Raw genomic sequence first — 53904 nt, 5'->3', positions numbered from 1 at the left:
CGGGGATGACCATGCCGGCGAAACCCGCAGCCAAAGCGGCCCCCAAGCCGGCGCGCAAAGCAGCGGCGAAGCCCGCGGCCAAGCGGAAGGCGCCCGTTCGCAGCGCGGCCCTCGTCGTGCGTCGACCGCGCCGGCTCAGGCGGCCGATCCGCACGCCGGTCACGACATGAGCGGGATGCAGGGCATGAACATGGGCGGGCAGCAGGCCGCGCCCGCCCAGGACCCGCACGCCGGCCACGACATGTCCGCTATGCCCGATATGGGCTCCCCGGCAGCAGCGGGGCAGGATCCGCATGCCGGGCATGACATGAGCGCGATGCCCGGTATGGCGATGGAGGGTAGCCAGGCAGGCGCCAAGGTCGGGACCGACCTTCTTCCCGGCAACAAGCCCGCTCCCGCGCCGTCCGGCGATCATCTCGCCGATCGCTTCTGGGGGGCGGATGCCATGGCCAGCTCGCGCGAGAACGATCTGCGGCGCGAGCATGGCGGGATGACCTACTACCAGGTGCTCTTCAATCTCGCGGAGTATCAGGCCCGCAAGGGAAGCGATGGCTACCGCTGGGATGGCGAGGCTTGGATCGGAGGCGACATCAACCGACTGTGGTTGAAGTCGGAGGGTGAAGGCAGCTTCGGCAAGTCGCTGGAAAGCGCCGAGGTGCAGGCGCTCTACAGCCACGCCCTCGATCCCTATTGGAACCTTCAGGCCGGCGTCCGCTACGACTTCAAGCCAAACCCGTCGCGCACCTATGCGACGATCGGGATCGAGGGCTTGGCCCCCTATCAGTTCGAGATCGAGGGCGCGCTGTTCCTCTCCGACAAGGGGGACGTGCTCGCCCGCGCCGAGGGCTATTACGACCAGCGCATCACCAACTACTTCGTTCTCCAGCCCAGGGTGGAGGCCAACTTCGCGGCCCAGGACGTGCGGGAGACCGGGATCGGCTCCGGGCTGACGGATTTGGAGGCCGGTTTGCGGCTTCGCTACGAGGGCCGCCGTGAGTTCGCGCCCTATATCGGCGTATCGTGGGAACGGCAGTTCGGCGACACCGCGCGCTTCTCGCGGGCACGGGGCGACGATACGGGCGGCTTCAGTTTCGTCGCCGGCGTGAGGACCTGGTTCTGAGCCCGCGGCTCCGCCTCCACCTTGGCGCGAGCAAGATTCACCGCTGGCTTGCTCTCCTGATCGGCGCGCAGGCGATCGTCTGGTTCACCAGCGGGCTTGTGATGAGCCTGCTCCCGATCGACACGGTTCATGGCGATCACCGGATCGAACGGAACGCCGAGCCGGCGCTGTCGAGCACCCAAGGCTTCGCACCGTTACCTGCCTTGCTTGCGTCGGCAGGAGCGCCGGTCCGCCAGCTTCAGCACCGCATGCTGCTCGGGCGGCCGATCGTTGAGGCACAGCTTGTGGATGGTCGCATCCGTCTGCTGGACGCTCGTACGGCTGCGCCGATCCCACCATTGGATGCCACGGTGGCCGGGACGATCGCTCAGAAAGCGTATCGAGGGAGTGGTGTACCCGCGCCCACCATCGAACGGGTCGAACGAGCCAGCACCGAGTATCGCGGGGCGTTGCCGGCCTGGCGGGCCACGTTCGCCGACGATGACGCCACCCGCATCTATGTAGCAGCCGACACGGGACGTCTCACGTCGGTCAGGACAGGAACGTGGCGGCTGTACGACTTCTTCTGGGGCCTTCACATCATGGATTGGACCGAGCACGAGCGGTTCAACACGCCGTGGCTCAACGCCTTTGCCGCAGGCGGTCTCGTCTTCGCGGTGTCGGGCGCGATCCTTCTTTTCATGCGCTGGCCGAGACGGCCGCGCCGCAAAGCCGGGGGCGTAATTCCAGACAGGGAGTCGCATGATGGACGAGCACCAAGACAAGATGAACATGGGAATGGGCTACGGTCGCTTCGCGGCGATGGTGGCGACGTCGACCGTTGTCATGTTCGGGCTGATGTACGTGAACGTCTATGCCCTCGGGCATATCGAGTTCAGCCAGACGCGGTTCTGGATGGCGTTTGTGATGGGCGCCACCATGGCGATCATCATGCTCCTTTTCATGTGGTCGATGTACAAGAACAAGCGGACGAATGCCGCGATCATCGGCGGTAGCATCGTGGTGTTCGCGCTCGCGCTGTGGCTCGTCCGCAGCCAGGAGACGGTGGACGACGTGAGCTGGATGAAAGCCATGATCCCGCACCACTCGATCGCGATCCTGACGAGCGAGCGCGCAAACATCAAAGACCCCGAGGTGCGCAAGCTGGCGGACGGGATCATCGATGCTCAGGTCCGCGAAATCACGCAGATGAAGCGAGCCATTGCCAGGCTCGAGGCAAACCCCACGCCTGCGAATGCGCCCGACCTGCCCTCCTATCGTGACAAGCAGGTTCCCCCTCCCCCGCCCGAGACCGACGAGAGCGTCGGGGTGAATACGCTTCAGCCGGTACGCTGAATTCGATCACGGGCGTGAGGGATACGGTCCGCGCGCCCGTATCTCTCCTGTGGGCGGGGGCGTTTACCCAGGAGAGACACGATGAAGAAGATGACTGTTCTGGCCCTTGCGGCCGCGCTCGGCGCCGCCCCGGCCGTCGCCCAGATGCAGGGCATGGATCATTCGGGCATGAACCACGGTCAGATGATGAAGCCGACGCCGGCGAACCCCTATCCGCCGTCTGAAATGCAGATGCATGAAAAGATGATGTCGGCCATGGGCGCCGATGCGACCGAGACCTGGGTCCGCAAAATGGTCGAGCATCATCGCGGCGGTATTGCCATGTCGCAGATAGTGTTGCGCGAAACCAAGGACGCAAAGGTCCGCCAGATGGCGACCAAGACGATCGCCGAGCAGAACAAGGAAGTCGGCGAGCTGAACGCCTGGCTGCGGGCGCACGGCAAGTCTGCACAGTGATCGGCCACCGCTCTACCGCAGGGCTGGCCTGCGGTGGAGCGGCAATTTAGGAATAGACATGACCCGCATCCGCCTTCTCGCCGCTGTTGTAGCGTTTGCCATGCCGGTCGCAGCCGTGGCTGCCGGGCCGGTGCTGATGCACCGTGATCCGGGCTGCCCATGTTGCGAGAAGTGGGCGCAGCAGGTGAAGGCTCAGTTCGGTCGCGCGGTCCGCGTCGTCGACGACGCGAACCGGCCCGCATTCATGAAGGCCCGGGGCGTACCCGCGGACTTGGCCTCGTGCCACACGGCCATCATCGACGACATGACTTTCGAGGGTCATGTGCCGATCGCCGACATGAAGCGGGCTCTGGCAACGCACCCGAAGGGTGTGACGGGTCTTGCGGTTGCCGGGATGCCAATGGGCTCGCCGGGCATGGAAATGCCGGGCATGAAGGCCCAGCCCTACGACGTCGTTGCGTTCGGACCCGGTGGACGCAAGGTGTTCGCCCACCACTGAAAAGAAGGGAGGCGCGAACGCCTCCCTTCCCCAGCTTACTTCTTGGGCATTCCGGACATGTCGTGACCGGCATGATCGCCGGCCTTCTTCATGTCCTTGCAGCAATCGCCCTTGCCGTCCTTGCAGCAATCCGAGCCTTCCTTGCAGCACGGCATGTCGGCGCAGCAGGAGCCGGCAGCGAACGCCGCGGTGGGCAGGGCGAGCGCCAAAGCGGCGCCGATCAGCTTGAACTTGGTCATCGGTATCTCCGTGAATCGTGTGTAGGTCTGTTGGAGGGTCACACGGCTCGCGGAGGCGGAGTGGCGGGCGGTATCGGCCACCCGTCCATGGCGGAGGGCGACGACGGCCAAGGCGCGATCGGGAATGAGGGTAATGGCTCTACCCTCGCCAGAGCCTCCACCGGAACGGCGATGCAGGGCGTCGCGCAGGCCGATGGCGGCGCTTTTCTGTCCGGCGCCGAAGGGTTCTTCTCCTCGCACCCGGCCATTGCCGACGCGATCGGAGCGGCTTGGGCACTGGTTTCGCAGATCGGCCCCAACCGGACGAGCAGCATCATAGCAAGCACGGCCAAGACGGCCGCGCGCAAGATGCTGACAAGAGGGCGAGACCCTGACTTCACCCCGGCTACCGGCAGCCTTTTGGACCTGAAGTCAACGGGTCAGTGCGGCATCGAGAGCGCAGCCGGGGCGATCAGCATCCATAGCGCCATGGCGACCATCATCACGTTCTCGGTCAGCGAAAGAAAGCCGAGGGGTACGTTGCTGTCCCCGCCAACGCAGGCGCACTTGAGTTCGCGCTTGTCGACATAGACCGCCTTGATAACGGATACCGCACCGATCGTCCCGATGACGAGCGCGATCGGCACCGACAGCCAGGTGAGCACACCAGCGGCCATCAGCACGCCCGCGACACCTTCCGCGTAGGGATAGACGTAGGAATAGGGCACCCAGCGCTTGGCGAGCAGATCGTAGTTGAGGAACATGCTCGAGAAGCTCTCGACGTTCTGGAGCTTCAGCATGGCGAGCACGCACATCGAGAAGGCGATGAACCATTCCCCGGCGCGGACCGTGAGCGGGGAGCCGAAGGCAGCGAAGCTGGCCGCGAGCGCCATCAGCGCGGTCATGGCGAACACCGCGACTACGGGCCTGTATGTGACGGCCTTGGGATCGCGCACCGCCTTGCCGAAGAAGCGGCGCAGATCGTCAAAGCCTCCTACGCGCTCACCCCCGATGAAGGTCTGCGGCGTGGTCTTCACGTCATGCTCGGCCTTGAACGCGTCCGTCTCCTCGCGCGTGCGCAGCCAGTGATCCTCGACCTCGTAACCCTGCCGGCGCAGCAGATCCTTGGCCTTCAAACCATAAGGGCAGGTGTGCGTCGGGATCACCATCCGGTAGATCGTCGCTTTCTTGGGCGCCGCGGTCGCCATCTCACTTCTCCGTCCTGTTCGCGGACCTATATAGGATCCGTACTATAGTACGGAGTCAAGGCGTGGTGACACTGACGATTGCGGGCCTCGCGCGCGACGGCGACGTCGGCGTCGAAACCGTGCGCTACTACCAGCGCCGGGGTTTGCTCGATACGCCAGATCGGCCTGAGGGATCAGGGTCCGGGGGCGGTATCCGGCGTTACGGGATCGAAGACGTGCGTCGCCTTCGCTTTATACGATCGGCGCAAGCGGCCGGGTTTACGTTGGATCAGATCGGCGAGCTGCTGGCGCTCGACGCAACGGACGATCGTGCCCGCGCGCGCCAACTCGCCGATGCGCGGATCGCCGCCCTGGATGCGCAGATCAAAAGTCTAAGTCGGGTGCGTGCGTCACTTCACCGGCTCGCAAGTGAATGCGGATCGGGCTCTGAGGGCCCCTGCCCCATCCTGTCGGCGTTTGAGCCTGATTGAATGCCAATAAGGATGGACTCGCACTCCTCACCAGTATTTTGAGATCGCCCGAAACTGCTCGATCGCGTGTTGCGGCCCCTCGCCTTCCTCGGCGTGCACCAGGCAATGATCGATATGATCGTTGATGAGCGCCCGTTTGGCGCTGGCGATGGCGCTTTCCACTGCCTGCAGCTGCTGAGCAATGTCGACGCAGGGCCGCTCCTCCTCGATCATTCCCACAATGCTGCGCAGGTGACCGGCAGCACGGTTCAGACGCTTGATGATAGCCGGGTGACTGGTGTGAGCGTTGTGCGACATACCGCCATGTAGTGCCGCCAGAAGGTCGCTGTCGAGTATCCCCCACGGGGGATAGACTTGATCCCCCGGGGGATAGTTGAATACGCCATGGCTTCCCGTTCCGACCTCGACGCTTACGCCCATGACCACGTGTTTCTTGGCGCGTCACATGATGAAAATGCCCGCCGAACTCGGTGGGTAGTCGCGCTGACGGCCGTGATGATGATCGGCGAGATCATCGCAGGTTATGTGACCGGTTCGATGGCATTGCTTGCCGATGGCTTTCACATGGCAACGCACGCCGGCGCATTGTCGGTCGCCGCCGGCGCCTACGCCTACGCCAAGAGGCACGCACGAAGCCCTGCCTACAGCTTCGGCACCGGGAAGGTCGGTGACCTGGCAGGCTTCGCCTCAGCGATGGTTCTGGGCCTGATCGCCTTCGCGATCGGGGCTGAGTCCGTCATGCGGCTGTTCCAACCGATCAACGTAGCCTTCGGCGAAGCGACCATCATCGCGGTGGTCGGATTACTCGTGAACATCGCCAGCGCCTTCCTGCTCTCCGGCAGCCACCATCACGGACATGACGATCACGGGCACGGCCACGAGCATCATACCCATGCCGGCGACAACAACCTTCGCTCGGCCTACGTTCACGTTCTCGCCGATGCCCTGACGTCGGTCCTTGCTATCGCGGCGTTGCTCGCCGGCCGTTATCTCGGGTGGACATGGATGGACCCGGCAATGGGCATTGTCGGTGCCGTGGTCATCGCCCGTTGGTCGTGGACTTTGATGCGTGACACCGCTGCCGTACTGCTCGACAGGACTGACGATCACGTCGCCGGTGAGGTCCGCGAGCTGGTAGAGGCGTCAGGTGATGCCCGGATCGCGGACTTGCATGTCTGGCGCGTCGGCCCCGAAGCCCATGCCGCGATCGTCAGCGTCGTCGCCGATCAAGGCGTCACCGGCGATACGATCCGTGCCCGGCTCGCGCCGGTTCACGAGCTGGCTCATCTCACCGTTGAGACACGCTGATGTTCTATCTCGCCGCAAAGGCGCTGATCTCGGGCGCTCTCATCGCGCTGGCGTCGGAGACCGCGAAGCGGTTTCCCGGCGTCGGCGCGCTGATCGCATCGCTGCCGCTTGTGTCGGTGCTGGGGATGATCTGGCTGTGGCACGACAAGCCCGACGCCAGACTTATGGCTGCCCATTCCAGCGCCACATTCTGGTACGTCCTGCCGTCCCTGCCGATGTTTCTCCTGATACCCACCTTGCTTCAGAGAGGACTGCCCTTCTGGGCGGCGCTCGGGCTTGGGTGTATGCTGACGATCGCCTTATACGTGGCGATGACCTGGATGGCGCCGAGACTTGGATTGCAACTGTAAATGAGGATCGCGCGGCGGCCCCGATCAGCGTTTCTGGCTGCCGTGCTGGCCCTCGTCGCCATGCTCGGCTTCGCTGCGCTGTCGGGGTGGCACAGCGCGACCATCCACGACGATGATCCTGGCCACGTAACGTCGATCGAGCATGGCCACGAACAGGCGGATCACGACCGGCATGAGGGTCACGATGATCCGGATGGGCCGATCCACCTTGCAGCACATGCAAGCGGCCAAGGACTTGCGTTACCCGCGCAAGCCGGCGCGCCGTTCTCGCCGGTTCCGATCGAGAATGCATGGCTTTCATTCGATTCCCCGCTGCAGCAAGGGATCAATCCATCCGAGCTGCTCCGCCCTCCGCGAGGCTGACCTGGCCGGCGCACGCCGCCGACAAGATCATCTCCGGAAAGGACAATGGCTATGAACGGCAATAATTGCCGACGACGCGCGTTCGCGCTCGCCGGTACGCTCGCGGTGCTATCGCCCGCCAGCGCGGCGTGGTCGCAGACCGCGCCACCTTTCGCGCAGCTCTTGAATCAGACGCGCGACAGCCCCCGGGTGACTGTGCTCGACGCCGAGGTTGCGCGCGCGCGCGGCCTTGCCGAGCAGGCACGCGCGCGCCCCAACCCCTCGATCAACATCTATGCCGAAAACTTTGCCGGCGATCTGACCCGAAACGCCCGCAACCAGGAGCAGACGACATTCCAGATCGACCAGCCCATCGAGCTGGGCGGCAAGCGATCAGCGCGGATCGCTGCCGGCGAAGCCGGCGTCGCCGCTGCCCAGGCGCGCAACCGCGAAGGCCGCCTCGCTTATGCAACAGATCTTGCCCGCGCCTATGCCGGCGCGGAGATCGCCGACCGCCGGATCGCGCTAGCCGAGGACGAAGTGGAGGAAGCAACCGCCGACCTGAAGGTTGCACGGGCGCTCGTCGGTGCAGGCAAGGAGGCACGGCTACGCCAAGTGCAGGCAGAAACCGAGCTGAACACGCTTCAAGCAGAGCTTGAGACCGCCCGCGCGCAGAAGACCGTCGCGCTCGCGCGCTTGTCGGCTCTGGCAGGCGTGGCGACGCCCTTCACCGGCGTCTCGGAATCGCTGCTCGACCGCTTGAATGCGCGCCCTGTCACCGGGCCGCTCGATCCGATGCAAGCGACGACCGTGCGCGTGGCAGAAGCCGAGCGCGAGGCGGCGGCAAGGGCAGTGACAGTGCAGCAGCGCCTCGCCCTACCCAACATCACCGCCCAGCTTGGCGTCCGCCAGCTCCGCGTGGCGAGCGGACCCGCCGTCGTTGCTGGCGTCTCTGTGCCGCTGCCGATCTTCGATCGTAACCGTGGCAACATCGCCGCAGCACGTGCCGATCTGCAAGGGGCAGAGGCGCGGGCCGCAGTGGCTCGGCTCGATGCCGAGACCGGCACGCGTGCCGCGCTTGCGCTTGTCGCAGCAGCCGACAACCGAGCCATTGCGGCCGAACGCTCGATGGCGACCGCCGAGGAGGGCTACCGCCTTGCGCGGATCGCCTACGAGGCCGGTAAGTCGCCGCTGATCGAGCTGCTTGCCGCCCGCCACAATCTCGGGACAGCCCGCGGCGTCATCCTCGATGCGGCAATCGCTCGCCTTGACGCCCGCGCCAACCTCGCCCGCCTGTCGGGTCTCACCATCACCGGAGAAGCGGTCCAATGACCGATAGAAATCGTCTCTATGCCGGGGCTGCCATCGGGCTGGTCGCCGCTGCCGCGCTCGGCTTTGGCGCTGCGCGCCTCACCCAATCACCCGCGCCCCCTTCCGCGCCCGTGCAGGCCGCAGAGCCTGCAAAGCCCGGAAACGCGGTCGCTATGACGCCGCAGGCGGTCGCAACGTCGCAGATCACCGTCGCACCCGCCGCGTCCGGCGAGCTGGATGCCGCGATCCTCGCTTCGGCCACAGTGGACTCCACGCCTGATGCCGAGGCGGTCCTGACTGCCCGGGCGCCCGGCACCGTCACGCGCATCTTTTCGAGGATCGGCGATCCCGTTCGTGCCGGGCAGACGCTCGCCTTGGTCGAGAGCCGCGATGCCTCGCAGATCGCTGCCGATCGCTCGGCCGCATCGGCGCGGGTGACGCTCGCTCAGCGCCAGCTCGCGCGCGAGCGCACGCTGCTTGCGCAGGGCGTCAGCCCTCGCGCCGACTTCGAGACCGCGCAGGCGACCCTTGCTGTCGCACAGGCCGACGCCCGTCGCGCCAGCGCTGCGGCCGGCGCGACGCGGGTATCCGGTGACGGTCGCTCCGTTGCGGTCGTCAGCCCCGTGTCAGGGCGCGTGACAAGCGCCGGTGCTAATCTCGGCCAGTTCGTCGCGGCCGAAACCGAGCTGTTCCGCGTCGCAGATCCCAGGCGACTTCAAATCACCGCGAGCGTCCCCCCGCCGACGCTCCACGCATTCGCACGGGCGACCGGGTTGAGCTGACCACCAGCGACGGCCGGACAATCACGGGCCGCGTTCGCGCCAGCACCGGCGTGGTCGATCCACAGTCGCGGACCGCGACCGTGATCGTGACACCAACCGCAGGGACCAGCACGCTGTCCCCAGGTCAGCTCGTTCAGGCGCGCATCCTCGCCAGTGGTGGCGCGACCAAGGGCGGCGTGATGGTGCCCCAGGACGCGGTACAGACGCTCGGGAGTCAAACCGTCGTGTTCGTTCGCACGCGCACCGGCTTCAAGGCGCAGCCGATCCGGATCGGCAGCCGGTCAGGCGGCATGGTCGCCATTGCCGACGGCCTCGCCGCCGGCACGCCCATCGCCACGATCAACGCCTTCCTGCTCAAGGCCGAGCTTGAGAAGAACGAGGGGGCCGAGGGATGATCGAGCGCATCCTATCGACGTCGGTGCATCTGCGCTGGCTTGTCGCCTTCCTCACCCTCGCCGTCGTCGGCTTCGGCGCGTGGCAGATCACCAAGCTGCCGATCGACGCCGTGCCCGACGTTACCAATCGACAGGTGCAGATCAGCACGTTCGCGCCGACGCTCGGCCCGGTCGACATCGAAAAGCAGGTGACGTTTCCGATCGAGACCGCGCTTGCCGGCATCCCCGGCCTGGAAATGACGCGCTCCTTCTCGCGAAACGGCTTCGCCCAAGTGACGGCGGTGTTCACCGACGCGACCGACGTGTATTTCGCACGCCAGCAGGTCACTGAACGGCTCGCCCAGGCCAAGGACAGCCTGCCCGCGGGCGTACAGCCCAACCTTGCCCCCCTCAGCACCGGCCTTGGCGAGATCTTCTTCTACTCGATCGCCTTCCGCCATCCCGACGGCAAGGGCGTGAAGGCCGTCGACGGGAAACCCGGCTGGCAATCGGACGGTTCCTATCTGACCCCCGAGGGCGAGCGGCTGACCACCGAACTTGCCAAGGCAGCCTATCTGCGCACCGTGCAGGACTGGATCATCCGCCCGCAGATGCGCACCGTGAAGGGCGTAGCCGGCGTCGATTCCAATGGCGGATACGTCAAACAATATCTGATCGAACCGAACCTCAACGCGCTCGCCTCCTACGGCCTCTCCATCACTGAGCTGGCGGACGCAATGGAGCGGGCGAACCTGTCCGCCGGGTCGAACTATGTCCGTCGCGCTGGCGAGAGCTTCCTCGTCCGTGCCGATGCGCGCCTGAAATCGATCGAAGACATACAGGAGGCGGTCGTCGCCACCCGCAACGGCGTCCCCGTGCGCGTGAAGGACGTGGGCCAGGTCGTGATCGGAGGCGCGGTACGCACTGGCTCCGGCAGCCGGATGGGATCGGAGGCGGTCATCTCGACCGTGCTGATGCTCGTTGGAGAGAATAGCCGGATCGTTGCGACGAGTGTCGGCGAGAAGCTGGACCAGATCAACAAGGCCTTGCCGCCGGATGTTTTCGCCGAGCCGGTCTACAACCGCTCCAAGCTCGTCAACGCGACCATTGCGACTGTCGAGAAGAACCTCATCGAAGGCGCGCTCCTCGTTATCGTCGTGCTGTTTCTGCTGCTCGGCAATGTGAGGGCGGCACTCATCACCGCAGCGGTCATCCCGATCACGATGCTCATGACGGCGTCCGGCATGAACGCGCTGGGGGTGTCGGGCAACTTGATGAGTCTCGGCGCACTCGACTTCGGGCTGATCGTCGACGGTGCCGTCATCATCGTCGAGAACGCACTACGGCATCTCGCCGAACGGCAGCAGGAGAAAGGCCGGCTCCTTACCCTCGAGGAGCGCTTGGAGACGACGACGGCCTCTGCCAGGGAAATGATCCGGCCCACCGTGTTCGGCCAGCTCATCATCTTCCTCGTCTTCGTGCCGCTGCTCACCTTCCAGGGTGTCGAAGGCAAGACCTTCGCGCCGATGGCGACCACGCTGATGCTGGCGCTCGCTGCCGCGTTCGTCCTGTCGCTGACCTTCGTGCCGGCCATGATCGCGATCATCATCAAGGGACGTGTGAGCGAGACGGAGGTGCGGCCAATCCGCTGGTTCAAGGAAAGGTACGCGCCGCTGCTGGCCAAGGCGATCCGCCGGCCCATGCCCTTCATTTTGGGTGGCCTCGGCGTGTTCGTTGCCGCGGTGCTGTGCTTCGGGCTGCTCGGCGAGGAGTTCATGCCGCAGCTCGACGAGAAGGACATCACCGTGACCAACTTCCGCGTGCCCTCCGCCTCGATCGATCAATCCACGCAGATGCAGCTCCAGATCGAGAATGCGCTGAAGACGTTGCCAGAGGTGGCGCTGGTGTTCTCCAAGAACGGCAATGCCGACCTCGGCACCGATCCGATGCCACCGAATGCCTCCGACACCTACGTCATCCCCAAACCCGAGAACGAGTGGCCGGCCGACGTTCACAGCAAGGAAGATATCCTGCGCCGCATCGAAGAGCGGATGAAGCCGCTGATCGGCAACCGCACGGAGATCCAGCAGCCGATCCAGATGCGCTTCAACGAGCTGATCGCCGGCGTCCGCTCGGACGTCGCGATCAAGCTCTACGGTGACGACCTGGACCAGATGACGGCGCAGGCGCGGCAGATCGCTTCGGCGGTTCGGGCGATTCCCGGTGCGGCCGACGTGAGCGCCGAACAGACCGATGGCGCGCCGACGTTCGACGTGAAGATCGATCGGCAGGCGGTTGCTCGCTACGGCCTAAGCGTCGAGGAGGTGGCGAACACCGTCTCGGCCGCGCTCGGTGGGCGCGAGGCCGGATTATTGTTCGAGGGCGATCGGCGGTTCTCGGTCGTGGTGCGTCTCCCCGACGCGCAGCGCGACGACGTCGATGCGTTGGGCGCGATCCCGGTCATGCTGCCCGCAGCGGATGGTCAGGTCGCACGCTCGATCCCGCTGCGCGAAGTTGCGCGGTTCAGCTATACTGAGGGGCTGAACCAGATCAGCCGCGAGAACGGCAAGCGCATGGTCATCGTCCAGGTCAACGTGCGCGGCCGGGATCTCGGCGGGTTCGTCAAGGAGGCCGAAGCGAATATCGGGCAGATGCAGCTCCCAGCCGGCATGTACACCGAATGGGGCGGCACCTTCGAGAGCCTGCAATCGGCACGCCTCCGACTGATGATCGTGGTGCCGATCTGCTTCGTCGCGATCTACGCCCTGCTCTACATGGCGCTTGGCGGCTTCATTCCGGCAGCGATCGTGTTCTCGGCGGTGCCGATGGCATTGGCAGGCGGAGTGTTCGCGCTGCTGCTGCGCGGCATACCCTTCTCGATCACCGCGGCTGTCGGCTTTATCGCCTTGTCTGGCGTGGCCGTCCTCAACGGACTCGTGATGATGGGCGCAATCCGTAAGCACCGCGAGGACGGAGAGGACGACGATCAGGCCATCGCCGACGGTGCGATGGAGCGGGTGCGGCCGGTGCTGATGACCGCACTGGTGGCGTCGCTCGGTTTCGTGCCGATGGCGCTTGCTACCGGCACCGGCGCCGAGGTCCAGCGGCCCTTGGCTACTGTCGTCATCGGCGGGCTCATTACCTCGACCGCGCTCACCCTTTTGGTGCTGCCGGCGATCACCGCCTGGGTGTCGCGCTGGTCGGGCAGGCACCGCATCCCGGCTCGCGAGCCCATGCTGGCGTGAGTGAAGGCCACCAGTCGCCCGACCATGCGACTGGTGGCCGCCCCATTCGGGCGATTACGGCTTCTGGATGTTCATCCCGTCGAGTGCGGCGCGGAGCCCGCGTGCCAGCTTCCCGGCGTCCTCGTTGGCCCAGAAGTGCATGAAGAAGAGCCGGGGCTCATCGTCGAGCATGTGGTTGTGAAGCGCCGTCACCTCGATGCCGTTGCTCCGCAAAGCGCGCATGACCGGATCGACCTCCTGCGCGATCATCACGAAATCGCCCGTGATCGCCGCCTTGCCGCCCCCTGTCGGCTGGAAATTGATCGCGGTCGCGGTTCCCATGGTCGCCGGGGCCGGCATCCCGCCCGCCATGAGCTTCTCGGCGCGGGGATAGCTGAATTGATAGACGCCGCCGTTCACTTTGCCTTTGGCCCCCATCGCTCGATCCAGCGCGGCGGTATCGAGATCGAGGGGCGGACTCGATCCTGCGCCGGCCGAAGGCGGTTGCGAGTCTCGCGACGGCGAGGCGAGCGGCGTCCGGCTTACCGCCAGCGCCTCGTGTAGCGCCTTGGCGAGCTTCACCGGATCGCCGTGCGCCCCGATATGCAGATACATCGTCGCCGGTGCCGAACGCAGCAGGTGATTGTGAAGCGCAGTGATGGTGAAGCCGCTGGCGAGCAGGCGGCTCATCACCGGATTGACCTCCTCCTGGGTCAACACGAGGTCGCCCATGACCATCACTTCTTCGCCCATCGGCTGGAACGCTGCCCATGACCCGAGTGCGAGCGCAGGCTTGATTGCAACTCCGTCCAGGGTGACATTCAAGTCCGACCGCGGAAAACCATACCGATGCACGTCTCCGGCCTGTGCGGTGCCGGGGCGCCCTAGCGCAGCGTCGACCTTGGCCCAATCGGGCGCCGCCAAGGCGGGTGCCGCCAAGCCGATCGAGAGAAGGCCTGCCATCATCGCGCGTTTCAGCATGTCAAATTCGCTCCTATTCAATGCTAGCGCCGGCATGGGTATTGCTCACGAAGCGCAATCATCACTCCTGCCAGACGAGGCAGGCCCCAAACTTGCCGGTTTCCGGGCACCCACGCCATGAATATGCGGCTGAGCTCGCCCTCGTTGTAGCCCCGGCCGCATATCCCGTTCGCGGCGCCGCCTTTGCCGAATGCGGCCAACGTGTCGGCTGCGCCTTCGATGTAGGAGTCACACCGGCCGTCGACGCGACCATTCTCCGCTTGGCAGCTCTTGTAGAACTGGGCGACAGTCTCGCCGACCTGAGCGTCCGCTTCTACGGGCAGAGCTGCCATGATGGTTGCCAGTCCCGCCATTAAAGCCGTTCGCAGATTCAATTCCGCCACAGCAGACCTCCCCGAGTTGCGCTGTTGCATCCACCAACGGGCGCGCATCAGCCGACCAGGCCCAGGAAATGCAGCGCGACGCCGGCGGCCGACGTGGCCAGCAGCGTGACAATGACGTTGGCCCGGAGCAGAAACACCGCCACCGCCGCGCCTACAGCCAGCAGCGTGGCCCAGGGATCGATGCTCGCAAGGACCGGTGCATCGAAGCGCACTGGGCCGAGGGCGACCGGTGCGGTCTGGCGGAACAAGGTGTGTAGCGCGAACCATACCGCCAAATTCAGCACCACGCCGACAACGGCCGCCGTGATCGCGGACAGCGCGCCCGCGACTGCGGCATTGCCGCGAAGTCGCTCGATAAAGGGCGCCCCGAGGAAAATCCACAGGAAGCAGGGCACGAACGTCACCCAGGTCGCGAGCAGCCCGCCAAGTGTGCCGGCAAGTAGCGGCGACAGAGTGCCGGGATCGCGATAGGCGCCAAGGAAGCCCACGAATTGTAAGACCATGATGAGCGGCCCGGGCGTCGTCTCCGCCATACCGAGCCCGTCGAGCATCTCCTTCGGTCCGAGCCAACTGTAATTCTCCACAGCCTGCTGCGCGACATAGGCAAGGACGGCATAGGCGCCTCCGAAAGTCACGGCCGCCATTGTCGAGAAGAAGGTGGCGATCCCGCTGAACACATCGTCGGGACCGAGTGCGATCAGCAGCGCCGCGACCGGCACCAGCCACAGCGCCAGCCAGATCAGCGCGGTGCGAACCGTTTCGCGCCACGTCGGTCGTGCGTGTGCCGGAAGATCCTCACCGAGCAACGTGTCGGCGTCGGCGACCACCGCGCCCTTCGTTGCACCGTGGCCACCGCCGCGGAACGCGGCGGAGCCCTGTCGTCCTGCCCCCCAGCCGATCAGGCCCGCACCGAGCACAATCAGAGGGAATGGTGCACCGAGAAAGAAGATGAGGACGAAGGCGGTCACTGCGAGCAGCCGTGACTCAGTGCTTTTCAGAGCCCGTCCGCCGATCCGCACCACGGCCTGCAGGACGACGGCGAGCACCGCTGCTTTCAGGCCAAAGAACAGCGCCGAAACGATGCCGACGCGGCCGTAAAGGACATACACCCAGCTCAGCGCCATGATCGCGATTGCGCCGGGGATGATGAAGAGAACGCCGGCAACGATGCCGCCCTTCGTGCGGTGCATTAGCCAACCGATGTAGGTGGCGAGCTGCTGCGCCTCAGGTCCCGGCAGCAACATGCAATAATTGAGCGCATGGAGGAAACGCTGTTCCCCGATCCAGCGCTTCTCGTCGACCAGGATGCGGTGCATCACCGCGATCTGCCCCGCCGGGCCTCCGAACGATAGCAACGCGATCCGCAGCCAGACCCAGAAGGCCTGGCCGAGCGTGACCGGCTCCGGGCGAGCAGGCGCAATGACGCCGACCGTCGCCGCGGTCATGCCGATACCTCCTTGTGCGCCGGGACTCGTCCGGGCTGGTGCGAGGTCCAGTTGTGCTTCTCACCGCGCGCGTCGCGGCTCCAGCGGTAGAGCGCGTCGTAGACGATCATGCCCGCCTCGAGCTGTGCATGATCGTCGTCGTATATGCGGGACAGGCCTAGCGACATGGCGAGGAGACCGGCCGCTTCCGGTGCGACATCGAGCCGATCGGTGTCGGCGCCCCGGACGATCGCAGCGAGCCGCGTCAGTGCCTCATCGCCACTCAGCCCAAAGGCATCGACCATCACGTCGAACGTGCAGAATTCGCCGCGGTGACTCCACATCACGCGGTCGTCGGAAACGTCGAACGGCTCTGCCTGCTGTTGAGCAGCAACGGTCAGCACCTCGGACGGGGCAACGAACAGGAAGCGCGCTTCCGAATCAATGAAACGCCGGATCAGCCAGGGACAGGCAATCCGATCTACCTTCGGCCGTGCCCGTGTCACCCACCAGGTCCGTCCGTCTGTATGACGCGGCGGCAAGTGCGTGAGCGATACGGTTGGCAGGCCCCCGGCGAGCCATGCAGCGAAGCCACCCTCCAGCGCCTCGGCCGAAACGCCTTCGCTGCGCAGGATTGCGGCTGCGGCGACTGCCCCGCCCGTCCCTTCGGCGTCGATCGTGACAACACTGTTCCCACCAACGGGGCGCCAGCTACTCGGATCAGATTGTGCACGGAATACCGATCCGGGGATCGCTATGCTTGTGTCGCTACGCAAGTCGACGAGCGACGGCGATCCAGGAAGGGCAACCAAACGGGCAAGCTTATCGGGACTTATTGTGTTCAGCGCAGGCATGACGCGTCCTTAGCAAAATCGAGCTGGACGCGATTCTTTGGCTGACGCCTCATGGGGAGATCGCAGTCCCCATGCTTCCTATTCAGCCACCGCTACGCCGATTGTCAACTCCCAGCGTTATCCTCCCCTAGCGGTAAGTAGCCTTCAGGCGCCCCTTCCCTGAGGCGCGATGGCGATGCTCGACAGATCTGTTTCAATGTCGGTGGGAATGCCCGCCTGCTTCCGTTCCGAATAACGATCGACGAGCTGTACCGCGTGGGGGCGCAGGAGGACGGTGAAGCGCACCAGCTCTTCCATCACGTCGACGATCCGATCATAATAGCTCGACGGCTTCATGCGGCCTGCCTCGTCGAATTCCTTGTAAGCCATGGCGACAGACGACTGGTTCGGGATCGTGAACATGCGCATCCAGCGGCCGAGCAGGCGCAGCGTGTTGACCGCATTGAACGACTGCGATCCGCCCGACACCTGCATGACCGCGAGCGCGCGCCCCTGTGTCGGACGCATCCCTTTCATTTCGAGCGGCAGATGGTCGATTTGCGCCTTCATAATTCCGGTGATCTGGCCGTGCCGCTCCGGACTGCACCAGACCTGACCCTCCGACCACATCGACAGCTCGCGCAGCTCGTGAACGGCCGGATGATCGTCCCCGGCCACCTGGTCGGGTAGCGGCAGCGTAGATGGATCGAAGATGCGTGTTTCGGCGCCGAACAGGTGCAGTAGGCGAGCGGCTTCTTCCACCGCAAGGCGGGAGAACGACCGGTCGCGCAGCGAGCCATAGAGCAGCAGGATGCGAGGGGCTGGCTGAATCGGTCCGAGCCCTTCGCCAAGGCGGGAGCGGATATAGGCGGGATTCAGCGCCGGCAGCACGTCCGGATTTGTAAGGGTGCGAAGCGGCATCAGAAGGCCTTCACGAGGTAATCCGCCGAGGCGGGGCAGAGCGAGGTGAACTCTCGCGAGCTGGCGATCGCCGAAGGCGCCGTGTCCCGATCGGCAGCGGCATACCCCATCGCGGAGAAGAACGGCGCCGCGGTCGTGGTCAGCAGGTGAAGACGCTGCACGCCGAGTTCGCGCGCTTCTTGTTCGAACGCCGCGACCATGGCGCGGCCAACGCCCAGACCCCGGCGATCGGGGAGGACGACGACGGAGCGAAGCAGGCGGTCGGTGCCCTCACCTTCCAGGCCGCCATAGCCGACGATGTGGTCGACGCCGAACCGGAAGAACATGCGATCGGACTCCGCAAGATCGGCGCTGGGCAGGCAAGCGGCGTCGAGGAGCCGCGCAAGTTCCCCCAACTCGTCCGGTCGGAGACGCGTGGCGATCAGCACCGTCATGCGCCGCGTGGCCCGAGCAGGATCACACAGGTCCCGACGAGGCAAAGGGCGGCGCCCCCTACGTCCCAACGATCGGGCCGGACCCCCTCAACGCTCCACAGCCAGAGCAAAGATGCGCAGATGTAGATGCCGCCGTAAGCGGCATAGGCCCGCCCCGCTGCATCGCTGTCGACTCGGGTCAGAAGCCACGCGAACAGGATCAGGGAAGCAATGCCAGGGATCAGCCAGAGGGGCGCCTTGCCCATCCGGAGCCAGGCCCAGAATGCGAAGCAACCCGCAATTTCGGCTAGTGCCGCGCCGATATAGATCAGAGCTGTCATTCAATAGCGATCCTCAATGCCAAGGCGCCGAGCGTGACCAGCAGCACCGGAACGGTCAGTGTGACGCCTACGCGAAAGTAATAGCCCCATCCGATCCGAATGCCCTTTTGGCCCAGGACGTGAAGCCACAGGAGCGTCGCGAGCGATCCGATCGGAGTGAGCTTGGGGCCGAGGTCGCACCCGATCACGTTGGCGTAGATCATCGCCTCCTTGACCGCGCCCGTGGCATGGGTCGCGTCGATCGACAGCGCCCCTACCAGCACGGTCGGCATGTTGTTCATCACCGAGGACAACACGGCCGCGATCACACCCGTACCAAAGGCTGCACCCCAGACGCCCCCTTGTGCCGTGCGATCGAGCAGCGCGGCCAGGTGGTCGGTCAGGCCGGCGTTCCGCAGACCATAAACGACGAGGTACATGCCGAGCGAGAAGATCACGACCTGCCACGGTGCGCCGCGCAGCACCTTCCGTGTTTCGATCACGTGTCCGCGCCCGGCGATCACCAGCAGCAGGATCGCGCCGGCAGCGGCGACGGCGCTGACGGGCACGCCGAGCGGTTCGAGCAGGAAGAAGCCGGCGAGCAGCAGCGCCAGGACGATCCAACCGGCGCGAAAAGTCGCGGCGTCGCGGATCGCCTCACGCGGAAGCCGGAGCGCCCCCACGTCATAGGCCTGCGGGATGTCGCGCCGAAAGAACAACAGGAGTGCGCCGAGCGTCGCCGCGATCGATACCAGATCGACCGGCACCATCACGCCCGCATATTCACCGAAGCCGATCTCGAAAAAGTCGGCCGACACGATGTTGACGAGGTTCGAGACGACCAGCGGCAGGCTCGCGGTGTCGGCGATGAAGCCGGCCGCCATGACGAATGCCAGCGTCGCCTTGTCCTTGAAGCCCAGCGCCCGCAGCATGGCGATGACGATCGGAGTCAAAATCAGCGCCGCTCCGTCATTGGCGAACAACGCGGATACTGCCGCGCCTAGCAGGACGATGAGGACGAACAGCCGCCGGCCATGCCCCCTGCCCCAGCGTGCGACATGCAGTGCTGCCCATTCGAAGAACCCGGCTTCATCGAGCAGCAGGCTGATGACGATGATCGCGACGAAAGCAGCGGTCGCGTTCCAGACGATGCTCCACACCACCGGGACGTCCGAGAGGGTGACGACGCCAGCGAGCAAGGCGACGACGGCACCGCCCATCGCGCTCCATCCGATGCCCAGCCCTTTCGGTTGCCAGATGACGAGCGCGATCGTGGCGACGAAGATCAGGACGGCAAGGAGCATCAGGCGACGCGCTGACCCGAGGCGTCCACAACTTGCTCGCCATCCTCTTTCGAGAAGGCGCCCAGCTGGTCTGTCGGCAGCAGATCGAGAACCGCTTCTGACGGTCGGCATAGCTTAACGCCGAGAGGCGAGACGACCAGCGGCCGATTGATGAGGATCGGGTGCATTATCATCGCCTCCACGAGCGCGTCGTCAGACAGCGCCGTGTCACTCAGTCCCAGCTCCGCATAGGGCGTGCCCTTCTCGCGCAGGAGCTCGCGGGGCGTCATTCCCGCGCGATCGATCAGTTCGACGAGCAGTGCACGCGAGGGAGGTGTCTTCAAATACTCGACCACATGCGGTTCGATGCCGGCATTGCGGATCATGGCGAGGGCATTGCGGGACGTGCCGCACTCGGGATTGTGATAGATGACGATATCGACGGCCATCAGGGTGTCCTTTCAGCAGCAGGGGTGAGTTCGGCAACGAGCGGCGGGCACAGCGCGGCATTGCCGGCGCAGCAGTCTTTGACGAGGAACAGCGTGAGCGCGCGCAGGCCGTCGAGGTCGGCGCGGTAAATGATAGAGCGGCTGCGTCGTTCGGATCGCACGAGACCCGCGCGCGCGAGAATGCCGAGGTGTGCGGACATGGTGTTCTGCGGCACATCGAGCTGACGAGCGATGTCGCCCGCTGCCATGCCGACCGGTTCATGCCGCACCAACAGGCGAAAGACGTCGAGGCGCGTCGCTTGCGCGAGCGCGCTCAAAGCGGAGATGGCCGAATCGATTTCCATATATCCAGCATAGCGGATATATTGAGGTGGGCTAGTCGGGTCCGGTGACACGACAGTCGAACCCTACGCTAAGCTTGACGCGTCGCGAATGGATCTGGTGCCATGACCCGCTCCAGAACATGAGCGGGTTCTTCGGTAAAGTAGGGCTTGTGGAGCAACGGAAACCCTGTGGACCGCGCTCATTGAAACGACCGTTCTCTGGACGGCGGCTAGCGACCCAAAGGCGGTCGTAGCCGAGGCAAGTTGCTGATCTTGGAAGCGGACGTTTTAAACCGGGGTTCTGACACACGCAAATCTCTGGAAAACCGTGTTCGGGTCTGCAGCGTCGAAACCGACCGGTTATGACACCAGCAGTGTTACGGACTAGAATGACGAAACAGGAAACGTGTTGGCGTGGTCAGTCAGGGATCAGTGCCCAACCACGCAGCTGCAACGTCGCCATAGTCGTCAGCGCAGACACGTCAGTTTCGACATTCTTTCCTACCGTAGCGGGGTCGATCCCGTTTCCGATAAGAGCCTGGCTGCATACCCGAACGGACACGCCCGCCTTTTTCAAAGCCTCAATCAAGACAAGGTTAGGGTTCGCAGCTACTCCGGTTTTTGTCGCATAGGCGCGATCTTCGGTGACGATGGGCGTCGCCGCGCCGTGGACAATCACGACGACATCGCCTTGTTCTGGACGAACGCCGTCGTTGCCTAGCAGGTTCAGGAAGCGGGCGACCTTCTCCAGAGATGGATTGATCTTATCCGGCGTTGCCGCCGCCTTGGTCACATTGAACAGCACGCGATAGCGCAACTTGCGATCAGGCCGTTCCGCAGCGCCTTCGATGGGTGTGATCGCGCCATATCCCACTATCACCGCCTGCTTAGGCACGCCGGCTGAAGCATTGACGCTGCTCATAAGTGACAAGCATCCTGCAAGAGCAATGATTGGCATACGCATCCGCTTTTTCCTTCTTTAGCCAAAATGATCAGCCAACTTTCGCAAAAACGGCCGCACCAATGTTATGCGGTCGAACTACGGACGGCGTCTCGCGCGGTCGCACTGGGCGGGGACGGGGGCTGTTTGGGGAGGCGACAGATCGTCGGCTCCGAACATTGCCTCGAGGGTTCTCACGCACAGCGCGGCTGCATCGTCGGCGAGACGGTAGTGAACCTGCTTCGCCTCCCGCCTGGTCTTCACCAGATCGGCGCGCCGCAGTTCGGCAAGCTGCTGGCTGAGCGCCGGTTGAGTCACGCCCGTGGCGGCCTCAATGTCCGCTACCTGCCGTTCGCCGCCTAATAGATAGGACAAAATCATAAGCCGCTGAGGCTGCGCGAACACGCGCAGCTTCTCGACTGCAACGTCGGCGAGCGCGCGGGACTGGTGTATCGCCGTCACCGGTCGGCCTTTGTCTGGTGAAACCAGTCGGCTCCCGCGCTCCCCGGCAAGGCAGGAGGCAGCAGCACGTCGTCGCCCGGCTGCCAGTCAGCGGGCGTATAAGCCTCGCCATCAGCTGAACGCTGCAATGCCCTTACGGTGCGCAGCATCTCGTCGACAGACCGACCAACATTCATCGGATACCAGCTAAGCGCGCGGATGATGCCTTCAGGATCGATGAAATAGGTCGCGCGCACAGTTGAAGCATCGCCGGCCTGATCGTCGAGCATCCCGTAGGCATAACCCACCGCCATCGAGGGATCCTCGATCACCGGAAATGGCACCTCTACGCCGAAGACATCCTTGATCGCCCGCATCCACGCGACGTGCGAATAGAGGCTGTCGACCGACAACCCGAGCAGCACGCAATCCAGCTCCTCGAATTGAGGGGCCGCTTCAGCCAAGGACACGAACTCGCTCGTGCAAACCGGCGTGAAGTCGGCAGGGTGCGAGAAGAATACAACCCAGCGCCCACGATACTGATCGAGCGCAATTTCGCCCTGCGTGGTGCGGGCGGTGAAGTTCGGGGCTGCATCCCCGATGCGCAGCGAGCGCGGCATGTTCGCATCCATCATTTCCATTTCTCCCAAATGGCACGAACACCCCATTGACGCAACATGCTTACACAACTACATAAAGCATGAGATTGATTAAACGGAGATGGTCATGGACCCGGTTTTGAGCGAAGCCAACGCCCAGATCAGACGCGCAAAAACGGCCGGATCACCGGTCGTTCAGTCCTTCTTTGATGAGCCTACCAACACAGCGACCTACGTCGTTTGGGACGCGGTGACGAAAAAGGCTGCGATCGTCGACAGCGTCCTTGATTTTGACGCCGCGGCGGGCCGGACCAAAACCGCGTCGGCGGACGCAGTGATCGCTTACGTGCGGGATCAGGGACTGACGGTCGATTGGCTGTTGGAAACCCATGCACATGCCGATCACCTGTCCGCGGCACCCTATCTTCAGCAGGCGCTTGGCGGGCAGCTCGCGATCGGTCGTGAGATCATCCGGGTCCAGAACGTGTTTGGCAAAATCTTCAACGCTGGCACCGACTTCGAGCGCGATGGCTCGGAGTTCGACCGGCTGTTCGAGGACGGCGACCGCTTTGCCATCGGCAACATCGACGCCATTGCGCTGCACGTGCCCGGCCATACGCCGGCGGACATGGCCTATGCCATCGGTGACGCGGTCTTCACCGGCGATACGCTCTTCATGCCCGATTACGGCACCGCGCGGGCAGACTTTCCTGGTGGCGACGCACGCCAGCTATTCCGCTCGATCCGCCGGCTCATGCAGCTGCCGGACGAGACGCGCCTATTCCTCTGCCACGACTACAAGGCGGTGGGCCGCGACGAATATGTCTGGGAAACAACTGTAGGCGCTCAGCGTGTCGGCAACGTCCATGTCCACGAAGGGGTCAGCGAAGACGACTTCGTCGCGATGCGGACCAGTCGCGACGCCACCTTGTCGATGCCCAAGCTCATCCTGCCCTCGATCCAGGTGAACATGCGCGGTGGTCATCTGCCGGAGCCGGAAGCCAACGGCACCCGCTACCTCAAGATTCCGCTGGATGCGCTGTGATGCCGGGCTTTCCCCATGCCATGCCATTCGAAGGCTTCATCGGCGGGTTGATGATCGGTGTCGCCGCGGCGATCATGCTGCTCGGAAACGGCCGCATCGCCGGAGTCAGCGGCATGTTCGCGAGGATTTTGGGTCTTTCCACTGGAGGCCCACCATGGGCAATCGCGCTGTTTTTCACCGCGGGTCTGCCTTTGGGCGCGGGTATTGTTGCAGCCAGCGTAGGCGTGAAGGCCAGCTTTCCGACGTCGCTTTCGCTGATCGCCGTCGCTGGTCTGATCGTCGGTATCGGAACACGGCTCGGGTCCGGGTGCACCAGTGGTCACGGCGTATGCGGCCTGTCTCGCCTGTCGCCCCGGTCCATCGCCGCGACCGCTACGTTCATGGCAACCGGCGTCGTCACGGTCACGATCATGCGTCTGTCCGGGGTACTACTGTGATGCGCCAGAACCTCATTTCACTCGCCAGCGGGACGCTGTTCGGCGCCGGCCTTGCCGTCTCGGGAATGATCGATCCGGCGCGCGTGCGGGCGTTCCTCGATGTCACCGACGCGTGGGACCCGACCTTGGCGTTCGTCATGGCGGGCGCAATTCTGCCGATGGCGATAGCGTGGTTCGTCGTGCGGCGTCGCTCGACCCCGATTGCGGCCGAACAATTTCACACGCCCGCCACCTCGCCGATCGACCGGCGCCTCATCGGCGGTGCGGCCTTGTTCGGTATAGGCTGGGGCATCGTCGGATTGTGCCCAGGTCCCGCCATTGCCGCACTGGCGATCCAGCCTCTGCCGGCACTGATCTTCATCGCTGCAATGGCCCTCGGCGCTGCCGTCCACCGCTTTGCATTCACTTCCCGCCGTTCGGCCTGATCAGACAGGAGACATCACATGGCTTTCAAGCAGATCACCTCGTCCTTCTCTGCCGCCCCCCAGCTGACGCAAGCCGACCTCGCCGCTGCCGCGCAGGCAGGATATCGCTCGATCATCTCAAGCCGCCCGGACGGCGAGGAGGCGGGCCAGCCAAGCGCGGAAGTAATTGCTCGATTGGCCAGCGAACACGGGCTCGCGTTTGCGCATGTTCCAATCGTACCGGGCAAAGCGACTGACGCCGATGCGGATCGCATGAAGGAGGCGCTGGCCACGCTACCACAGCCGACGCTCGGCTTCTGCCGCAGCGGGACGCGCGCGGCGACATTGTGGGCACTGGCCGAGGCCGATCGCGCCGACCCGACGACGATCATCGGCCAGGCAAAGGCAGCCGGGTACGACCTTGCCGATCTCACGCCTGCGCTGAAGCGCCGTTCCGAAAGGGCTGATCAATGACCTACGACATCGTCATCATTGGGGGCGGTGCCGCCGGCATCGCGACCGCCTCCAGCATTCTGAAGCGCAACGCCAAGGTGACGATCGCGGTCGTCGATCCCGCGACGGACCACTATTACCAGCCTGGTTGGACGATGGTCGGAGCCGGCGTCTTCACGCTCGAGCAAACCCGGAAGGCCGAAGCCGATGTGATGCCTAAGGGCGTCCGGTGGATACGGTTGCCTGCGATCACCATCGACCCCGACCGCCACGCGATCCAGCTCGGAGACGGAAGCTCCATTGATTATCACGTCCTGATTGTAGCGCCCGGGCTGCGCTTGGCGTGGGAGAAGATCGAGGGGCTACCAGAAGCCCTTGGCCGCAACGGTGTCACCTCCAACTATCGCTATGACCTGGCGCCCTACACCTATCGGCTCGTTAAGGAATTGCAGCAGGGGCGTGCGCTGTTTTCGCAGCCACCAATGCCGATCAAGTGCGCCGGCGCACCGCAAAAGGCCATGTATCTCTCATGTGATATCTGGCGAGGCTGCGGCCTCCTCCCCGCGATCGATGTTGAGTTCCACAACGCCGGCGCCGCCCTGTTCGGGATTCCGATCTACGTCCCGGCGCTGATGGAATATGTTGAGAAGTACGGCATCGATCTCAGGCTTGAATCCAACCTTGTCGCAGTCGACGCCGATCGTCGTGTCGCCACGTTCGAGCGCAAGCAGGACGGCGTCTCCGAGAGGATCGAACGCCCGTTTGACATGCTCCACGTCGTTCCGCCCCAAGTGTCGCATGCCGTCGTCGCCAATAGCCCGCTCGCTGCCGCGAACGGCTTTGTCGAGGTCGACGAGACTACGCTGCGGCACAAGAGATTCGAAAACGTTTTTGGCCTTGGCGATGCCGCTGGGACCAGCAACGCCAAGACGGCCGCTGCTGCTCGCGTCCAGGCGCCGGTAGTCGCGGTCAACGCGCTGGCCGCGCTTGACGGCAGCCCGCCCGTTGCCGACTATAATGGTTACGGCTCATGCCCTCTCACGGTCGAACGCGGTAAGATCGTCCTCGCCGAGTTTGGCTATGGCGGAAAGCTGCTGCCCAGCTTCCCATCCTGGCTGCTGGACGGAACGCGACCCACGCGCGCCGCCTGGTTCCTGAAGGAGCGCATGCTTCCCCCGATCTATTGGCAGGGCATGCTGAAGGGTCGCGAGTGGATGGCCGCCCCGCATAAAATCGGCAAGGCAGCATGACTCTCGAACCGATCCAGTATCTGCTTGGCACCCTTTCGGGCAGCCTGGTCGGATTTACCCTTGGCCTTGTAGGCGGCGGGGGCTCGATCCTTGCCGTACCGCTGATGGTGTATCTGGTGCGCGTGCCCGATGCGCACCTTGCCATCGGCACGAGTGCGTTTGCCGTGGCAGCCAATGCCGCAACCGGTCTGATCGGTCATGCCAAGGCTCATACCGTAAAATGGCGGTGCGGGGGCATGTACGCCACAGCGGGCGTCATCGGTGCGCTGTTGGGGTCCACCGTCGGCAAGGCCGTCGATGGCGGCAAGCTGCTCTTTCTGTTCGCGCTCGTCATGGTCGTCGTCGGCGTCCTGATGCTTCGCGGGCGGGGTGATGCAGGTAATCCCGGCGCGGAATGTAACCGGGAGAAGGCACCCAAGGTGCTGGGCTACGGCCTTGGGACGGGCTTGTTTTCAGGCTTTTTCGGCATCGGAGGTGGCTTTCTGATCGTTCCGGGCCTGATCGGATCAACGGGTATGCCGATCCTCAACGCGGTCGGCACGTCGTTGATTGCTGTCACCGCCTTCGGCCTGACGACCGCCGCTAATTATGCATTCTCCGGGCTGGTCGACTGGCCGCTTGCCTTCGTTTTCATTGGCGGCGGGGTCGTCGGCGGGTTGATCGGCACACGCATCGCCAAGCGCCTTGGCTCGGGCGGAACGCTTACCACCGTCTTCGCGGTGCTGATCTTCGTCGTGGCAGCTTACATGCTCTGGAAGAGCGCAGGCGCGTTTCTCTGATGGGAAGCGCGATTGCCATCGGACCGCTCATGATGGCGGTCGACCGCGGACTGGCGGTGCTATGCATCGTCGTGTTCCTGGGGCTGACAACCTTGGCAGGGCGGTTCCGCTTCCCGCGAGTGTCCACGGTCGCAACCAGTGCCATCGTCGCTGGACTGGTGGCGGCGCGGATCAGCTATGTCGCGGCGCATTGGGCGAGCTACGTCGAAGCTCCCCTATCCATTTTCGCAGTCTGGCAGGGGGCTTCTCCCCCATCGCCGGCATCATTGGTGCTGCCGCGATGCTAGCCTTCCAGCTTGGCCGAACACGCGCCTTGGCGGTGGGCTGGGGGCATTGGCGATAGCGGGTGGCCTGTGGTTCACGCTCCAGGTGCTTGTCCCGCCCGTGACATATGGCCCCTTCCCCTATCATTTAACGTTGACGACGCCGTCCGGCGCTCTTCTCCCGCTTGCACGTTTCCGAGGCCGCCCCTTCGTGGTCAATCTATGGGCGACATGGTGCGGGCCGTGCCAGCGCGAGCTGCCGATGCTCGACGCCGCGGCAACGCGCAATCGGGATGTGCCGATCCTGCTCGCAGATCAGGGTGAAGCTCCAGCAATCGTGACCGGGTTTCTTACCCGTGAAGGCGTCGGCGTGAGCAATGTCGCGCTCGATCCTGCCCGTGGGCTTTCCCAAGCCTTCGAGGTGGCTGGTTATCCCGCAACCGCCTTCGTCGCTGCGGACGGCACGATCGTGCAGCTTCAGCTCGGCGAGCTGTCACGCGCGGCCCTCGCTGATGGGATCGATATGGCAAGGAAACACCGATGAACCGACGCAACCTTCTCTCTCGCAGCTTTCTGGCGTTGCTCGCCGTCGCCGTGCCGACAATGCCATCAGTCGCACAGCAACCCGATCTGTCGCGCAAGGCGGTCGTAGACGATCTCGTTGCTCCGAAACGTGTCGGCCAAGCCTATGACGTCACCGTCGTTGAATTTTCCGACTATAATTGCCCCTATTGCCGGCGAATGGAGCCGGTGCTGAACGCGCTTGTCGCGGCCGATCCGAAGGTACGGATCGTTTATCGTGACTGGCCGATCTTTGGCCCTGCATCCCGGGAAGCCGCACGGGCTGCAGTCGCAAGCCAGTGGCAGGGCAAACATGCCGCTTTTAATGAGGCGTTGCTGACCTCGCCGGCACGGCTCGACAGTGCCGGGATCAGGGCCGCTGCCGCGAAAGCCAGGGTGGACTGGCCACGTCTGCAACGCGATCTGAAGACGCGCGGCGCAGAAATTGATGCGCTTCTCGCACGCACCAACGCCATCGCTCAAGCGATCGGGTTCAACGGAACACCGGCGCTGATCGTCGGCTCGCAAGTGGTGGCCGGCGCGGTCGACCTGCCGGCGCTACGCCGGCTTGTCGCAACGGCGCGCAGCAAGCCTCAGGCGCGCTGAAGATGCCAGGGCCACTCAATCGCAGGCAGGCGGTCGGGCTTGGAGCTGTCGTCGTGACTGGCTGGGCAGTCGGACAGGTGCTGCGACGCACAGCGCCAATCGGTCGCGATGTTGGTCCGACCGCTGACCTGTTTCTGGCGGGCAGCGGTTCGCCTGAATACGGCCCTGTCAATGCCACGCTGCGACTTGCCGTGTTCACCGATTATCGTTGCCCGGCCTGTCGTCACGCCTTCCCCGCATTGGAAAAGGCGGTGCGACGCGATGGCAAGGTTCGGGTCATCTACAAGGACTGGCCGATCTTCGGTCCGCCGTCCGAACGCGCCGCGAGCGTTGCGCTCGCCTGTGCCGAACAGGGCATCTACCCGGCCGTTCATCGCCAGCTGATGACCGACAGTCGTATGATCGACGACGACATGCTCAGGGACATTGTCACCGGCGCTGGCGGGGACTGGCTGCGCGCGACGACCTGGCTTGCTGCGCATGGACAGGCTGTCGCCGCGCGTCTGCGCGCGAACGGCCAAGAAGCCTATTCGATTGGCTTGGCCGGCACCCCAGGCTTTCTTGCCGGACGTATGCTGGTGATGGGCGCGATCGAAGAGCGTGATTTTGAACGGTTGTTCGCGCGGGCGCGGACGGAAAGCTAACAGAGCAAGAGGATGCAAACATGATCGAGTATAACCACGATGGCATGACCGTTGCGTCGCTCCATGACGAACACACAGGCAGCTTCCAATATGTTGTTGTCGACGACACTACGAAGATGGCCGCGATCATCGACCCGGTTCTAGATTTTGATCCGCGAGCTGGTGCGATCGCAACCCGTAACGCCGATCTGATCCTCGACTATGTGCGCGAGAAAGGACTGAACGTCGAATGGGTGCTCGACACCCACCCACACGCCGATCATTTTTCAGCCGTTCCGTACCTTGCCGGCAAGACCGGTGGCAAAACCGCGATCGGCAACAAGGTCGTGGAAGTGCAGAAGCTGTGGCGGGACATTTACTGCCTGCCCGATCTCGCCGTGGACGGCACCCAGTGGGACCGGTTGTTTGCGGATGGCGAGTGTTTCCGGATCGGCACCCTCGATGCTCATGTCATGCTGTCGCCGGGCCATACGCTCGCTTCGATCACTTATGTCGTCGGTGACGCCGCGTTCGTTCACGACACGCTGATGGTTCCCGATAGCGGCACAAGCCGGGCAGACTTCCCGGGTGGTGATGCTCATGCGCTGTGGCGCTCGATCCGCGCCATCCTCGATCTGCCACCCGAAACCGCAACTTATGTCGGGCATGATTATGGCAAGGATAGTCGGGACGTACTTGGTCGCTCGACCGTCGCCGATCAGCGTCGCGACAACATCCATGTTCACGATGGCATCGACGAAGCCGAGTTCGTCGCGACCCGCGAGAAACGCGACGCATCGCTCCCACTACCCGACCTGATGCTTGCCGCGCTTCAGGTGAACATACGTGGCGGCCGACTGCCAGATGCCGACGAATGTGGGACGGCGTTTCTCAAGGTGCCACTGAACCGGTTTGGACCTGTTGCTTCATAGCTCAGTCCTCGCTGTTTCAAGTGTCACAACCGAACGGTTGGGACACCGTCTGCGGTGGCCGCTTCGACCATTCCGATCCCGAAAGCGGACAGGCAGGAAAGTCCCCAATTCAGGACGTTGCGGGTCATGTGAACGAAGGGCGAGTTCTAGACCCACGACGGAGACCGCTATCCTTTCTCTGAATCCCGTTACTGCCCTTCCGCGCTGATGCTTTCTTGCTCCGGCGCTGGAAGGTGGCGGTAGAGTGTTGGAACTGAGACCCCGATCGCGGGGGCGATCTCACGCATCGGCATCCCGGACGCCAAGAGTTTGCGAGCAGCCGCGAGCCGGTTGGGCGTCATCACCGTCTTCCGGCCGCCCACCCTCCCCTCGCGCCGCGCCACCGCCAGGGCGGCTGTCGTGCGTTCGCGGTTAAGGTCGCGCTCCATTTCAGCCATGGCAGCCATAATGTGGAAGACGAGCTTGCCGGCAGTGCCGGCCGTGTCGATGCCATCGGTCAGCGATCGGAACCCGATGCCGCGCTCCGCCAGATCAGCGGCCAGGTCGACCAACCCCTTCATCGTTCGGCCCAAGCGGTCGAGCTTCCACACGACCAACACGTCGCCGGGTCGGGCATGGGAGAGCGCGTCTGCCAAGCCGACGCGGTTCGCCTTCGCGCCGCTCGCCTTGTCGCTGAAGGTCCGTTCGCAACCTGCCTCGCGCAAAGCATGGAGCTGCGGTCTCAGATCTTGTTCGGCTGTCGAGACCCGGGCGTAGCCGATCAGCATAAAGCGTTCTCAAAACTCATCTCTTGTGCCTATCACGGGTCCCAGCAATCGAGAATGTGTTTTGATACGCCCGTGACCGCTGCTAGACGTTCTCACATGATGGCGCGTCAAAATCGATCGTTTGTGAACAGCAGAGATGAAACGCCTGCGCGCCGTGATGAAGAAAGCGGAACCTCGAGCGTGCCGCTAAATGCTGATACCATGCTCGACCCGGTGCCGGGCGACGATCGTCCGGCTAGTCTCGATGCGATCATCAATGGAGCACTCACCGTGCTTGATCGCGTCGAACCGCAGGAGCTCTACCTTCCCGATCTTGCGCCTGACGATCAGGAGCGCGTTGATCACTTCCTGCGTCGTGGCCGCGCCGAGGCGACGCTGCAATCCTACCGATCGGATTGGGACCTGTTCCTCGCGTGGTGCTCGGAGCGACGTTACCGTCCGTTGCCGGCGACTCCGGCAACGGTCGCGGCGTTCCTGACCGAACTGGCTACCACAGGCTTCACTCCCGCGGCCGATCAGTTCACGAAGACGGGCAAGCTGCGTATACGGCGCGAACCGAAGCCGCTGACGCGCGCAACGATTGACCGCCGACTTGCCGCGATTGTGTTCGCGCATCGGATGGGCAAGGTCGAGCCGCCGACGTCGCAGCCAGGCGCTGGTGATCTGGGACTTGTTGTCGGCGGAATTCGACGCACCAAGAAAGATGACGAAGTCGGTAAGAAGCGCGCGGCTGACGGCGACATTCTGCGCGACATGCTCCGTAGCATTACCGGAGACGACCTCCGCGCCCACCGCGACCGCGCGTTGCTCGCGATCGGGATGGGTGGCGCATTTCGGCGCTCCGAGCTGGTGGCGATCACGGTGGCGAGAGTGAGGCGGGATCCAGAGGGGCTCACCATCAACGTGAAGTCGTCAAAGACGGACCAGTTTGGCGCTGGCCAAGGTGTCGCCGTGCTCGACGGACCCCGGCTGGAGCCGGTACGCCATTATAACGCCTGGATCGAGAAGGCCGGGATCACCGCAGGGCCGGTGTTTCGCAAGCTCACACCGCAGGGCCGCCTCACCGAGCAGGCGATGAGCACCAAGGGCGTGGCGCTGGTGGTGAAGGCTGCCGCGGCCGCAGCCGGCTATCCGCCCGAACTGTTCGCGGGCCATTCCTTGCGCGCGGGATTCCTCACCGAGGCCGGACGCCAGAACGCCAATCTGTTCAAGATGCGGCAGCACAGCCGCCATGCTTCGATCGATATGGTGGCCGAGTATGTCCGGGATACCGAGCGCTACCGCGATCACGCTGGGAAGGGGTTCATGTAGCAGAGATCGTTCGCCCAGCTGCGCTCGCACGCCCCTTTCAGACATAGGGTAACTGAAAGCACGAGGCGCTGCCACTACGGCGGAAAAGGATGATCGAGGCTCAGACGGACACGTGCTATCAGTTACCGTATCCCCTAGCGCCACTCCGTGTGACCCCGAACGACGCATAGGGAAACTGAAAGCACGAGGATTTCCAGGACACGGTAACAGATAGCACGAGCCACGAGACGCGACTCTCGAAGCAACTGCCGTTTACCTTGTGAAAGTCGCAAGCCTCGGGTGTCCGAGGCGCGACCTCGTCGCCGAGCGACGGCGAGAAACCAGAACAAGGGAATGCCGTGCAGAAAGAAAAACCCGGCACTAGGCCGGGCTTTTCGGAACCTCGGAGAGGCCGTGTGACAACGATCCCCTAATCGAGCTCCGAACACGCAGCAAGAAGAAAGCGCTCTGAGCGCCACGGACTTCTGCGTCCGCACGGGAATCCAAAGGGGATTTTCCGAATGAGCACCTATGTCTATGCTCCAGGCGCCGGTCACCGGCGGATAGATGCGCGCACCGCCGCCACCAACCAGCTTGCTCAGGCTTTCAATGGTCTTCCCGAGGACGTCAGCCACCGCCAAGTCCTCACCATGTTCAAGCGCGCGGCGCCCTATCTTGGTATCCCCCCTCGCCTCGTCCATGCCATCGATACGCTCATGAGCTGGTCCCGGCCGATCGACTGGTCCGATGGACAGCGTCCAATTGTCTTCCCCTCTAACGAAAAGCTGACCCAGAAGCTCGGCATCGGAGTCCGGCAGCTGCAGAAGATGCTGACCAGTGCAGCCCGCTACGGCCTACTGACGCACCGTGACAGTGCGAACGGCAACCGGATCGGCGCCCGTGGTAAAGACGGCCGCCTGATCTACGCCTACGGGATCGATCTCAGCCCGCTTGGAGCCCGGTACCTGGAGTTTGTCGAGACTGCGAACGAAGGAAGCGCCTCCGATTTGCGGATCGAGGTCCTGCGTAAACGGCTGACGGCCGCTCGTCGTCGGATCCGCAGCTTGGCCCAGTTGGTGGAGGATGAGGCGATCGAGGGGATCGATGCATGGACTGCGGTCGAGATCGCGCAGCTCGCAACTCGGCAGATGCGTCAGGTTCGCGATGAAACCCTCCTTTCTGCCTGCGTTGAGCAGATGGAGAGTCGTGCTGATGAGCTTGGCAAGAGCGCCACGGCAGCATTTGAGATGTTGAAACCTTCTCAGATTCACGAAAAAAGTTCGCCCTCGGGCGTCCTCGACGACACCGTCATTACAACTACAAAACAACCCGATACTGCTAAAGCAGAATACAGTAGTGGCTATCCGGAAAGAAGTAGCAAGGCCGGGTACGACGTCCGTGACGAACAACCGCAAACGGAGGTCGAGGCAGACCTGGCCAAGCACGGCGTCGATCCCGAGTTCATCGCGTCTGTGGTGCCCGAGTTTATCTTGACCAACACGCAACGGCCAACATGGGGCGCGCTAATCGGTACGGCCGAGCGGCTCGTCGACCAGACGGCAATTCACCGTAATGTCTGGCACGAAGCATGTCGGCTTATGGGGCAAAAGGGCGCGGCAGCTTCCGTGTTGGCGACGGCCCACAAGCACCTTCGTGGAGACGTTGAGCGTCCGGGCGCTTACCTCCGTGGCATGAACAAGCACGCTGCGTCGGGTCTTTTGAACCTTGGTCGGACGTTCCATGGCCTGAAGGACAATGCGCGGACCGAGGCCATGCGTTCACTCTCCACCGGTTCAGAGCCACGTTCGATTGGTCAGCTTGCGTCCGCTGCGCTCAAACTGGCCCGTACCGGCAGGTCGCCGCAGTTCCTGTGAGGGAGGATAGGGTAACTGAAAGCACGAGCCCCCTGCCCTGCTCACACGTTTTGCGATGGTAAACGCCCATTTGCTCACGCTAACAGGCGCGAATCCTCGTGCTTTCAGTTACCGTATGTCGGGACGGGGGTGATCCAGCGCTCGATGATGCTATCCTCAGGCGGGTTTTCGGAATGGAGCGCTGATGGCTAAGTCCCCCGCCCTACCGCGGCAAATTTCGCTGTTCGACATGGACAGCCCTCTCCATGGCAAGGTCCGTGGTGAGCGGAGCATCATGGATTTTCCTTTCTTCGTCTTATCGAAGAATGCCCACCTTGAGCCGATCGAGTACCGGCATGATCAGGTCACGATCCAGATCCGCCCGAGTGCGACCGGTGTCGCGACGATGTGGGACAAGGAAATCCTGCTCTACGTCGCCTCGCTGGTGGCGCAGGCAATCGCCGATGGGCAGGTCGCCGACGAGGACGTCACGTTTGCGGCACATGACTTCTTTCGTATTACGGGCGTGGAGCGTCCGTCGATCCGGGATTATCGGCGGTTTGCCGAGGCATTAGAGCGTCTCCAGGGTACGCAGATCAAAACGAATATCGAGACCGGATCGAAGATCGATCGGGGCTGGTTCTCTTGGCTTTCTGAAGCTCAAGTCGAATACGAGAAGATGGCCAACGGGGACGAACTGCTCCGGTACGTCCGGGTTCGCCCGTGCAATTGGCTGTATCGTGCGATCAAGCGAGATCAGCGTATCTACCATTATCATCACGACTACTTTCGACTCGGCGCTATTGAGCGACGGATGTACGAAATCGCTCACTGTTATTGTGAGAACGGGCCAATCGAGATCACGCTGGAGGATCTGCACCGAAAGATCGGCTCGATGGGACCGATGAAACGGCTGAAACAACTTGTGAAGACCATCGAGGGCGAGAACCGACTCCCGGAGTATGACGTCGATCTGGTCGAGACGGTAACCGGAGAATATACCGACTCGATCGGACGCCGGCGAAAGTCGGTGACCACCAGCGTGAGGATGCGACCGAAGCAAAAGTCTGTTGCAGCCCCAATGCACGCTGCAGCTTAGCCCCTCCCCTGCCCTCTTAGCTGCCCTGGCAACTAATCTCCAAAGCGCTCCGTTAAGGCGTCGGAAGTCTCTTCGCTGTAAGAAGCCTTTATGCCGCAAGCGAAACTCGACGCGTGGATCTCGCTTTACGCCGCAGTTGGACTGCTTGTCGCGTTGTGCGCGATCATCGCGGTGATCAAGACGGTCCACGACTATCGCTCGGGAAGCAGGACGCTGTCCACGACCACGGTGATGGACAAGGTTCTCGCGGCTCCGCGCGTTTGGGTTCGTTGGCAACTCAACTACCTGCTCGGCGTGCCGGCGATACTCGCGATCGCCATGCTCTACGCCAATTACCTTGGGTTCGCGACGCTCGTCGACGTGTAGTTGAATAGCTGGGCACCGCGGAATGTCGGCAGGTTGGTCGACAGCGCGGCGGTCTGAATCGTCGCGGTTTTAAACGCGCTTGCACTCCAGCCCCGCGTGATCGCCGAGACGTAGCCGATCGTCTCGCGGAACGGTGGGATACGGCCGTTGAGACGAACCCGGCCCGGTCCTGCGTTGTAGGCCGCGAGCGCCAAGTCCACCCTCTTGAACTCGTCCAAATGCTCGCGAAGGTAGCGGGCCCCTCCCCTCAGGTTCTGCAGCGGATCGCGCGAGTTGAACACGCCCAGGTAAGCCGCGGTGCCCGGCATCAGCTGCGTAAGACCCACCGCACCCTTAGGCGAGACGATCTGCGGATTGTACTGGCTCTCCTGCGCAACGAGCGCATCGAACAGCCCGACGGGAACGCCAGCCTCGCAGGCGACGGCCGAGATCAGCGGGTAATAGCGTGCGCGCCGCTGCTCAAGGTACATGGGCAGGTCCCCCCGAGGACGGTACGGTGAAATCGAACATGGGGCTGGGCTGTAGAGATACGGTGCAACCGCAGCCGCGGCCGCGAGACCCGATGTCGTCACCTTCCCGGTCTGCATCCACAGGGGCACTGGGATGGACGACCGCTCGACCGGTGCCATGGCGATCGCCGGCGCGAACGACGGAGGCGGCGCCATGCCCGCGAAGTCCTGCGCAAGGATCTCCGCCGAGAGCGCCGTCGCCTCGCTCGGAAGAGCAGCCGGGATTTCGTTCGCAGCGGGCTTCTTGCCCACCTCGATCACGACACCGTCACCGACGCTTCTGAACGGCACTAGCTCGACCTGCTGAGCGGCAGCGCTGGTGATCGCCGCTGCGCCGGCAGCGACGCCGATCAGCGTCTTCGCACCCAGGATCATCCTCTTCGCCATAGCGAGCAAAGGACCACACGCCTTCAGGCCTGGCAACGTGGAATATTTTTACACCGTTGCAGTGCAGAGCGCATTACACAGCGCGGCGCAAGTCAATGTGTAGTGCGATTGTGCTTGCAAGGTGTAGCTCGCTTCGCCAATCACATGCAAAGACGCATGTAACGCGCATTGCACTGTAATGCTGGTTAGCAGTACAAAGGGACCGTCATGGCTGTCATTCTCGTGGGATCCATCAAAGGCGGAGTTGGCAAGTCCACTACCGCCCTCGCGCTAGCCTCGGAAATCAGGTCCGCGGGGCAGACGGTCTACGTCATCGACACGGATCCCCAGCTCTCCCTCTATCGCTGGTTCGAGGACTGGAAGCTGAAGGATGGGATCGTGGTCGAAGACGGCCACAAGATGACGCAGAAGCAGCTGGAGACAGCCGTTTACGACGCCTCGCAGGAATACCCCTTCGTGATCCTTGACGTGAAAGGGGCAATCAATGAGCAGGTGATGTACGCCACGCTGCAAGCGAACATGCTCATCATCCCTCAGCGTGCGTCGGCCGCGGACCTCGAGCGATCGATCGAGTTCCTTGACCGGCTCGAGTTCATCGAGCGTGCTCGGCAGAGGCCCCTCCCCCACCGCATCCTGTTCACCCAGCGCACGACCGCCATCACCTCGCGAGCCGAGCGCGAGATCATGGAGCAGACGCGCCAGGCGGCACCGGTCTTCTCATCAGAGTTGTTCCTGGGCGACGCTTATCGCGCGATGTTTCTCTACCGAATGACGTTGGAGGAACTGGACGCCCATAACCTCGCGCGGACCGAGCGCGCTCGCCAGAATGTCCAAAGCCTCCTTCGGGAGATCGTTGCCATCATCACATCCGAGGTCAAAGCATGAGCGAAGCACCAGAACCCAAGAAGTTCGGCCGCGCCGCTCGTGAGCCCGCTGCTAGCGGTCTCGATCTTTCAGCAATGCGCCCTACTCCCGCCCCTCGCCCCAGCGCTGCCCCGATGGAGTTGCCCGACGAATACCAGTCCGCGCCAACGGCGCGTCGTCGCAGGGTGCGCGAGACAAAGAGCAAGTCGGTGACCATGAGGATCACCCCCACCACCTACACCCGCTTCAACGACTATTGCGACCGCGAGCAGCTCTCCTACCCGGACGCGCTCGACCGACTTCTGGCGCTGGCTGAAAGCGCTAAGGAGTAGGAGGGAAGGGGGCGAGTGCATCATGAGAAAGGATGCACCATGACTCTAGTCGCCCTTAAACCCGCGCAGCAGATGGTCGATATCGTAGGCGCCCTAGGCGGCACCTGGCGCGGCTACCTCGCGATGTGCCGCTGCCCGGCCCACCAGGACAAGACGCCGAGCCTCTCGGTCCGGCAGGGCCATGAAGGGATCCTCGTTCACTGCTTCGCAGGCTGCGACGCGGACGACGTGCTGAGAGAGATCTCCCGGCTGAGGCCCGGCCAGCGTTACGAGCCGCCAAAGGCGGCACCGCACGGCCGACAGCCGAATGTCGAGCGGCTTTGGAGCGAGGCCGTCCCGGTCGCCAGCACGCCTGCGGAGGTGTACTTGAGGCAGCGCGGGATCCGCGACGGGTTCGATGACCTCCGGTTTCACCCCCGATGCCCTTGGGGACCGAAGCCTACCACCCGGTTCCTCCCTGCGCTGATAGTCGCCGCCAGAGAAGGTCTAGCCCTGCGCGCCGTTCAGCGGGTCTTCCTCGACCTCGAACACGGAGGCTATCTCGAGAAGGTGATGCTGGGGACCCCGGCTGGCGCGAGCTGGCAGGGCATGCGCGTGACGGACACGCTGGCGCTTGCTGAGGGTTTCGAGACGGCAGCTATGTTCACCCAGCATAACGGCATCCCGTGCTGGGCGACGCTTGGCGCCGCGAGGCTTGACCGCGTCCACATCCCGGACTCAGTCAGGACGTTGATCTTCGCCGAAGACAACGATCCCGAGGGAAGACGCGCCCGTCGGAAAGCGTGGGCAGCTTACCGTCCGCGTGGCTTGGATCTCCGGCGAATGCCGCCTCCGAGGCAATTCGGCGACTGGGCCGACGTCAGAACCGGAGCATAGAGGGGAGGGGGACTGGTCTGGTGAGCTGCGTCGTGCAGCCACAGAGCCAGGAGATCCCCATGAACGACCTGTTCGACGCCGCACGCGATCGTGCGTCATGTTGCACCGCTGCGGCGATGCGGCTCGTTCCCAGCCTTGAGGGCCAGGACAAGATCACGCGCGCCTTGCTCAACGAGGCGATGACGACCGCCTTCGGCGGTTCCGACGCCGACGGCCGCTGGACCCAGCGCGAGAGCTTCGAGGTACTTGAGCTTGCACTTGCACTTGCAATGCGAAACCGCAGTACAGATCGCTTGCACGTTGCACATGATGATGTGCTGCAAGCTGCAGTGCTGCTCGATCGGCTTCCAACGCAGACCGTGAGAAGCGAGGAGCAGATCGAGTGGCAACAGTTCTCGACACCCCTCGACCTAGCTGCTGTCGCCCTGATCCTGGCGGCTCCCATGCCCTCCGACATCGTCCTCGAGCCGAGCGCTGGCAACGGTTTGCTGGTGGCCCAGCTTCCCACGGTCACGGCCCTCCAGCTCAACGAGATCGACCCTGCGCGGCGCGCCCGGTTGCAGGCGGTCTTTCCAGAAGCGCCAATCTCGGCTCATGACGGCGCAACGATCGGCAGCGCGATGGCAGCGTCGACCCGCCCGACACTGATCATCATGAACCCGCCATTCTCGCGCTCGATCGGGCACGGTACGGACTCGCTTGCCGCGGTTCGACATCTCCAGGCAGCGATCCGGCGCGTCCGCCCGAACGGCCGCGTGGCGGCGATCATGCCCGACTGGTTCACGAACTCCGCGCGCATGGGCCAGATTTGGACGACCACGCTGGAGCAGGTGACGGTCAGGACCTCGATCCGCCTCACCGACGCATACGGCAAGCACGGCACCGGCGTCGCGGTCCGCCTCTACGTTCTCGACAAAGCGGTCGGCCAGAGCAACAACGTGACGATCCAGCGAGGGACCGTGCGCGAACTCCTCCCCGAGATCAGCGTACCCGAACGCCTGGAGTTTTCGGACGAGGTCGAGAAGCCTGCCGCTGCGAGGGGAGGGGCCGTGTCCCTCTTCCGAAGCGTCCGATCGAAGCCCGCAGCCGCGCCTCGCGTCTTTCGCGCGCGCGCCCGGAACGAGGTCGCGCCCGTGACGTACCAGGTCCTGGAAACTCCGGCACCGCTTGCGGAGCAGACGGGCGTCTATCTGCCATACCGGCCGAGCCGCATCGTCTTCGACAGTGCCGGCGAGCACCCGACCGCACTCGTAGAATCGGTCGCTATGGGCTCGATCCCCGCGCCGATCCCCACCCACGTCCCGGCGTTGCCGGAGCGAACGGTCAAGGACCGCCTCCTGTCCTCCTCGCAGCTGGAAACCGTGGTGTACGCCGGTCACGCGTGGACGCAGTTCATTCCCGGCCGTTTCCGTCCCGATCCCGAAGGGGTCGGCCTCATCATTGACGAGAACGGCAGCCGGTATCGCAAGGGCTTCTTCTTGGGAGACGGCACCGGCGCGGGCAAAGGCCGCCAGGTCGCGGCCGTGATCCTCGACAGCTGGCTTGCCGGGCGTCGCCGCGCCATCTGGGTGTCGAAGAACGAGGCCCTGCATGCCGACGCGATCCGTGACTGGACCGCGCTTGGCGGCCTCGCAGCCGATGTCCAGCCGCTCTCCCGCTGGAAGATCGACGAGCCGATCGCGATGAGCGAAGGTGTTCTCTTCGTCACCTACCCGACTCTGCGCTCCACACGGGGCGATGCGAGCCGGCTCGAGCAGATCATCGCTTGGGCTGGCGACGAATTCGAGGGCGTGATCGCATGGGACGAAGCCCACGAGATGGGCGGCGTTGCGGGCGGCGAGGGAAGCATGATCGCCAAGAAGGGCTCCCAGCAGGGGATTGCCGGCGTCGTGCTGCAGAACCGCTTGCCCGGGGCGCGTGTCCTATACGCGTCCGCGACCGGCGCCTCCGAGGTGAATAACCTCGCTTATGCCGTGCGGCTCGGCCTGTGGGGTCCCGAGACGTCGTTCGCTAACCGCGAGGCGTTCATCACCGAGATCCGGCAGGGCGGGATCGCCGCGATGGAGCTCGTCGCCCGCGACCTCAAGGCCACCGGCCTCTACACCGCCCGCGCGCTCAGCTTCGCCGGCGTCGAGTACGACATCCTGCGACATGAACTGACCCCTAAGCAGGTGGAGGTGTACGACGCCTACGCTGACGCCTGGGGCATTATCCACCGCAACATGGAGAAAGCCCTGGAGCTCACTGGCGTAGTGGATCCTTTGAAGGGCGACACGCTGAACTCCGGTGCCAAGGCGGCCGCGCGCTCGCGGTTTGAGAGCTGCAAACAGCGTTTCTTCGGTGCGGTGCTTCTATCGTGCAAGCTGCCGACCGTGATCGCTGCAGTGCGCCAGCACCTGGAGGCCGGTCAGTCCGTCGTACTCCAATTGGTCAGCACCGCCGAGGCGATCCTGGACAGGCGCCTAGGCGAACTCTCGCCGGACGAACGGGCCGAGCTCGACCTCGACCTTTCCCCGCGAGAAGCGATCATCGACTATCTGCAGCGTGCATTTCCCGTTCAGCAGATGACGCCGTACCGTGACGACACCGGTGAGATCCGGTCCCGGCCGATGTTCGACGAACGTGGCACGCCCGTCACCAATCCCGAAGCAGAAGCGGCCCGCGACGATCTGATCGAGCAGCTCTGCGCACTCCCACCGATAGCGGCCGTGCTCGATGGCGTGCTCGAGCATTTCGGTCACGACAACGTCGCCGAGGTTACCGGGCGGACCAAGCGGCTCGTCAGCACCGCGAACGGCACCCAAAGGCTGGAGTCCCGTTCGGCCCGCGCGACCCAGGCGGATGCCGCTGCCTTCATGGCAGGGACCAAGCGCGTACTCGTGTTCAGCGACGCCGGAGGCACCGGCCGTTCCTACCACGCAAGCCTCGACGTCAAGAACCAGGAACAGCGGGTACACCTGTTGCTGGAGCCGGGTTGGCGCGCCGATCGCGCTATCCAGGGGCTGGGCCGCACACACCGTACCCATCAGGCCTGTACGCCGCTCTTCCGGCCCGTCACGACGGACTGCAAAGGCGAATTGCGGTTCACGTCGACGATCGCGCGGCGTCTGGACAGCTTGGGCGCGCTGACGCGCGGGCAGCGCCAGACAGGCGGCCAGAACCTCTTCGACCCGGCCGACAATCTCGAATCCGAGTACGCCAAGGCGGCCCTGATCACCTGGTATCACCTCTTGATCGCCGGCAAGCTCACCAGCACGAACCTCGTAGACTTTACGCACCGGACCGGGCTCGAACTGCAAGACAAGGACGGCGTCCTGAAGGACGACCTGCCACCCATTCAGCGCTGGCTCAATCGCCTCCTCGCGCTTCCGATCGGCTTGCAGAACCTCATCTTCGACGAGTTCCTAGCGCTCGTCGAAACCCGTGTCGCGGCAGCCCGGGATGCCGGCACGCTCGACGTCGGTGTCGAAACGATGGCCGTCGACACCGCGACCGTGCTCGACGACACGATCCTGCGGACCGATGCCGTTACGGGTGCAACCTCGCACCTCCTTACCATCGAGGTGACCCGACGGCGCCAGCCGGTGTCGCTCGACCTGGTGCTGCGCATTGCCGACAGCGACGGCACCGCCGTGTTCCTGCACAACGGCCGATCGGGGAAAGTCGCGCTGCGGACCGCCTCCAGGTCGGGGATGACCGAGGAAGGTGTCGCGGTCGAACGGGTCGAGCTGATGCGGCCGACGCGTCGAGAATATCTAACGATGGACGACATGTACGAGACGGCTTGGGAGGAGTGCTCACGCGAGACCTTCCAGAGGGCTTGGGAGGTGGAGACCGAGGAAGCCCGCACCAAGGTCGACACCGAGACGATCCGGCTGGCCACCGGCTTGCTCCTCCCGATCTGGTCGGCGCTACCGAGCGATCACCTGGCGGTGAACCGCGTCGTAGACGGAGAAGGCCGTTCCTGGCTTGGCCGAATGGTCTTCCCCGGGATCTTCACGGGCTGTTCAACAAACTCGGCCTGGACGAACCCCAGGTCCTCAGCCCGGACGAAATTACGAAGGCCGCGCTGGAAGGCGGCTCGATCGTCCTCAAGCGACCATTCGCATGCGAGGTGAAGCGCGCTCGGGTCAACGGCAAGCCTCGGATCGAGGTTGTCGGTGCCCCCGCCGCGCAACTGCCATGGCTGAAGTCGATCGGCTGCTACACGGAAATCGTCTCGTACAAGACGAGGCTCTTTGTACCCAACGAGGGTGCCTCGGAGGTGATCGCCCGCCTGACGGCACAATCGGACGGCTGACGCCGCCACAGTGCAAAGCGCGGTACAAGGCGCAGTGCATGTCGCTGCGCGAGCTACGGAGCAGAAGGGAAGGGGGTGCGGGGAGGGTGTTCGGCGAGGGATTTCGTCGGACACCAACCACGCTCAGGAGACTGGCAATGACCCAGACCGTCAAACTCGCGAAGCTGAAGCAGTCCGAGAAGAACGTCCGCACGACGCAGCCCAAGAATATCCCCGCCATGGCCGCCAGCATCCGGGCGCGCGGCATCATCCAGAACCTGCTGGTCACGCCGTCGAAACCCCGCGGCTCGTTCGAGGTGATCGCCGGCGAACGCCGTTTCCTTGGAGCCATGATGCTCGCCGAGGCGGGTGAAATCGTCGCGGCCGACTACGACGTGCCCGTCAAGATCGTCGTCGGTGACGACAACGACCTGCGCGAGCTCTCGCTGACCGAGAACTTCCAGCGCGAGGTGATGACGCCGGCGGAGGAGTGCCGCGCGTTCCAGCACTTCCTGCAATCGGACGGCGACATCGATGCTGTTGCCAAGCGCTTCGGCCAGACCCGCCGCTTTATCGAGGGTCGCCTCCGGCTCGCCAACCTCGCGGAACCGGTATTCGAGGCGCTGGCGAACGGCGAGATCACCCTGGACATGGCGAAGGCCTATGGTTCGACCGAGGACCGCGCGAAGCAGGAGCGCGTCTTCGCCCAGTATCGGCACAGCGCCTACATCAACGCCGACCAGATCCGCCGCGCCATCTCGAACGACACCATGAAGGCGACTGACCCTGTCGCGATCCTGGTCGGCGCTGACGCCTATGTCGCCGCTGGCGGGCGCATCGAGCGCGAACTGTTCAACGAGGACGGCGACCGCTGGTCGGATCCCGAGATCGCGCAGTCGCTCGCCGGCACGATCATGGAAGCCGAGGCCAAGCGTCTCGGTGAGGAACAGGGGCTCGCCTGGATCCGACCGATCGTCACGACCAACCTTTATGGTGCAACAGCGGACCTCCACCGCGTTTCACTGGCGGCCGCACCGCTCAGCGAAGCCGAAGAAGTCCGCGCTTTTGAGATCTCCGAGCGGATCGAGGCCATCTCCGAAGAGATGAACGACGAGAGCCTCGACGATGCCGCCTACGGCGCGCTCGAAACCGAGACGGAGCAGCTCCAGCAGGAATATGAGAACCTCCACAACAAGCCGCCGGTGCTGCCCGACGAGATCAAGGGGCAGGTCGGCACGTTCCTGATGCTCGACCGGACCGGCAAGCTCGTGCTCGAGACCACCTACTACAGCGAAGCGCCGCTGCGCGCGCCGGGCGACGAGGCGGACAGCAAGCCGGCAGGATCGAGCCGCGACACCACCTCTCTGCCGCCCGAGGCCGTCGCACCGGGCGGAAAGCCGCTCAGCGCTCGCCTCCACGACGAGCTCGCGGTCCAACGACGCGACATCCTCGCCGCCTCGATCCTGGGCGATCCCGGGCTCGCGCTCGACTATGCGCTGTTCGCCATGGTCGACCGCACCCGCAACTACGGGCGTTCCGGCACGACCATCACTGCGGGCCGGCCGAACGATCCGCAGATGCCGGCAGAGTTCGCGCCCACGCAGGCTCGGATCGCGATCGCCGAGGCGCGCGAAGGGCTGGATACCAGCTGGACCGAGCTGGCCTCGCCGGTCGAGCGGTTCGAGGCGTTCCGCGCGCTTTCCGACGATGCCAAGGCGGCCTGGCTCGCCATCATGGTCGCCGACTCGCTTGAGGCGAAGCAGGAATACGGCGCGGTCACGACCAACCCGCTTCACGCCCGTCTCGCCTCCATCCTGGAGATCGACGTCGCCAAGTGGTGGCGGCCGACCTGCGAGAACTTCTTCGACCGCGTCTCGAAGGGTACGCTGCTGGCGACCCTCACCGAGGTGGGGGGGCCACTCTGGCGGCCCGCTATCTTGGCTCCAAGAAGGGCGAGATATCGACGAGCTGCGAAAAGCTGTTCGCCGGCGAGGCGATCACCGAGGCGGAGACCAAGGAGGCGGCGCTCGCATGGGTGCCCGACGCCATGCGCTTCGACGCCGTTGGTACGGCCGAGCTGGTCGAAGACACCGGGCTCGGTGACGACGACAGCGGCACCGGATCGGACGACCACGACCTGTCCGGCGAGGAGGTCAACGACTACACCGACGACACCGACGCGGATGCCGGCGCGGTGAACGACGAGAACGAGCTCGTCGCAGCCGAATAACCCCGCCCGACTGTCTCCTGGGCAACCTTGCGGCCGCTCCGATGGGACGGCCGCTCTTTTTCGCGAGGGCGCCACGCCGCCCCTTGGGGAGTTATCGCCATGACCTTTCGCCGCAAGCCCGACGCGCCACGCCGCGACGTCGCCGCCGAAATTACCAACCTGATCATCGAGAAGCTCGAAGCCGGCGTTCTGCCTTGGTCACGTCCTTGGGGACTGACCGGAGCAGGCGGCCGACCGCTGCGTCACTGCGGTACGCCCTACACGGGGATCAACACCCTCTACCTGTGGGCAATCGGCGACGCTCGTGGCTACAACAGCCGCACCTGGATGACCTATCGCCAGGCCGAAGAGCTGGGCGGCCAGGTCCGGCGCGGCGAGCGCGGCTCGCTGAGCGTGTACTTCTCCAGCTTCTCAAAGACCGAAACGGACCGCGTCACCGGCACCGAGCCGACCAAGAACATTCGCTTCCTGCGGTCCTACATCGTCTTCAACGTCGATCAGATCGACGGGCTGCCGACCTACTACTATCCAACCGTCGCGCCGCCACAGCCGCGGGTCGAGTCCGAACACCGCGCGTCGATCGATGCCTTTTTCGGGGCTTTGCCGGGCACAGTCCGGCATGGCGGCGACCAGGCGTATTTCTCGCCCATCGGCGACTACATCCAGATGCCGAACCGCGGTGCGTTCCGGTCGGACGATCATTACGCCAGCACCCTGGGGCACGAATACACCCACTGGTCGGGTGCGGCGTCGCGTCTTGCACGCGAGTTCGGCAAGAAGTTTGGCGACAGCGCTTATGCGTTCGAGGAACTGGTAGCGTCGATCGGGCAATGCCTCGTCTGCGCCGAGCTGGGCTTGCCCGGCGACCTGCATGACAATCACGCCAGCTACATCGAGCACTGGCTTCGCATCCTGAAATCGGACTCGAGCGCGATCATCAAGGCCGCGTCGAAGGCCGAGCAGGCATTCAACTACCTGAGGGACCTTGCGCGGCCCGCCAGCGCGTCCCCGGCCGACGACGAGACGGCAGAGTGGCACGAGCCCGAGGCGCTCGCCGCATGATCCCCCGTGCAAGGAGACGCAACCATGCGTATCGAGCTGAAGAAGCTGAAGGTCGTCAACGCCCTCTCCGAGGAGACGACCTGCTATACCGCCGAGATCTGGGTAGATGGCGCGCGCGCGTTCCTGGCGTCCAACCGAGGCCATGGCGCCGCGGACGACTTCCATCAGGTCGGCGTTGTCAGCGAGGCGTCGGTCAACGCCTGGCTCGCCGCAAATCGGCAGCCCACGCACTTCGGCGACACCGTTCTCGAGCACACGCTCGAGTTCGAGGTCGCGGCGCTGATCACGAAGACCGAGGAGGCAAAGCGGCTCCGTCGCTCCTTCAAGAAACAGCTGGTCGTGATCGATGACGGCAAGGTGTTCGGCTACCCGCTGAAAGGGCGTTCGATGAGCGCCGTGGCCGACGCCGTGCGCCGCACCCGTCCGGGCATTCGTGTCGTGAACGACGATGAGACGGCTGTGGAGCAAGCGGTCGATCTGCTGATCGCGCAATCCGAACAGGCCCAATCGTGAAGCTCGACCTCATGCAGCTGCTCGGCCCGACCCGACCCGACCCGGTTTGGCAGGCCGAGCGGGCGGGCTGGCGTTGCTACGTCTTTGGTAACGGCTGCGGCTACCGAGCAGGAACCCGGCTTGCGGCCGCCTGGGAGCGGGGGTTCGCGGCAGCGGCGCGATCCTCCGATCCAACGGGCCTGATGCTCTGAAGGCGGGAAGGGGAGGGGGAAGCGGGATGGTGAGCGCGAGACGCGCTCAGGACCCGGAGACCGCCATGCCCTACGACGTGCCTTTCCGCCACCAGCAGGCGCTCGATCCCAGTGCGCTGACCACCATCACCAGCGGCCTTCACGCACTGTCGCGCGCAATCGACGACTGCCGCAACGCGGGCGTCAGCCTGGAGGCAGACGCTGCGGTAATCCTGCTCGCGCGTCATCTCGGCACGCTCACCAAGAGCATGCCCGACGACGCCATCCTGCGGCGCCGGGCTACCGAAAGCATCGCCGAGCTGCAGCGCTTCCCCGCCCTGTTGACGCTGGCAATCCGGGGCGTGGCATATGATGCGGCCGCCAAGGACCTCTTCCACGCCGATGGCCGCCGCGCGATGCACAAGCTGGCCGCTGCCCTCTGCCTTCCCGACGACAGCTATTCCATCCGATCGAACCGGTCGGGTCCGGCCGCTTCCGGAGAGATCACGCTCCACGGCGAGGAAGTTTGGGTTCAGCTCTCGTTGGGAGCGCTCGGACCAGACTACGAAGTTTCGTTCCGACGCGTCAGGGGCCGCGACGACCATCTTGGCGATCGACGCCGGTTCGCAGCGATCCGCGAACTCCTCAACCCCGAGCGCTTTGCCGAACGGGTGCGCCGCGAGTTGCGGCTGGCACCCACTTCGGCCGAACGCGTGACCCTGTTCGGCTGACCCGGGATGGAACTGCTCGCCACCCGCGTCCGCGTGACGGGGACTCGCCCTCGATACCAGTACCGGCTCTACGCCTCGTTCGCCGCCCTCTCGCCGGAACGCGTGTTCCAGATCCACTACCATAGCGACTTCGGCCACGGGCGAGGTCTGTTGGCCAGGATAAGCGAGGTGATCGCTCCGATTGCGTGGCTGGCCATGCCGCCCTGCCGGGAGAAGTCCCTGCAGGCAAGGGCAATTCATCTGATGGCCGCGAGGATCGATACGGCCGTCCTGTCGACAGTGTTCCCCGAGGCCATGGTCGACCCGATCCCGCTCTTGCTCGAAATTACCGACGAACTGCCGGACGAGCGAGTGTCCGTCGAGATCGCGGACATCATGGGCCGATACCAGCGGCTCGCCGACGATCCGGCGCTGGCCGACCGTCTTGACCCACGCCGCCTCTGATGCGGCCCAACCTGGAAAGGATCTACCATGGGCTGGCTCACCATGCCGTTGTCGTCGATGCACCCGCACACGACCCCGAAGGCCTATCTCGACGCCCAATTCACCTATGACCGACGGGCTGACGCCGGAAAGGGCAGGGCGCTTCGGATCGTCGCGTCCTCCTGCCTCCGCAACCAAGTCTATTATGCGGCCGCGGTGCCGAGTACCGATGGGGTCGACGAGCCGACCTTCGCCGTCGTCTGCCTGGTCAAGTGGAACCCTCGCGACAAGGAGGGCTACGTCTTCGGCTTCAAGGATATGACGGAGCACATGGGACCGTCCGAAGCCGAATGCCCGGAGCGCATCCTGGCTCTGCTCGGCGACACCGACGATCCCTCCGCGCTCAACTGGCGCCGGCGCTGCATCGATAACCTTGCGCGCGCGTCGCGACCGCTGGAGCACGGGATGCGTATCCGTCTTCCCTCCCCGGTGAAGTTCACCGACGGCTACGAAGGTGACGAGTTCATCGTCCACAGGCGGGGCCGCAAGATCGGGCTCGCAAAGCCCGGCTGCAGCTACCCCGGCTACAGGCTCAGTGGCCTCCGCCAGCTGGCCTGGATCATCGTCCCCGAGACGAAGGTTCACAAGACCGTGTTCGCTTGATCAACAAGCTCACCCAAACCAGGATCATGGCCATGATCGCCCTCCACGACCATTCGCCCTTGAGCGCGAAGCGCCGAACGCTCTGCAGCCGCGAGAACGCCCAGCGCGTGGCAGCACGCATGATGGACGACGGATTGGACTGTGTCTCCATCCTTCGGACCAGCAACCCCCTCCAGCCCCTCCGGGTCGTCGCCGAAAGCGTCGACGGGCCCGAGGTCGAGCTCGAGATGCGCCTCGCATGAGGCCGCTCTTGCTACTCCTCTCGGTGACCGTGTCAGCGTGCAGCGCCAGCCCCGGGCAGGAGATCGCCCAACCAGAGGTCCGCGGCGATGCCCGCGCGCTCGACGGCGACACCGTTTCGATAGACTTCCGCTTCTCGGGCGCGGATTCGGTTGAGAAAAAGCAGCAGTGCGAGCGATCGGGGTCCTGCTACCCGTGCGGCAAGGTCGCCCAGGACGCGACCGCACGCATGCTCAGGAGCGGAGAGGCAACGATCAGCCTTGTCGGGAGCAGCAGCTACGGCCGTCCCGTCGCGATCGTCAGCGTGAACGGGTTGGATCTTGGAGAGCAACTGATCTCCCAAGGGTTCGCCGTGCCGGCCACGAAATACCTGAAGAACGATCCCGAGCGGGCGACCCGCTACGTCGAGGTGTTCGAGGATGCGCGTCGCCACCGACGAGGCATTCACTCAGGCGAATGGATCGAGCCGGAGAAATGGCGTCGCGGGGAACGCCTCGCCTGCGAGCGGCGTTGAACCTACACCCCCCGAACAAGACGGGCGGCCCCGGCTCAAGCCAGGGCCGCCTTTCTTTTGCCGTCAGAGCGACAGCTTCGGGTCGACGACCCGATCGAAGGCCTCGTAATCCGGGCCGGGGTCGAACGACCACGACGGACCGATCTCGAAGTCGACGTCGAACCTCCCCACGGGACCGTCAGGCTCAGAGGCGACATAGGGCGACACCAGCGGCAGCATCGGACGCTTGCCGCGCAGCAACTCGCCGGCGAGCTTGCCACGCGCCTGTAGCACCCCTTCCAGCCACTGCAGATCGTCTAGGACCAGGACGATGCCCTTGCCCGCGAGCGCGTAGTAGATGCACCGCTGAAAGTCGTCGCAGTGGTTCGAAAGGATGGTGGTCAGCTTGCGCTTTCCGGCAGGCTCGCCCTCGTGGATCCACTCCACTGCCTCGCGCAACTCACGCACCGAGTAATAGGCGTCCTCCGGACCGAGACCGATACATGCGGCCGCGATCATCCGCCGAGTGGGCCGGATGCTCGGATCGCTGGACGCGTCCTTGAGGGTTAGATCGAGGTCGAAGGCTTCGATGCAATCGGTCTTCATGGCAGACTTCTCCTTGCGGGTGAACGTACCGTGAACAACGTGGACCTTGCAAGTATAATATCGTATAGAGTTCCCCATGTGGTTGGTCCCGCGCGATACCCGTGGACTGCAGCAACGCACGCCCGTTCCGGACGTCGTGCGCGAGGCCCTTGTTCGCTGGTACACCGGCGAGGGCGAGGACAGCGACCATCGTGCGTCGGTCATCATGGTTGTGAAGGCCCGGGACCATCACCAATGGATCGCCTGCAGCTGCCTCGGCGATACTGAACCGCCGCCCTTGCTGTCGCCCGCCTACCTGTCGGAGGCGGAGACCTACTATCTGCGCCGCTTGACCAGCGTCCGCCAGCGCCGTCCAGAACACGACCTCGACTGCCCGTTTTACCGGGAACAGGCACCGCCTCGCATCCGCGAAAAGGCCACGGCGACTCCGCGCACGATCAACGAGCCCGACGGCATGTTCTCCGCCCACCGGCTGGCGCCCGAGAAGCTCGCGCAACTGCCCGAGGAAACCGAGCCTGACGATCGGACCCGCGGTGTCGCCATTCCGCGTCTGGCGCGCCTGCTGTGGCTCTTGATGGAGATGGCTCACGTCAATGCCGTCGAGCCGCTCGAAGCCGGCGAGCCGCGTACCACGTCGATGGCGAGCGAGTTCGCCGCAATGCGTCGCGCAGCCGAGCGCGTCGAAATAGCGCCGGGTGTCCCGCTTGCCCGGCACTTCTACACGCACATCGACCCCTATGATCGGGGGATCGTCTTCGCCAAGCTGAGAGATGCGGCCAAGAAATGGCCCAGCGGCCACGCGCCGCAGGCGTTCCTGCTCCTCTACGCCGTCGATATATCGGGAACGACGATCACGCTCGCCGAAGGCCGCGAACTCGAGGTCAAGAACCGAATCCGCCATATCGGGATCCACCAGCGCCAGATCGGCGCTCCGTACCTCGTTCTGGCCGTGGTCGGCGAGCACAACCCGCGCGAGGGCTACGCCGCGCTGCGCGCCTACGCCCAGCCGATCGCACGCCCCTCAAACTTCGTCGCCATCCACAACGTCGCCGAGCGCCAGACGATCGTCGGCCTGCTCGACCTGCAATACCGGCTGCGACGCCGTGGCATCGGGGTCGGCTTCAAGCGGCTCCTCTTCGACGTCGCCACGCCTGCCGGCGACATGCGCCCGGACATGCTTCTCGATTTGCGCGATTTCACGACCGGCGAGGTGATGGAGGCCGTCCTGGAGATCGTCACAGCGAGTGATGCCGACAGCCTTGGGCTCAAACTTCGCCAAGTCGAGAAGCTGCGGAGCATCGCCCCCGTCGTGACCATCCATGGCGAGGACCTCGAGGCCGACGGCCTGGAGGCGGCGATCATGGATCAGCTTCGCATCGGATAGCATCCTCCGCCTTGCTGGGACTCGCGTCGAAGCAGCAGAAGCCATGTTCCCGGATGAGCGCGCGAGCCTCGGCCTCGTCTGCATGCTCCAGCGTCACCGGCCGGATCCTCACCCACGGCCCGTGTTCGCCCGGCAGCCCTTCGCCATCACGGTCGACGCTGAGCGCCATGATGGCAGACGAACCGGCGAACAGCCAGACGTTCATCGGATGCTCGGTCTTGTCGTTCATGGAGCCGCACAACGCGCCCGCGGCCCGATGTTTTCCTGAAGCTGGAAGGAGAGGAGGAGGGGTTCGTCGTTCCTTGAAGGAGACGACAGATGACCCGCTTCGCCGCCACTGCTGCGCCCCTCGACACCAAATGGGGAGCGTCCGTCACGACCAACCAGGTCCTGCCTGGGGTCTGGCACGTCACAACAGCCGATCATGGCGGCTACGTCCTCTCGGACGAGCGCCAGGCGGCAGTCCCCGAGGCGCTCCGCCGAGACGACCCTTTCTACGAAGAGGATGTCGACTGGGCGCTCGTCCTCCTCGCATTCGCGGCCGAGTTCCGCCGCCTGCCGACTGCCGGCATTGGACTGCAGGTCGAGAACGCACGGCGATCGGTCCGGGCCTGGCATCCCGACCGCTACGCCGCCTTCACAGGTGAGGAGGTTCCGCAGACGGAAAGCCACGTCCTGCGCCGCCGCGCCGCCTATCAGGCCGTGATCGGAGAATACGCCTCGACCAGCGCTTCCGGGGATTGGGCCGACTGGGTGCCCACGGGCATGGTGGGTGTCGTCTTCCGGCGAGTAGCGAGCGTCGATGCCCTCGGCTTCGCCCGCTATGCCGGCAACCCGATCTACGGGCTCGTGACCAAGGATCGGTACGCCGACCGGTCAGACGTCGAGACGTTTGACAGCCTTGGTGCGACGCAGGTCGAAAGCACCGCCCCGATCACCAAGGAAATCGCGGTCCTCTGACCGACAGCCGCTCGCGGTGCAAATGCACTGCGCCTTGCGCTCGCGCGCGTCCCCTCTGCGGAGTTCATGCCATGAGCCTCTATCTCTACCTCTTCCACGGCCGCGCCACGCCCGATCAGGACATGAGCAATTGGGGCGCTGCCGGTCCGACGATCGGCCCGCTTAGCTACGTCCACACTACCTATGGCAGCGAGGTGAAGATCCGCGGCTCGAAAGCGGTGCTGGAAAAGTTCTTCCCCCAGGCGGAAATCCATTTCCACGACGGGCTCGGCGAACATGCCATCCAACTCGCCGGCGATTGCTTGCCGCATGACGGCAAGTTCTATGGCGACTGGAGCGTCTGCACCGCCGATGCCATGGAACCCGTGAACCGGAACCCTGTCACGCCGATCTGTGACGTTTGCGGGAGCGCGGACCTGGTCAAGGACGCGGCCGCGGTCTGGGATCGCGACCGGCAGGAACGGTCGCTGCTGTCGACCTACGACTCCACCACCTGTCAACGCTGCGAACGCGAGGGCGATGCAATCGAACGATGGGTTCCCAACGCGGATGCGCCCCCGGCCGACGACCAGCAACCTGAACTCGATCTGGAACTGCCCGTCACGACCAAGGCCGAAGGGGAGGGGGAGCGGGAAGGCGGGCGTGGATGATCACGCCAGCTTCAGGAGCCTGCCATGATCCCCGCCATGATCGCGACGGCCGTCGCGCCCGAGACCATCACCAAGGTCACTCGGCTGTTCAACAACACCGCCTATGACGTCGTCTGCGAGCTGTTCCAGAACGCACGCAGGGCCGGCGCGACCCTGGTCGCTGTGACCGTCATCACGGCAAGCGACGCCACCTACCTGCAAGTCGTCGACGACGGCCATGGAATCGCAGATCCCGCGTCGATCGTCACCCTCGGCCGATCCGGATGGTCGGATGACACGCGCCGCGCCGAGGACCCGGCCGGAATGGGCGTCTTCAGCCTCGCCGGCAGAGACGTGATCATCCGCTCTTATTCCCAGCCTGACCGCCAAGGCTGGATGGCCCACATCCCGGCGATGGCCTGGGAGACGAGCCGGCCGATCGCGATCTCCTCCGACCCGATCCCTTACGGGACATCGATCACCGTCCGCATGCCCGAGGCATGGGTGAAGACGATCGAGAGCGACGTCGCCAAGGCGTCCCGCCATTTTCCCGTCGCCGTGACCCTGAACGATACCGCTCAGGAACAGAACGACTGGCTGGCCGATGCCGTCCACGTCGAAACCGGGAACGGCACCCGCATCGGGATCTTCAACGTCGCCACCAACCACCACTCGGTGACGGACCCGAACCTCAACTTCCATGGGGTGACCATACCCTGCAGGCTGCCGCACCTGCACGAAGTCGACCGGGGCGGCCGCTGGATCGCCCGCGTCGACATCGTCAACGCTCCCGGCATCCAGCTGGTGCTCCCCGCTCGCAAGGAAGTCGTCGAGAACGACGGGATCGCAGCGCTCCGACTTGCGGTGCATTGCGCTTTGTACCGCGCGATTGCGGCCAGAGGATGCCACCGCCTGGCATTCGACCAATGGTGTGAGGCCCGCGACCTCGGGATCGTGCTCCCGGAGGCGGAGCCGTACCTGTTCGCCTGGGTAGCACCGGCTGCGGACACCTCGCGCAATTACGAGACCGGCGAACGGAAGGCCGGAGCGTCGATGGTGCTGATGCCCGACTTCGACGCGCTGATCGCCCAGCCCGCCGAACGCGCGATCACCGCCCACAACCCGTTCGGGGGCCCGCTGGTCGAGGCTAAGGACGCCTTCGCCGGCTATGGCTGGTACGACACCCTGGCGCGCATCGAGACGCTGGCCTTCGACATCGTACAGGGTGAACACCGCTTCACCGTATCCGACACGATCGAGCCGCCGTGCGAGGCCGAAAACGGCTGGGCGGACTCGATCACCCTCAACGCCACCCTCTCGCACGCTGGCGCGTCAGTCGAGGTCGCGTGCGATGCCGACGTCGCGTTCGGGACCAGCTCGGAGTTCTACTACCCCGCCCTGGACACCGCGGTGTTCGTCCGCCGCGGTTGCGACGTTTCGGCGCTCGACGTCGCCGACCTGCTGGAAAGCGCCGCTTTCTCGGCGAACGAGGACAGCGACGCCGACAGCTACGACACC

61 protein-coding genes and 2 pseudogenes (2 of these 63 running past the window's edge) are annotated in these 53904 nt (G+C 64.3%); 42 read left to right on the top strand and 21 right to left on the bottom strand.

Translation table 11 applies throughout. The annotated features are described in order from the left end of the window. The 5 genes from H5J25_RS21825 to H5J25_RS19250 form a co-directional block, all read left to right on the top strand. Positions 1-170 carry the 3' portion of a hypothetical protein gene (locus tag H5J25_RS21825; RefSeq protein ID WP_202096513.1) on the top strand. It extends 94 nt beyond the left edge of the window, so only the last 170 of its 264 coding nucleotides appear in the window; its start codon lies beyond the left edge, outside the window; its stop codon occupies positions 168-170. After that, complete coding sequence (locus H5J25_RS19265) at positions 167-1120, top strand: copper resistance protein B (RefSeq protein ID WP_202096512.1); 954 nt, start codon at positions 167-169, stop codon at positions 1118-1120. Before H5J25_RS21825 ends, H5J25_RS19265 begins: the two co-directional genes overlap by 4 nt. Positions 1121-1897: 777 nt before the next feature. Beyond that, positions 1898-2455, top strand: a complete 558-nt coding sequence (locus tag H5J25_RS19260; protein WP_202096653.1) for a DUF305 domain-containing protein — start codon at positions 1898-1900, stop codon at positions 2453-2455. A gap of 81 nt (positions 2456-2536) precedes the next feature. Continuing rightward, entirely contained in the window at positions 2537-2911 is a 375-nt protein-coding gene (locus tag H5J25_RS19255; RefSeq protein WP_202096511.1) for a DUF305 domain-containing protein, read from the top strand. Positions 2912-2969: 58 nt separating this feature from the next. Next, positions 2970-3410 carry a DUF411 domain-containing protein gene (locus H5J25_RS19250; protein WP_225883554.1) on the top strand — a complete coding sequence of 147 codons (441 nt, stop codon included), beginning with the start codon at positions 2970-2972 and terminating at the stop codon, positions 3408-3410. Between the two features lie 35 nt (positions 3411-3445). Here H5J25_RS19250 and H5J25_RS19245 read toward each other — a convergent pair whose 3' ends face one another. Continuing rightward, on the bottom strand, positions 3446-3649 hold the full coding sequence (locus H5J25_RS19245) for a hypothetical protein (protein ID WP_202096510.1): 204 nt from the start codon (positions 3647-3649) through the stop codon (positions 3446-3448). A 419-nt stretch (positions 3650-4068) separates the two neighbouring features. Then, positions 4069-4836 carry a MauE/DoxX family redox-associated membrane protein gene (locus tag H5J25_RS19240; protein WP_202096509.1) on the bottom strand — a complete coding sequence of 256 codons (768 nt, stop codon included), beginning with the start codon at positions 4834-4836 and terminating at the stop codon, positions 4069-4071. Positions 4837-4898: 62 nt separating this feature from the next. Between H5J25_RS19240 and H5J25_RS19235 the strand changes: the two genes are divergently transcribed. Further along, positions 4899-5306, top strand: coding sequence for a MerR family DNA-binding protein (locus H5J25_RS19235; RefSeq protein ID WP_404829626.1), 408 nt, complete (start codon positions 4899-4901; stop codon positions 5304-5306). 27 nt (positions 5307-5333) lie between these two features. On the opposite strand, the gene H5J25_RS19230 is transcribed toward H5J25_RS19235, so the two are convergent. Continuing rightward, a complete protein-coding gene (locus tag H5J25_RS19230; protein ID WP_202096508.1) occupies positions 5334-5603 on the bottom strand; it encodes a metal-sensing transcriptional repressor in 270 nt (89 codons plus the stop codon). Positions 5604-5690: 87 nt separating this feature from the next. Between H5J25_RS19230 and dmeF the strand changes: the two genes are divergently transcribed. Together dmeF and H5J25_RS19220 are read left to right on the top strand one after the other, a co-directional pair. Further along, entirely contained in the window at positions 5691-6614 is a 924-nt protein-coding gene (dmeF, locus tag H5J25_RS19225; protein ID WP_202096507.1) for a CDF family Co(II)/Ni(II) efflux transporter DmeF, read from the top strand. Continuing rightward, positions 6614-6964 (top strand): DUF3147 family protein, encoded by a 351-nt coding sequence (locus H5J25_RS19220; protein ID WP_202096506.1) that lies wholly within the window; start codon positions 6614-6616, stop codon positions 6962-6964. The genes dmeF and H5J25_RS19220 overlap by 1 nt, the downstream gene beginning before the upstream one ends. 24 nt (positions 6965-6988) lie before the next feature. On the opposite strand, the gene H5J25_RS19215 is transcribed toward H5J25_RS19220, so the two are convergent. Then, on the bottom strand, positions 6989-7171 hold the full coding sequence (locus H5J25_RS19215) for a hypothetical protein (RefSeq protein WP_202096505.1): 183 nt from the start codon (positions 7169-7171) through the stop codon (positions 6989-6991). Between the two features lie 207 nt (positions 7172-7378). Between H5J25_RS19215 and H5J25_RS19210 the strand changes: the two genes are divergently transcribed. The 3 genes and pseudogenes from H5J25_RS19210 (at position 7379) to H5J25_RS19200 (ending at position 13018) form a co-directional block, all read left to right on the top strand. Further along, on the top strand, positions 7379-8638 hold the full coding sequence (locus H5J25_RS19210; RefSeq protein ID WP_202096504.1) for a TolC family protein: 1260 nt from the start codon (positions 7379-7381) through the stop codon (positions 8636-8638). Then, a pseudogene (locus H5J25_RS19205) lies at positions 8635-9794 on the top strand (efflux RND transporter periplasmic adaptor subunit). The gene H5J25_RS19210 and the pseudogene H5J25_RS19205 overlap by 4 nt, the downstream one beginning before the upstream one ends. After that, complete coding sequence (locus H5J25_RS19200; RefSeq protein ID WP_202096641.1) at positions 9791-13018, top strand: efflux RND transporter permease subunit; 3228 nt, start codon at positions 9791-9793, stop codon at positions 13016-13018. The pseudogene H5J25_RS19205 and the gene H5J25_RS19200 overlap by 4 nt, the downstream one beginning before the upstream one ends. Before the next feature lie 54 nt (positions 13019-13072). Here H5J25_RS19200 and H5J25_RS19195 read toward each other — a convergent pair whose 3' ends face one another. From H5J25_RS19195 to H5J25_RS19135, 13 genes are all read right to left on the bottom strand, one after another. Then, on the bottom strand, positions 13073-13978 hold the full coding sequence (locus tag H5J25_RS19195) for a DUF1259 domain-containing protein (protein ID WP_202096640.1): 906 nt from the start codon (positions 13976-13978) through the stop codon (positions 13073-13075). Between the two features lie 23 nt (positions 13979-14001). After that, entirely contained in the window at positions 14002-14361 is a 360-nt protein-coding gene (locus tag H5J25_RS19190; protein ID WP_202096639.1) for a Rap1a/Tai family immunity protein, read from the bottom strand. A gap of 47 nt (positions 14362-14408) precedes the next feature. Continuing rightward, on the bottom strand, positions 14409-15806 hold the full coding sequence (gene chrA, locus H5J25_RS19185) for a chromate efflux transporter (protein ID WP_202096638.1): 1398 nt from the start codon (positions 15804-15806) through the stop codon (positions 14409-14411). After that, the gene (locus H5J25_RS19180) at positions 15803-16639 is read right to left on the bottom strand and encodes a chromate resistance protein ChrB domain-containing protein (protein WP_202096637.1); all 837 of its coding nucleotides are present in this window, start codon (positions 16637-16639) and stop codon (positions 15803-15805) included. Before H5J25_RS19180 ends, chrA begins: the two co-directional genes overlap by 4 nt. Before the next feature lie 144 nt (positions 16640-16783). Beyond that, positions 16784-17539, bottom strand: a complete 756-nt coding sequence (gene arsH / locus H5J25_RS19175) for an arsenical resistance protein ArsH (RefSeq protein ID WP_202096636.1) — start codon at positions 17537-17539, stop codon at positions 16784-16786. Next, a complete protein-coding gene (gene arsN2, locus H5J25_RS19170) occupies positions 17539-17973 on the bottom strand; it encodes an arsenic resistance N-acetyltransferase ArsN2 (RefSeq protein WP_202096635.1) in 435 nt (144 codons plus the stop codon). The genes arsH and arsN2 overlap by 1 nt, the downstream gene beginning before the upstream one ends. Next, positions 17970-18293 carry a YnfA family protein gene (locus H5J25_RS19165; protein WP_202096634.1) on the bottom strand — a complete coding sequence of 108 codons (324 nt, stop codon included), beginning with the start codon at positions 18291-18293 and terminating at the stop codon, positions 17970-17972. Before H5J25_RS19165 ends, arsN2 begins: the two co-directional genes overlap by 4 nt. Continuing rightward, the gene (locus tag H5J25_RS19160) at positions 18290-19576 is read right to left on the bottom strand and encodes an arsenic transporter (RefSeq protein ID WP_202096633.1); all 1287 of its coding nucleotides are present in this window, start codon (positions 19574-19576) and stop codon (positions 18290-18292) included. Before H5J25_RS19160 ends, H5J25_RS19165 begins: the two co-directional genes overlap by 4 nt. Beyond that, positions 19576-20004: an arsenate reductase (glutaredoxin) gene (arsC, locus tag H5J25_RS19155; protein WP_202096632.1), complete on the bottom strand. Its 429-nt coding sequence runs from the start codon at positions 20002-20004 to the stop codon at positions 19576-19578. Before arsC ends, H5J25_RS19160 begins: the two co-directional genes overlap by 1 nt. Further along, complete coding sequence (locus tag H5J25_RS19150) at positions 20004-20348, bottom strand: ArsR/SmtB family transcription factor (protein ID WP_202096631.1); 345 nt, start codon at positions 20346-20348, stop codon at positions 20004-20006. The genes arsC and H5J25_RS19150 overlap by 1 nt, the downstream gene beginning before the upstream one ends. A 397-nt stretch (positions 20349-20745) precedes the next feature. Then, positions 20746-21249, bottom strand: a complete 504-nt coding sequence (locus H5J25_RS19145) for a DsrE family protein (RefSeq protein WP_202096650.1) — start codon at positions 21247-21249, stop codon at positions 20746-20748. Between the two features lie 117 nt (positions 21250-21366). Then, a complete protein-coding gene (locus tag H5J25_RS19140; protein ID WP_225883580.1) occupies positions 21367-21729 on the bottom strand; it encodes an ArsR/SmtB family transcription factor in 363 nt (120 codons plus the stop codon). Then, positions 21726-22349 carry a peroxiredoxin gene (locus H5J25_RS19135; RefSeq protein ID WP_202096630.1) on the bottom strand — a complete coding sequence of 208 codons (624 nt, stop codon included), beginning with the start codon at positions 22347-22349 and terminating at the stop codon, positions 21726-21728. The genes H5J25_RS19140 and H5J25_RS19135 overlap by 4 nt, the downstream gene beginning before the upstream one ends. Before the next feature lie 85 nt (positions 22350-22434). Here H5J25_RS19135 and H5J25_RS19130 point away from each other — a divergent pair, with 85 nt between their 5' ends. Genes H5J25_RS19130 through H5J25_RS19085 form a run of 11 tightly spaced genes read left to right on the top strand, consistent with a single transcriptional unit; the run spans position 22435 to position 29660 of the window. Next, positions 22435-23352 carry an MBL fold metallo-hydrolase gene (locus H5J25_RS19130; RefSeq protein WP_202096629.1) on the top strand — a complete coding sequence of 306 codons (918 nt, stop codon included), beginning with the start codon at positions 22435-22437 and terminating at the stop codon, positions 23350-23352. Then, positions 23352-23789: a YeeE/YedE family protein gene (locus H5J25_RS19125; protein WP_202096649.1), complete on the top strand. Its 438-nt coding sequence runs from the start codon at positions 23352-23354 to the stop codon at positions 23787-23789. The genes H5J25_RS19130 and H5J25_RS19125 overlap by 1 nt, the downstream gene beginning before the upstream one ends. Beyond that, a complete protein-coding gene (locus H5J25_RS19120) occupies positions 23789-24214 on the top strand; it encodes a DUF6691 family protein (protein WP_202096628.1) in 426 nt (141 codons plus the stop codon). The genes H5J25_RS19125 and H5J25_RS19120 overlap by 1 nt, the downstream gene beginning before the upstream one ends. An 18-nt stretch (positions 24215-24232) precedes the next feature. Beyond that, positions 24233-24667 carry a TIGR01244 family sulfur transferase gene (locus tag H5J25_RS19115; protein WP_202096627.1) on the top strand — a complete coding sequence of 145 codons (435 nt, stop codon included), beginning with the start codon at positions 24233-24235 and terminating at the stop codon, positions 24665-24667. Continuing rightward, the gene (locus tag H5J25_RS19110; protein WP_202096626.1) at positions 24664-25896 is read left to right on the top strand and encodes an NAD(P)/FAD-dependent oxidoreductase; all 1233 of its coding nucleotides are present in this window, start codon (positions 24664-24666) and stop codon (positions 25894-25896) included. The genes H5J25_RS19115 and H5J25_RS19110 overlap by 4 nt, the downstream gene beginning before the upstream one ends. Further along, a complete protein-coding gene (locus tag H5J25_RS19105) occupies positions 25893-26675 on the top strand; it encodes a sulfite exporter TauE/SafE family protein (RefSeq protein ID WP_202096625.1) in 783 nt (260 codons plus the stop codon). The genes H5J25_RS19110 and H5J25_RS19105 overlap by 4 nt, the downstream gene beginning before the upstream one ends. Before the next feature lie 29 nt (positions 26676-26704). Beyond that, entirely contained in the window at positions 26705-26962 is a 258-nt protein-coding gene (locus H5J25_RS20980) for a prolipoprotein diacylglyceryl transferase (RefSeq protein ID WP_225883585.1), read from the top strand. Continuing rightward, a complete protein-coding gene (locus H5J25_RS19100; RefSeq protein WP_225883579.1) occupies positions 26853-27482 on the top strand; it encodes a TlpA family protein disulfide reductase in 630 nt (209 codons plus the stop codon). Before H5J25_RS20980 ends, H5J25_RS19100 begins: the two co-directional genes overlap by 110 nt. Next, a complete protein-coding gene (locus H5J25_RS19095) occupies positions 27479-28105 on the top strand; it encodes a DsbA family protein (protein ID WP_202096624.1) in 627 nt (208 codons plus the stop codon). Before H5J25_RS19100 ends, H5J25_RS19095 begins: the two co-directional genes overlap by 4 nt. A gap of 2 nt (positions 28106-28107) precedes the next feature. Continuing rightward, positions 28108-28749: a DsbA family protein gene (locus H5J25_RS19090; RefSeq protein ID WP_202096623.1), complete on the top strand. Its 642-nt coding sequence runs from the start codon at positions 28108-28110 to the stop codon at positions 28747-28749. A 20-nt stretch (positions 28750-28769) separates the two neighbouring features. Beyond that, positions 28770-29660: an MBL fold metallo-hydrolase gene (locus H5J25_RS19085; RefSeq protein ID WP_202096622.1), complete on the top strand. Its 891-nt coding sequence runs from the start codon at positions 28770-28772 to the stop codon at positions 29658-29660. Positions 29661-29848: 188 nt separating this feature from the next. Here H5J25_RS19085 and H5J25_RS19080 read toward each other — a convergent pair whose 3' ends face one another. Further along, positions 29849-30427, bottom strand: a complete 579-nt coding sequence (locus tag H5J25_RS19080; protein ID WP_202096621.1) for a recombinase family protein — start codon at positions 30425-30427, stop codon at positions 29849-29851. Positions 30428-30523: 96 nt separating this feature from the next. Here H5J25_RS19080 and H5J25_RS19075 point away from each other — a divergent pair, with 96 nt between their 5' ends. The 4 genes from H5J25_RS19075 (at position 30524) to H5J25_RS19060 (ending at position 35035) form a co-directional block, all read left to right on the top strand. Then, positions 30524-31738, top strand: coding sequence for a tyrosine-type recombinase/integrase (locus H5J25_RS19075; protein ID WP_225883578.1), 1215 nt, complete (start codon positions 30524-30526; stop codon positions 31736-31738). Between the two features lie 500 nt (positions 31739-32238). Continuing rightward, the gene (repC, locus tag H5J25_RS19070; protein ID WP_202096620.1) at positions 32239-33591 is read left to right on the top strand and encodes a plasmid replication protein RepC; all 1353 of its coding nucleotides are present in this window, start codon (positions 32239-32241) and stop codon (positions 33589-33591) included. Between the two features lie 184 nt (positions 33592-33775). Beyond that, on the top strand, positions 33776-34669 hold the full coding sequence (locus H5J25_RS19065; protein ID WP_202096619.1) for a replication initiator protein A: 894 nt from the start codon (positions 33776-33778) through the stop codon (positions 34667-34669). A 90-nt stretch (positions 34670-34759) separates the two neighbouring features. Continuing rightward, entirely contained in the window at positions 34760-35035 is a 276-nt protein-coding gene (locus H5J25_RS19060; protein WP_202096618.1) for a hypothetical protein, read from the top strand. Here H5J25_RS19060 and H5J25_RS21470 read toward each other — a convergent pair. Beyond that, positions 35002-35931: a lytic transglycosylase domain-containing protein gene (locus H5J25_RS21470; protein ID WP_202096617.1), complete on the bottom strand. Its 930-nt coding sequence runs from the start codon at positions 35929-35931 to the stop codon at positions 35002-35004. The two genes, H5J25_RS19060 and H5J25_RS21470, sit on opposite strands and share 34 nt — an antisense overlap. Before the next feature lie 207 nt (positions 35932-36138). Here H5J25_RS21470 and H5J25_RS19050 point away from each other — a divergent pair, with 207 nt between their 5' ends. From H5J25_RS19050 to H5J25_RS18990, 12 genes and pseudogenes are all read left to right on the top strand, one after another. Further along, on the top strand, positions 36139-36816 hold the full coding sequence (locus H5J25_RS19050) for a ParA family protein (RefSeq protein ID WP_202096616.1): 678 nt from the start codon (positions 36139-36141) through the stop codon (positions 36814-36816). Positions 36817-36929: 113 nt separating this feature from the next. Beyond that, positions 36930-37127, top strand: coding sequence for a hypothetical protein (locus tag H5J25_RS19045; protein ID WP_202096615.1), 198 nt, complete (start codon positions 36930-36932; stop codon positions 37125-37127). 39 nt (positions 37128-37166) lie between these two features. Beyond that, positions 37167-38003, top strand: a complete 837-nt coding sequence (locus H5J25_RS19040) for a DUF7146 domain-containing protein (protein ID WP_202096614.1) — start codon at positions 37167-37169, stop codon at positions 38001-38003. 59 nt (positions 38004-38062) lie between these two features. Further along, positions 38063-42303 (top strand): annotated as a pseudogene (locus H5J25_RS19035) (strawberry notch-like NTP hydrolase domain-containing protein). A gap of 137 nt (positions 42304-42440) precedes the next feature. Next, positions 42441-44480, top strand: a complete 2040-nt coding sequence (locus H5J25_RS19030; RefSeq protein WP_225883577.1) for a ParB/RepB/Spo0J family partition protein — start codon at positions 42441-42443, stop codon at positions 44478-44480. Positions 44481-44611: 131 nt separating this feature from the next. Further along, positions 44612-45574: an ArdC family protein gene (locus tag H5J25_RS19025; RefSeq protein ID WP_202096613.1), complete on the top strand. Its 963-nt coding sequence runs from the start codon at positions 44612-44614 to the stop codon at positions 45572-45574. Positions 45575-45598: 24 nt separating this feature from the next. Next, on the top strand, positions 45599-46087 hold the full coding sequence (locus tag H5J25_RS19020) for a hypothetical protein (RefSeq protein WP_202096612.1): 489 nt from the start codon (positions 45599-45601) through the stop codon (positions 46085-46087). Between the two features lie 256 nt (positions 46088-46343). Beyond that, entirely contained in the window at positions 46344-46988 is a 645-nt protein-coding gene (locus tag H5J25_RS19010; protein ID WP_202096611.1) for a hypothetical protein, read from the top strand. A gap of 6 nt (positions 46989-46994) precedes the next feature. Then, on the top strand, positions 46995-47432 hold the full coding sequence (locus H5J25_RS19005) for a hypothetical protein (RefSeq protein WP_202096610.1): 438 nt from the start codon (positions 46995-46997) through the stop codon (positions 47430-47432). A 27-nt stretch (positions 47433-47459) separates the two neighbouring features. Next, positions 47460-48074, top strand: a complete 615-nt coding sequence (locus H5J25_RS19000) for a DUF6927 domain-containing protein (protein WP_202096609.1) — start codon at positions 47460-47462, stop codon at positions 48072-48074. Beyond that, positions 48071-48316 carry a hypothetical protein gene (locus tag H5J25_RS18995; protein ID WP_318781375.1) on the top strand — a complete coding sequence of 82 codons (246 nt, stop codon included), beginning with the start codon at positions 48071-48073 and terminating at the stop codon, positions 48314-48316. The genes H5J25_RS19000 and H5J25_RS18995 overlap by 4 nt, the downstream gene beginning before the upstream one ends. Then, positions 48313-48828, top strand: a complete 516-nt coding sequence (locus tag H5J25_RS18990) for a thermonuclease family protein (RefSeq protein ID WP_202096608.1) — start codon at positions 48313-48315, stop codon at positions 48826-48828. Before H5J25_RS18995 ends, H5J25_RS18990 begins: the two co-directional genes overlap by 4 nt. A gap of 63 nt (positions 48829-48891) precedes the next feature. Here H5J25_RS18990 and H5J25_RS18985 read toward each other — a convergent pair whose 3' ends face one another. Beyond that, on the bottom strand, positions 48892-49413 hold the full coding sequence (locus H5J25_RS18985; protein WP_202096607.1) for a hypothetical protein: 522 nt from the start codon (positions 49411-49413) through the stop codon (positions 48892-48894). A 76-nt stretch (positions 49414-49489) separates the two neighbouring features. Between H5J25_RS18985 and H5J25_RS18980 the strand changes: the two genes are divergently transcribed. Beyond that, positions 49490-50797 (top strand): hypothetical protein, encoded by a 1308-nt coding sequence (locus tag H5J25_RS18980; RefSeq protein ID WP_202096606.1) that lies wholly within the window; start codon positions 49490-49492, stop codon positions 50795-50797. Here H5J25_RS18980 and H5J25_RS18975 read toward each other — a convergent pair. Then, on the bottom strand, positions 50772-51026 hold the full coding sequence (locus H5J25_RS18975) for a hypothetical protein (protein WP_202096605.1): 255 nt from the start codon (positions 51024-51026) through the stop codon (positions 50772-50774). The genes H5J25_RS18980 and H5J25_RS18975 overlap by 26 nt on opposite strands. A gap of 89 nt (positions 51027-51115) precedes the next feature. Here H5J25_RS18975 and H5J25_RS18970 point away from each other — a divergent pair, with 89 nt between their 5' ends. The 3 genes from H5J25_RS18970 to H5J25_RS18960 all read left to right on the top strand — a co-directional run. Continuing rightward, positions 51116-51757 (top strand): DUF7007 domain-containing protein, encoded by a 642-nt coding sequence (locus tag H5J25_RS18970; protein WP_202096604.1) that lies wholly within the window; start codon positions 51116-51118, stop codon positions 51755-51757. A 71-nt stretch (positions 51758-51828) separates the two neighbouring features. Further along, positions 51829-52407 (top strand): hypothetical protein, encoded by a 579-nt coding sequence (locus H5J25_RS18965; protein ID WP_202096603.1) that lies wholly within the window; start codon positions 51829-51831, stop codon positions 52405-52407. Positions 52408-52431: 24 nt separating this feature from the next. After that, positions 52432-53904: the 5' portion of an ATP-binding protein gene (locus tag H5J25_RS18960; RefSeq protein ID WP_202096602.1), read on the top strand. It continues 201 nt past the right edge of the window; only the first 1473 of its 1674 coding nucleotides appear in the window; the start codon lies at positions 52432-52434; its stop codon lies beyond the right edge, outside the window.

Source organism: Sphingomonas aliaeris (assembly GCF_016743815.1).
GTDB classification, from domain to species: domain Bacteria; phylum Pseudomonadota; class Alphaproteobacteria; order Sphingomonadales; family Sphingomonadaceae; genus Sphingomonas; species Sphingomonas aliaeris.
Note: the sequence above shows the minus strand (reverse complement) of the source record. Positions and strands in the feature narration are given on the sequence as shown.

Excerpts from the sequence above, each read along its gene's own strand:
- H5J25_RS19265 (WP_202096512.1), top strand. The coding sequence starts at position 167 with ATGAGCGGGATGCAGGGCATGAACATGGGCGGGCAGCAGGCCGCGCCC.
- H5J25_RS19260 (WP_202096653.1), top strand. The coding sequence starts at position 1,898 with ATGGGCTACGGTCGCTTCGCGGCGATGGTGGCGACGTCGACCGTTGTC.
- H5J25_RS19255 (WP_202096511.1), top strand. The coding sequence starts at position 2,537 with ATGAAGAAGATGACTGTTCTGGCCCTTGCGGCCGCGCTCGGCGCCGCC.
- H5J25_RS19250 (WP_225883554.1), top strand. The coding sequence starts at position 2,970 with ATGACCCGCATCCGCCTTCTCGCCGCTGTTGTAGCGTTTGCCATGCCG.
- H5J25_RS19245 (WP_202096510.1), bottom strand. The coding sequence starts at position 3,649 with ATGACCAAGTTCAAGCTGATCGGCGCCGCTTTGGCGCTCGCCCTGCCC.
- H5J25_RS19240 (WP_202096509.1), bottom strand. The coding sequence starts at position 4,836 with ATGGCGACCGCGGCGCCCAAGAAAGCGACGATCTACCGGATGGTGATC.
- H5J25_RS19230 (WP_202096508.1), bottom strand. The coding sequence starts at position 5,603 with ATGTCGCACAACGCTCACACCAGTCACCCGGCTATCATCAAGCGTCTG.
- dmeF (WP_202096507.1), top strand. The coding sequence starts at position 5,691 with ATGGCTTCCCGTTCCGACCTCGACGCTTACGCCCATGACCACGTGTTT.
- H5J25_RS19220 (WP_202096506.1), top strand. The coding sequence starts at position 6,614 with ATGTTCTATCTCGCCGCAAAGGCGCTGATCTCGGGCGCTCTCATCGCG.
- H5J25_RS19210 (WP_202096504.1), top strand. The coding sequence starts at position 7,379 with ATGAACGGCAATAATTGCCGACGACGCGCGTTCGCGCTCGCCGGTACG.
- H5J25_RS19200 (WP_202096641.1), top strand. The coding sequence starts at position 9,791 with ATGATCGAGCGCATCCTATCGACGTCGGTGCATCTGCGCTGGCTTGTC.
- H5J25_RS19195 (WP_202096640.1), bottom strand. The coding sequence starts at position 13,978 with ATGCTGAAACGCGCGATGATGGCAGGCCTTCTCTCGATCGGCTTGGCG.
- chrA (WP_202096638.1), bottom strand. The coding sequence starts at position 15,806 with ATGACCGCGGCGACGGTCGGCGTCATTGCGCCTGCTCGCCCGGAGCCG.
- H5J25_RS19180 (WP_202096637.1), bottom strand. The coding sequence starts at position 16,639 with ATGCCTGCGCTGAACACAATAAGTCCCGATAAGCTTGCCCGTTTGGTT.
- arsH (WP_202096636.1), bottom strand. The coding sequence starts at position 17,539 with ATGCCGCTTCGCACCCTTACAAATCCGGACGTGCTGCCGGCGCTGAAT.
- arsN2 (WP_202096635.1), bottom strand. The coding sequence starts at position 17,973 with ATGACGGTGCTGATCGCCACGCGTCTCCGACCGGACGAGTTGGGGGAA.
- H5J25_RS19165 (WP_202096634.1), bottom strand. The coding sequence starts at position 18,293 with ATGACAGCTCTGATCTATATCGGCGCGGCACTAGCCGAAATTGCGGGT.
- H5J25_RS19160 (WP_202096633.1), bottom strand. The coding sequence starts at position 19,576 with ATGCTCCTTGCCGTCCTGATCTTCGTCGCCACGATCGCGCTCGTCATC.
- arsC (WP_202096632.1), bottom strand. The coding sequence starts at position 20,004 with ATGGCCGTCGATATCGTCATCTATCACAATCCCGAGTGCGGCACGTCC.
- H5J25_RS19150 (WP_202096631.1), bottom strand. The coding sequence starts at position 20,348 with ATGGAAATCGATTCGGCCATCTCCGCTTTGAGCGCGCTCGCGCAAGCG.
- H5J25_RS19145 (WP_202096650.1), bottom strand. The coding sequence starts at position 21,249 with ATGAGCAGCGTCAATGCTTCAGCCGGCGTGCCTAAGCAGGCGGTGATA.
- H5J25_RS19135 (WP_202096630.1), bottom strand. The coding sequence starts at position 22,349 with ATGGAAATGATGGATGCGAACATGCCGCGCTCGCTGCGCATCGGGGAT.
- H5J25_RS19130 (WP_202096629.1), top strand. The coding sequence starts at position 22,435 with ATGGACCCGGTTTTGAGCGAAGCCAACGCCCAGATCAGACGCGCAAAA.
- H5J25_RS19125 (WP_202096649.1), top strand. The coding sequence starts at position 23,352 with ATGCCGGGCTTTCCCCATGCCATGCCATTCGAAGGCTTCATCGGCGGG.
- H5J25_RS19120 (WP_202096628.1), top strand. The coding sequence starts at position 23,789 with ATGCGCCAGAACCTCATTTCACTCGCCAGCGGGACGCTGTTCGGCGCC.
- H5J25_RS19115 (WP_202096627.1), top strand. The coding sequence starts at position 24,233 with ATGGCTTTCAAGCAGATCACCTCGTCCTTCTCTGCCGCCCCCCAGCTG.
- H5J25_RS19110 (WP_202096626.1), top strand. The coding sequence starts at position 24,664 with ATGACCTACGACATCGTCATCATTGGGGGCGGTGCCGCCGGCATCGCG.
- H5J25_RS19105 (WP_202096625.1), top strand. The coding sequence starts at position 25,893 with ATGACTCTCGAACCGATCCAGTATCTGCTTGGCACCCTTTCGGGCAGC.
- H5J25_RS20980 (WP_225883585.1), top strand. The coding sequence starts at position 26,705 with ATGATGGCGGTCGACCGCGGACTGGCGGTGCTATGCATCGTCGTGTTC.
- H5J25_RS19100 (WP_225883579.1), top strand. The coding sequence starts at position 26,853 with ATGTCGCGGCGCATTGGGCGAGCTACGTCGAAGCTCCCCTATCCATTT.
- H5J25_RS19095 (WP_202096624.1), top strand. The coding sequence starts at position 27,479 with ATGAACCGACGCAACCTTCTCTCTCGCAGCTTTCTGGCGTTGCTCGCC.
- H5J25_RS19090 (WP_202096623.1), top strand. The coding sequence starts at position 28,108 with ATGCCAGGGCCACTCAATCGCAGGCAGGCGGTCGGGCTTGGAGCTGTC.
- H5J25_RS19085 (WP_202096622.1), top strand. The coding sequence starts at position 28,770 with ATGATCGAGTATAACCACGATGGCATGACCGTTGCGTCGCTCCATGAC.
- H5J25_RS19080 (WP_202096621.1), bottom strand. The coding sequence starts at position 30,427 with ATGCTGATCGGCTACGCCCGGGTCTCGACAGCCGAACAAGATCTGAGA.
- H5J25_RS19075 (WP_225883578.1), top strand. The coding sequence starts at position 30,524 with ATGATGGCGCGTCAAAATCGATCGTTTGTGAACAGCAGAGATGAAACG.
- repC (WP_202096620.1), top strand. The coding sequence starts at position 32,239 with ATGAGCACCTATGTCTATGCTCCAGGCGCCGGTCACCGGCGGATAGAT.
- H5J25_RS19065 (WP_202096619.1), top strand. The coding sequence starts at position 33,776 with ATGGCTAAGTCCCCCGCCCTACCGCGGCAAATTTCGCTGTTCGACATG.
- H5J25_RS19060 (WP_202096618.1), top strand. The coding sequence starts at position 34,760 with ATGCCGCAAGCGAAACTCGACGCGTGGATCTCGCTTTACGCCGCAGTT.
- H5J25_RS21470 (WP_202096617.1), bottom strand. The coding sequence starts at position 35,931 with ATGGCGAAGAGGATGATCCTGGGTGCGAAGACGCTGATCGGCGTCGCT.
- H5J25_RS19050 (WP_202096616.1), top strand. The coding sequence starts at position 36,139 with ATGGCTGTCATTCTCGTGGGATCCATCAAAGGCGGAGTTGGCAAGTCC.
- H5J25_RS19045 (WP_202096615.1), top strand. The coding sequence starts at position 36,930 with ATGGAGTTGCCCGACGAATACCAGTCCGCGCCAACGGCGCGTCGTCGC.
- H5J25_RS19040 (WP_202096614.1), top strand. The coding sequence starts at position 37,167 with ATGACTCTAGTCGCCCTTAAACCCGCGCAGCAGATGGTCGATATCGTA.
- H5J25_RS19030 (WP_225883577.1), top strand. The coding sequence starts at position 42,441 with ATGACCCAGACCGTCAAACTCGCGAAGCTGAAGCAGTCCGAGAAGAAC.
- H5J25_RS19025 (WP_202096613.1), top strand. The coding sequence starts at position 44,612 with ATGACCTTTCGCCGCAAGCCCGACGCGCCACGCCGCGACGTCGCCGCC.
- H5J25_RS19020 (WP_202096612.1), top strand. The coding sequence starts at position 45,599 with ATGCGTATCGAGCTGAAGAAGCTGAAGGTCGTCAACGCCCTCTCCGAG.
- H5J25_RS19010 (WP_202096611.1), top strand. The coding sequence starts at position 46,344 with ATGCCCTACGACGTGCCTTTCCGCCACCAGCAGGCGCTCGATCCCAGT.
- H5J25_RS19005 (WP_202096610.1), top strand. The coding sequence starts at position 46,995 with ATGGAACTGCTCGCCACCCGCGTCCGCGTGACGGGGACTCGCCCTCGA.
- H5J25_RS19000 (WP_202096609.1), top strand. The coding sequence starts at position 47,460 with ATGGGCTGGCTCACCATGCCGTTGTCGTCGATGCACCCGCACACGACC.
- H5J25_RS18990 (WP_202096608.1), top strand. The coding sequence starts at position 48,313 with ATGAGGCCGCTCTTGCTACTCCTCTCGGTGACCGTGTCAGCGTGCAGC.
- H5J25_RS18985 (WP_202096607.1), bottom strand. The coding sequence starts at position 49,413 with ATGAAGACCGATTGCATCGAAGCCTTCGACCTCGATCTAACCCTCAAG.
- H5J25_RS18980 (WP_202096606.1), top strand. The coding sequence starts at position 49,490 with ATGTGGTTGGTCCCGCGCGATACCCGTGGACTGCAGCAACGCACGCCC.
- H5J25_RS18975 (WP_202096605.1), bottom strand. The coding sequence starts at position 51,026 with ATGAACGACAAGACCGAGCATCCGATGAACGTCTGGCTGTTCGCCGGT.
- H5J25_RS18970 (WP_202096604.1), top strand. The coding sequence starts at position 51,116 with ATGACCCGCTTCGCCGCCACTGCTGCGCCCCTCGACACCAAATGGGGA.
- H5J25_RS18965 (WP_202096603.1), top strand. The coding sequence starts at position 51,829 with ATGAGCCTCTATCTCTACCTCTTCCACGGCCGCGCCACGCCCGATCAG.